The organism is Salinivibrio sp. ML290 (genome assembly GCF_001995695.1).
GTDB lineage: Bacteria > Pseudomonadota > Gammaproteobacteria > Enterobacterales > Vibrionaceae > Salinivibrio > Salinivibrio siamensis.
The window spans coordinates 1-57,671 of record NZ_MUEY01000016.1 but is presented as its reverse complement, the minus strand read 5'-3'; the positions used below and the strand labels follow the sequence as shown (position 1 = coordinate 57,671).

Annotated in this window: 51 protein-coding genes and 1 pseudogene (1 of these 52 running past the window's edge); 36 read left to right on the top strand and 16 right to left on the bottom strand. The window is 49.8% G+C overall.

Annotation, left to right across the window (positions count from 1 at the left end; all coding sequences use genetic code 11):
* Positions 1 to 67, bottom strand: partial view of a maltose/maltodextrin ABC transporter substrate-binding protein MalE gene (gene malE / locus BZG23_RS13565; protein ID WP_077607254.1) — the start only. Its footprint begins 1,115 nt before the window's first position; the window shows 67 of its 1,182 coding nt (coding positions 1–67); it begins with the start codon at positions 65 to 67; its stop codon lies off the left edge, out of view.
* A gap of 500 nt (positions 68 to 567) precedes the next feature.
* On the opposite strand from malE, the gene malK reads away from it, so the two are divergent.
* Complete coding sequence (malK, locus tag BZG23_RS13560) at positions 568 to 1,707, top strand: maltose/maltodextrin ABC transporter ATP-binding protein MalK (protein ID WP_077607253.1); 1,140 nt, start codon at positions 568 to 570, stop codon at positions 1,705 to 1,707.
* Positions 1,708 to 1,883: 176 nt separating this feature from the next.
* Here the strand turns inward: malK and glgB are convergent.
* From glgB to BZG23_RS13545, 3 genes and pseudogenes are all read right to left on the bottom strand, one after another.
* Positions 1,884 to 3,737, bottom strand: a pseudogene (glgB, locus tag BZG23_RS13555) (1,4-alpha-glucan branching protein GlgB); the annotation flags it as partial.
* A 156-nt stretch (positions 3,738 to 3,893) separates the two neighbouring features.
* Positions 3,894 to 6,080, bottom strand: a complete 2,187-nt coding sequence (malQ, locus tag BZG23_RS13550; protein WP_077607252.1) for a 4-alpha-glucanotransferase — start codon at positions 6,078 to 6,080, stop codon at positions 3,894 to 3,896.
* 116 nt (positions 6,081 to 6,196) lie between these two features.
* Positions 6,197 to 8,647 carry a glycogen/starch/alpha-glucan phosphorylase gene (locus tag BZG23_RS13545; protein WP_077607251.1) on the bottom strand — a complete coding sequence of 817 codons (2,451 nt, stop codon included), beginning with the start codon at positions 8,645 to 8,647 and terminating at the stop codon, positions 6,197 to 6,199.
* A 506-nt stretch (positions 8,648 to 9,153) separates the two neighbouring features.
* Here BZG23_RS13545 and malT point away from each other — a divergent pair.
* The 5 genes from malT to BZG23_RS13520 all read left to right on the top strand — a co-directional run bounded on the left by malT (position 9,154) and on the right by BZG23_RS13520 (position 18,683).
* Positions 9,154 to 11,862 carry an HTH-type transcriptional regulator MalT gene (gene malT, locus BZG23_RS13540; RefSeq protein WP_077607250.1) on the top strand — a complete coding sequence of 903 codons (2,709 nt, stop codon included), beginning with the start codon at positions 9,154 to 9,156 and terminating at the stop codon, positions 11,860 to 11,862.
* Between the two features lie 345 nt (positions 11,863 to 12,207).
* Complete coding sequence (locus BZG23_RS13535) at positions 12,208 to 13,932, top strand: Lnb N-terminal periplasmic domain-containing protein (RefSeq protein WP_077607249.1); 1,725 nt, start codon at positions 12,208 to 12,210, stop codon at positions 13,930 to 13,932.
* Between the two features lie 5 nt (positions 13,933 to 13,937).
* A complete protein-coding gene (locus tag BZG23_RS13530; protein WP_077607248.1) occupies positions 13,938 to 14,372 on the top strand; it encodes a DUF3015 family protein in 435 nt (144 codons plus the stop codon).
* A 239-nt stretch (positions 14,373 to 14,611) separates the two neighbouring features.
* Positions 14,612 to 17,488: a pullulanase-type alpha-1,6-glucosidase gene (gene pulA / locus BZG23_RS13525; RefSeq protein WP_077607247.1), complete on the top strand. Its 2,877-nt coding sequence runs from the start codon at positions 14,612 to 14,614 to the stop codon at positions 17,486 to 17,488.
* 169 nt (positions 17,489 to 17,657) lie between these two features.
* Entirely contained in the window at positions 17,658 to 18,683 is a 1,026-nt protein-coding gene (locus BZG23_RS13520; protein WP_077607246.1) for an alpha/beta hydrolase family protein, read from the top strand.
* Between the two features lie 17 nt (positions 18,684 to 18,700).
* Here BZG23_RS13520 and BZG23_RS13515 read toward each other — a convergent pair whose 3' ends face one another.
* Entirely contained in the window at positions 18,701 to 19,723 is a 1,023-nt protein-coding gene (locus BZG23_RS13515) for a helix-turn-helix domain-containing protein (RefSeq protein ID WP_077607245.1), read from the bottom strand.
* Between the two features lie 171 nt (positions 19,724 to 19,894).
* Here BZG23_RS13515 and BZG23_RS13510 point away from each other — a divergent pair, with 171 nt between their 5' ends.
* The 5 genes from BZG23_RS13510 to BZG23_RS13490 all read left to right on the top strand — a co-directional run bounded on the left by BZG23_RS13510 (position 19,895) and on the right by BZG23_RS13490 (position 22,791).
* On the top strand, positions 19,895 to 20,824 hold the full coding sequence (locus tag BZG23_RS13510; protein WP_077607244.1) for a DUF368 domain-containing protein: 930 nt from the start codon (positions 19,895 to 19,897) through the stop codon (positions 20,822 to 20,824).
* 3 nt (positions 20,825 to 20,827) lie between these two features.
* Positions 20,828 to 21,307 (top strand): hypothetical protein, encoded by a 480-nt coding sequence (locus BZG23_RS13505; protein ID WP_077607243.1) that lies wholly within the window; start codon positions 20,828 to 20,830, stop codon positions 21,305 to 21,307.
* Positions 21,304 to 21,891 (top strand): SCO family protein, encoded by a 588-nt coding sequence (locus tag BZG23_RS13500; protein ID WP_077607242.1) that lies wholly within the window; start codon positions 21,304 to 21,306, stop codon positions 21,889 to 21,891. Before BZG23_RS13505 ends, BZG23_RS13500 begins: the two co-directional genes overlap by 4 nt.
* Positions 21,892 to 21,893: 2 nt before the next feature.
* Positions 21,894 to 22,370: a copper chaperone PCu(A)C gene (locus BZG23_RS13495; protein WP_052708145.1), complete on the top strand. Its 477-nt coding sequence runs from the start codon at positions 21,894 to 21,896 to the stop codon at positions 22,368 to 22,370.
* A 175-nt stretch (positions 22,371 to 22,545) separates the two neighbouring features.
* Positions 22,546 to 22,791: an Lpp/OprI family alanine-zipper lipoprotein gene (locus BZG23_RS13490; protein WP_046075907.1), complete on the top strand. Its 246-nt coding sequence runs from the start codon at positions 22,546 to 22,548 to the stop codon at positions 22,789 to 22,791.
* 102 nt (positions 22,792 to 22,893) lie between these two features.
* Here the strand turns inward: BZG23_RS13490 and BZG23_RS13485 are convergent, their stop codons facing one another.
* Complete coding sequence (locus BZG23_RS13485) at positions 22,894 to 23,934, bottom strand: L,D-transpeptidase family protein (protein WP_077607271.1); 1,041 nt, start codon at positions 23,932 to 23,934, stop codon at positions 22,894 to 22,896.
* A gap of 13 nt (positions 23,935 to 23,947) precedes the next feature.
* A complete protein-coding gene (locus BZG23_RS13480) occupies positions 23,948 to 24,376 on the bottom strand; it encodes a hypothetical protein (RefSeq protein ID WP_077607241.1) in 429 nt (142 codons plus the stop codon).
* 418 nt (positions 24,377 to 24,794) lie between these two features.
* Between BZG23_RS13480 and BZG23_RS13475 the strand changes: the two genes are divergently transcribed.
* Entirely contained in the window at positions 24,795 to 25,448 is a 654-nt protein-coding gene (locus BZG23_RS13475; RefSeq protein WP_046075909.1) for a hypothetical protein, read from the top strand.
* Here BZG23_RS13475 and BZG23_RS13470 read toward each other — a convergent pair.
* On the bottom strand, positions 25,445 to 27,142 hold the full coding sequence (locus BZG23_RS13470) for an SgrR family transcriptional regulator (RefSeq protein ID WP_077607240.1): 1,698 nt from the start codon (positions 27,140 to 27,142) through the stop codon (positions 25,445 to 25,447). The two genes, BZG23_RS13475 and BZG23_RS13470, sit on opposite strands and share 4 nt — an antisense overlap.
* A gap of 208 nt (positions 27,143 to 27,350) precedes the next feature.
* On the opposite strand from BZG23_RS13470, the gene BZG23_RS13465 reads away from it, so the two are divergent.
* Positions 27,351 to 27,869 carry a hypothetical protein gene (locus tag BZG23_RS13465; protein WP_077607239.1) on the top strand — a complete coding sequence of 173 codons (519 nt, stop codon included), beginning with the start codon at positions 27,351 to 27,353 and terminating at the stop codon, positions 27,867 to 27,869.
* Here the strand turns inward: BZG23_RS13465 and BZG23_RS13460 are convergent.
* Both BZG23_RS13460 and BZG23_RS13455 read right to left on the bottom strand, forming a co-directional pair.
* Complete coding sequence (locus tag BZG23_RS13460; protein ID WP_046075911.1) at positions 27,866 to 28,093, bottom strand: DUF3820 family protein; 228 nt, start codon at positions 28,091 to 28,093, stop codon at positions 27,866 to 27,868. The two genes, BZG23_RS13465 and BZG23_RS13460, sit on opposite strands and share 4 nt — an antisense overlap.
* Positions 28,094 to 28,107: 14 nt before the next feature.
* Entirely contained in the window at positions 28,108 to 28,647 is a 540-nt protein-coding gene (locus BZG23_RS13455; protein WP_077607238.1) for an NUDIX hydrolase, read from the bottom strand.
* A gap of 176 nt (positions 28,648 to 28,823) precedes the next feature.
* Here BZG23_RS13455 and BZG23_RS13450 point away from each other — a divergent pair, with 176 nt between their 5' ends.
* The 3 genes from BZG23_RS13450 to BZG23_RS13440 all read left to right on the top strand — a co-directional run bounded on the left by BZG23_RS13450 (position 28,824) and on the right by BZG23_RS13440 (position 31,049).
* Positions 28,824 to 29,975: an HD-GYP domain-containing protein gene (locus BZG23_RS13450; RefSeq protein WP_077607237.1), complete on the top strand. Its 1,152-nt coding sequence runs from the start codon at positions 28,824 to 28,826 to the stop codon at positions 29,973 to 29,975.
* A gap of 76 nt (positions 29,976 to 30,051) precedes the next feature.
* Positions 30,052 to 30,483 (top strand): DUF3010 family protein, encoded by a 432-nt coding sequence (locus tag BZG23_RS13445; RefSeq protein WP_077607236.1) that lies wholly within the window; start codon positions 30,052 to 30,054, stop codon positions 30,481 to 30,483.
* A 41-nt stretch (positions 30,484 to 30,524) separates the two neighbouring features.
* Positions 30,525 to 31,049 carry a methylated-DNA--[protein]-cysteine S-methyltransferase gene (locus BZG23_RS13440; protein ID WP_046075915.1) on the top strand — a complete coding sequence of 175 codons (525 nt, stop codon included), beginning with the start codon at positions 30,525 to 30,527 and terminating at the stop codon, positions 31,047 to 31,049.
* 10 nt (positions 31,050 to 31,059) lie between these two features.
* On the opposite strand, the gene BZG23_RS13435 is transcribed toward BZG23_RS13440, so the two are convergent.
* Both BZG23_RS13435 and pdsO read right to left on the bottom strand, forming a co-directional pair.
* Complete coding sequence (locus BZG23_RS13435) at positions 31,060 to 31,488, bottom strand: GNAT family N-acetyltransferase (RefSeq protein ID WP_077607235.1); 429 nt, start codon at positions 31,486 to 31,488, stop codon at positions 31,060 to 31,062.
* Between the two features lie 102 nt (positions 31,489 to 31,590).
* Complete coding sequence (gene pdsO, locus BZG23_RS13430; RefSeq protein ID WP_052708148.1) at positions 31,591 to 32,307, bottom strand: sortase-associated OmpA-like protein PdsO; 717 nt, start codon at positions 32,305 to 32,307, stop codon at positions 31,591 to 31,593.
* A gap of 201 nt (positions 32,308 to 32,508) precedes the next feature.
* Here pdsO and pdsR point away from each other — a divergent pair, with 201 nt between their 5' ends.
* The 4 genes from pdsR (at position 32,509) to BZG23_RS13410 (ending at position 36,503) form a co-directional block, all read left to right on the top strand.
* A complete protein-coding gene (pdsR, locus tag BZG23_RS13425) occupies positions 32,509 to 33,207 on the top strand; it encodes a proteobacterial dedicated sortase system response regulator (protein ID WP_077607234.1) in 699 nt (232 codons plus the stop codon).
* Entirely contained in the window at positions 33,204 to 35,429 is a 2,226-nt protein-coding gene (pdsS, locus tag BZG23_RS13420) for a proteobacterial dedicated sortase system histidine kinase (RefSeq protein WP_077607233.1), read from the top strand. The genes pdsR and pdsS overlap by 4 nt, the downstream gene beginning before the upstream one ends.
* Before the next feature lie 111 nt (positions 35,430 to 35,540).
* Entirely contained in the window at positions 35,541 to 36,209 is a 669-nt protein-coding gene (locus BZG23_RS13415) for a glutathione S-transferase family protein (RefSeq protein ID WP_077607232.1), read from the top strand.
* A gap of 87 nt (positions 36,210 to 36,296) precedes the next feature.
* Positions 36,297 to 36,503 carry a DUF1289 domain-containing protein gene (locus tag BZG23_RS13410; protein WP_046075919.1) on the top strand — a complete coding sequence of 69 codons (207 nt, stop codon included), beginning with the start codon at positions 36,297 to 36,299 and terminating at the stop codon, positions 36,501 to 36,503.
* Here BZG23_RS13410 and BZG23_RS13405 read toward each other — a convergent pair.
* Entirely contained in the window at positions 36,471 to 36,848 is a 378-nt protein-coding gene (locus tag BZG23_RS13405; protein WP_046076095.1) for a hypothetical protein, read from the bottom strand. The genes BZG23_RS13410 and BZG23_RS13405 overlap by 33 nt on opposite strands.
* Positions 36,849 to 36,997: 149 nt before the next feature.
* Here BZG23_RS13405 and BZG23_RS13400 point away from each other — a divergent pair, with 149 nt between their 5' ends.
* The 3 genes from BZG23_RS13400 (at position 36,998) to BZG23_RS13390 (ending at position 41,412) form a co-directional block, all read left to right on the top strand.
* The gene (locus tag BZG23_RS13400; RefSeq protein WP_046075920.1) at positions 36,998 to 37,231 is read left to right on the top strand and encodes a DUF3283 family protein; all 234 of its coding nucleotides are present in this window, start codon (positions 36,998 to 37,000) and stop codon (positions 37,229 to 37,231) included.
* A 504-nt stretch (positions 37,232 to 37,735) separates the two neighbouring features.
* Positions 37,736 to 39,646 carry a methyl-accepting chemotaxis protein gene (locus BZG23_RS13395; protein WP_077607231.1) on the top strand — a complete coding sequence of 637 codons (1,911 nt, stop codon included), beginning with the start codon at positions 37,736 to 37,738 and terminating at the stop codon, positions 39,644 to 39,646.
* 98 nt (positions 39,647 to 39,744) lie between these two features.
* Positions 39,745 to 41,412 carry a pyridoxal phosphate-dependent decarboxylase family protein gene (locus BZG23_RS13390; protein ID WP_077607230.1) on the top strand — a complete coding sequence of 556 codons (1,668 nt, stop codon included), beginning with the start codon at positions 39,745 to 39,747 and terminating at the stop codon, positions 41,410 to 41,412.
* Here BZG23_RS13390 and BZG23_RS13385 read toward each other — a convergent pair whose 3' ends face one another.
* Positions 41,413 to 42,873: a TrkH family potassium uptake protein gene (locus BZG23_RS13385; protein ID WP_077607229.1), complete on the bottom strand. Its 1,461-nt coding sequence runs from the start codon at positions 42,871 to 42,873 to the stop codon at positions 41,413 to 41,415. It abuts the gene before it with no gap.
* A gap of 235 nt (positions 42,874 to 43,108) precedes the next feature.
* Complete coding sequence (locus BZG23_RS13380) at positions 43,109 to 44,911, bottom strand: DEAD/DEAH box helicase (RefSeq protein WP_046075924.1); 1,803 nt, start codon at positions 44,909 to 44,911, stop codon at positions 43,109 to 43,111.
* A gap of 351 nt (positions 44,912 to 45,262) precedes the next feature.
* Here BZG23_RS13380 and BZG23_RS13375 point away from each other — a divergent pair, with 351 nt between their 5' ends.
* The 3 genes from BZG23_RS13375 (at position 45,263) to BZG23_RS13365 (ending at position 49,170) form a co-directional block, all read left to right on the top strand.
* A complete protein-coding gene (locus BZG23_RS13375; protein WP_077607228.1) occupies positions 45,263 to 47,209 on the top strand; it encodes an exoribonuclease II in 1,947 nt (648 codons plus the stop codon).
* A gap of 252 nt (positions 47,210 to 47,461) precedes the next feature.
* Positions 47,462 to 48,691 (top strand): GGDEF domain-containing protein, encoded by a 1,230-nt coding sequence (locus tag BZG23_RS13370; RefSeq protein WP_077607227.1) that lies wholly within the window; start codon positions 47,462 to 47,464, stop codon positions 48,689 to 48,691.
* The gene (locus BZG23_RS13365; protein ID WP_077579311.1) at positions 48,688 to 49,170 is read left to right on the top strand and encodes a C40 family peptidase; all 483 of its coding nucleotides are present in this window, start codon (positions 48,688 to 48,690) and stop codon (positions 49,168 to 49,170) included. Before BZG23_RS13370 ends, BZG23_RS13365 begins: the two co-directional genes overlap by 4 nt.
* Here the strand turns inward: BZG23_RS13365 and BZG23_RS13360 are convergent.
* Positions 49,167 to 49,757, bottom strand: coding sequence for a DNA-3-methyladenine glycosylase I (locus BZG23_RS13360; protein WP_077579310.1), 591 nt, complete (start codon positions 49,755 to 49,757; stop codon positions 49,167 to 49,169). The genes BZG23_RS13365 and BZG23_RS13360 overlap by 4 nt on opposite strands.
* 194 nt (positions 49,758 to 49,951) lie before the next feature.
* Here BZG23_RS13360 and folM point away from each other — a divergent pair, with 194 nt between their 5' ends.
* The 10 genes from folM (at position 49,952) to BZG23_RS13310 (ending at position 57,115) form a co-directional block, all read left to right on the top strand.
* The gene (gene folM, locus BZG23_RS13355) at positions 49,952 to 50,650 is read left to right on the top strand and encodes a dihydromonapterin reductase (RefSeq protein WP_046075929.1); all 699 of its coding nucleotides are present in this window, start codon (positions 49,952 to 49,954) and stop codon (positions 50,648 to 50,650) included.
* Between the two features lie 21 nt (positions 50,651 to 50,671).
* On the top strand, positions 50,672 to 51,037 hold the full coding sequence (gene folX, locus BZG23_RS13350; protein ID WP_046075930.1) for a dihydroneopterin triphosphate 2'-epimerase: 366 nt from the start codon (positions 50,672 to 50,674) through the stop codon (positions 51,035 to 51,037).
* Positions 51,038 to 51,148: 111 nt separating this feature from the next.
* A complete protein-coding gene (locus BZG23_RS13345) occupies positions 51,149 to 51,688 on the top strand; it encodes a cytochrome b (protein WP_046075931.1) in 540 nt (179 codons plus the stop codon).
* On the top strand, positions 51,685 to 52,254 hold the full coding sequence (locus BZG23_RS13340) for a YceI family protein (RefSeq protein WP_046075932.1): 570 nt from the start codon (positions 51,685 to 51,687) through the stop codon (positions 52,252 to 52,254). Before BZG23_RS13345 ends, BZG23_RS13340 begins: the two co-directional genes overlap by 4 nt.
* Positions 52,255 to 52,356: 102 nt before the next feature.
* Entirely contained in the window at positions 52,357 to 53,064 is a 708-nt protein-coding gene (locus BZG23_RS13335; RefSeq protein WP_158011387.1) for an HAD family hydrolase, read from the top strand.
* Positions 53,065 to 53,236: 172 nt separating this feature from the next.
* On the top strand, positions 53,237 to 54,121 hold the full coding sequence (locus tag BZG23_RS13330; RefSeq protein ID WP_077607225.1) for a metal ABC transporter substrate-binding protein: 885 nt from the start codon (positions 53,237 to 53,239) through the stop codon (positions 54,119 to 54,121).
* Positions 54,108 to 54,989, top strand: a complete 882-nt coding sequence (locus BZG23_RS13325) for an ATP-binding cassette domain-containing protein (protein ID WP_077607224.1) — start codon at positions 54,108 to 54,110, stop codon at positions 54,987 to 54,989. Before BZG23_RS13330 ends, BZG23_RS13325 begins: the two co-directional genes overlap by 14 nt.
* The gene (locus BZG23_RS13320; protein ID WP_077607223.1) at positions 54,986 to 55,831 is read left to right on the top strand and encodes a metal ABC transporter permease; all 846 of its coding nucleotides are present in this window, start codon (positions 54,986 to 54,988) and stop codon (positions 55,829 to 55,831) included. The genes BZG23_RS13325 and BZG23_RS13320 overlap by 4 nt, the downstream gene beginning before the upstream one ends.
* Positions 55,828 to 56,709, top strand: coding sequence for a metal ABC transporter permease (locus tag BZG23_RS13315; RefSeq protein WP_077607222.1), 882 nt, complete (start codon positions 55,828 to 55,830; stop codon positions 56,707 to 56,709). The genes BZG23_RS13320 and BZG23_RS13315 overlap by 4 nt, the downstream gene beginning before the upstream one ends.
* Before the next feature lie 163 nt (positions 56,710 to 56,872).
* Positions 56,873 to 57,115: a type II toxin-antitoxin system ParD family antitoxin gene (locus tag BZG23_RS13310; RefSeq protein WP_046075937.1), complete on the top strand. Its 243-nt coding sequence runs from the start codon at positions 56,873 to 56,875 to the stop codon at positions 57,113 to 57,115.
* Positions 57,116 to 57,671: the final 556 nt, after the last annotated feature.

Sequence of the window (57,671 nt, the reverse complement as noted above, 5' to 3'; positions counted from 1 at the left end):
CATTGGCGCCAAATGAACCCAGTGCAATCAGGGTACCGAGAGCAACAGCACTAAGTGATTTTTTCATCTTTCTATCCTTCTTCTACTGAGGTGTAGCACGATTCCATGGAGGATGAGCTGTATTTCACGGTCTATCATGGGTAATTCCCGAATATTCCTCATCATCCTGGCTTCTACGCCCTACCTCTATGCGAGCGAATTCGTGATCCATATCGCTCGTCGCTAATGATGCGGTTCACAAAAATAAACGGTACGTGATCAACTTCAACTAATTTGCTAATGATTTTGTGATGTACGCCCTCAAATCAATTTGGGGAGGAGATTATCCTCCTCCCCGCCTACTCCCCCTGTAATAAATGTCCACGGGAGGATGTGCCGCTTGCGCAGATACGCGACACTGCCTGACATCAAAAAAGCATCGGGTGGAATTTATCCAATGTGTATATTCAGCCACCAAAAAGCGTTCAACAAAAAAGATAACGCTCAGAAATGGCAGATATTAAATAGCACAGCCACCTATAATGCGTATTGAGCCGAATTAATGAAAAGCGATTGAGGGCGAGCGACATGGCAAGTGTCACGTTTAAAAACGTTTGTAAAGCGTATGACGACGATGTAATGATTTCAAAAAACGTTGACCTAGAGATTAAAGATGGCGAATTTGTTGTCTTTGTCGGTCCATCTGGCTGCGGTAAATCCACCCTATTACGCTGCGTAGCGGGGCTGGAAGATATTACGTCGGGCGATCTTTATATTGATGATCAGCGCGTCAATGAGGTTGAGCCTTCGAAACGCGGCGTCGGTATGGTATTCCAATCTTACGCGCTGTATCCCCACCTAAACCTCTACGACAATATGTCGTTTGGCTTGAAGCTCGCAAAAACCAACAAAGCGGAAGTCGATAAGCGCGTGCATCAAGCAGCAGAGATCCTACAACTCGGTCACCTACTCGACAGACAGCCCAAGTCATTGTCTGGCGGACAACGTCAGCGTGTTGCAATTGGCCGCACACTCGTGTCCCAACCTCGTGTATTCTTACTCGATGAGCCACTTTCCAACCTTGATGCTGGCCTACGCGTACAAATGCGCGCACAAATCACCAAACTACAACGCCAACTTGGCTGTACCATGATTTATGTTACCCACGATCAGATTGAAGCCATGACCATGGCAGATAAAATCGTGGTACTGGATGAAGGCCGTGTGGCGCAGGTTGGCAAACCGCTAGAGCTTTATCACTACCCACAAAACCGCTTTGTCGCGTCATTTATTGGCTCACCGAAGATGAACTTCATGAGTGTCTTTATTGAAGATGTCGAGCCAAATCGTGTCAAAGTGCAGCTCAGCGAAGGAGCAAGCTTCTGGATACCCGTCGATGGCAAAACCGTCACCCGAGGCGATCGTATGTCGCTCGGCATTCGCCCAGAGCATTTGGTGGCCGCCAAAGACGGTGATGCCAAAATTGAAGGAGAAGCCACCATTGTCGAGAAGCTGGGTAACGAAACGCAAATCTATCTCAACCTTGAAAGCGCAGACGCGGATGTGATCTATCGTCAGCTCGATACGGTGGAAATTGAGCCTGGTGAAAAATACGCCATTGGTATTCCAGCTCATCGCTGCCATCTATTCCATAGTGACGGTCGAGCGTGCAAGCGCCTGCATCGTGAAAATGGCGTCACCTTCGTTGATGAAGAAGATGCCGCATAACATCACCTCGTAAAAGACCACGACTAGGCCGCATTCGCGGCCTTTTTTACGGTATCAACTCAGCTCAGAGTGAAAAAGCGCCTATTTACAGGGCAAGCAATGAAAAACGCCAAGGGTTAACTTGGCGTAATCTTCTTCACTTTGTCGCCCAAACGGGCCATATGGAGTTGGTACCTTCACCCTTGCCAACGATAAAACACAGTGGCTAACGGGGGAAGATTCAGTGTCAGCGATTGAGGTTGATCGTGTACCGCGCTTTTATCGGTGCTAAGCGCTACGTAAACGGGGTATCCACTGCCCCAAAACGCCTCATCATCCGAATTTAAGACCAATTGGTAGTCACCACTCATCGGCACACCCAGCTGAAAACCATCCCGGGGTACAGGGGTGAAATTACTCACCACCAGCATCCGCGAGCCGTCATCGCCAAGCCGCTCGTGTGCAATCACACTGAGATCGGCTGCGTCTTTTAATCGCCACTCAAACCCTGCCGGATCGCAGTCGAGGCGGTGCAGCGCCGGCGTCGATACATACAGGTGGTTCAGCGCTTTCACCCATGCTTGGATACCTTGATGACGACCGTATTGCAGCCAATGCCATTCAAGCTGACTGTCATGGTTCCACTCTGCGGTCTGACCGATCTCCGCCCCCATAAAGTTAAGCTTTTTACCTGGCTGACCATACATATACCCAAGAAAAGCACGTAAGTTGGCGGTTTGCTGCCACTCGTCACCAGGCATTTTACCGATCAACGAGCCTTTTCCATACACCACTTCATCATGAGACAGTGGCAATACATAGTTCTCGCTAAACGCATAAACTAATGGAAACGTCAGCGTGTCGTGGTGATAGCGACGATACACCGACTCTTGGCGAATATAACTGAGACTGTCATGCATCCAGCCCATATTCCACTTAAACCCAAACCCAAGCCCGCCTGCATACGTAGGCGCCGATACTCCCGGAAACGTCGTCGATTCCTCGGCAATGGTCATCGCATTAGGAAAATAGTGATAAACAGACTCGTTCATCCACTTTAAGGTGGCGATGGCATCGTAATTCTCATTGCCACCATCCACGTTGGGGATCCATTGATCCTGTTCTCGCGAGTAATCGAGATAAAGCATGGACGCGACCGCATCAACACGCAGACCATCGATATGAAATTGATCAAGCCAATACAAGGCATTGTTTACCAAAAAGCGGCGCACATGCTCTTTACTCATATCGTAAAGATGACAATGCCAATCGTTGTGCCAACCACGTCGTGGGTCGGGGTCATGATATAGCGGAGTGCCATCGAAAAAAGCTAAACCGTGATCATCGGTAGGGAAATGCCCCGGCACCCAGTCAAGGATCACACCAATACCCGCTTGATGGCATTGGTCGACAAAATACTTAAAATCATCTGGCGAGCCATAGCGGCTGGTCGGCGCAAACAGGCCAACCGGCTGATAACCCCAAGAACCATAAAAGGGGTGCTCACTGACTGGCATTAGCTCCACATGGGTATAACCCATTTCTACCAAGTAAGGAACGAGACGGTCAGCAAGCTCACGATAGCCCAGGCACTGACCCGATGCATCTCGCTGCCAGGAGCCAAGGTGAAGCTCATAAAACGATAACGCTTGCGTGTGTTTTTCGGTGATGGGACGCGCTTGCCAGTGCTGGTCATGCCATTGATAAGCATGTTGATCATAGGTCAGAGAGGCAAAGGACGGGTATTGCTCGGCATACGCCCCGTAAGGGTCGGCTTTGTGCGGTAAGCACTGTCCATCGGGCCCCGTTAGGGCGTATTTATAGCGCTGCTGCATGCCAAGGTGAGCAATAAACCCGACCCAAAAGCCATCTTCAATCGGCGTCATGTAGGCGGCGTCGGCTTGCCAATGGTTCCAATCACCTATCACGCTGACTGATTGTGCATGCGGGGCAAAAACCACAAACCGAACCCCCTCGACCGCTTTACCCACGACGGGTAACGTCACCGGATGCGCGCCCATATACTGATGTGCAACGCTCGGGTTATATAAAGCAGCCATATCCATTGCAAAGTGATCAGGCTGAATAGATTGGGGCTGTATCGAATGGGAAGAATCTGGCACTGGAGGCTCCTTATACAAAAAAACGCTCCATCCTGTACGTGTTGGCTGGCACTGAGGATAGAGCGTTAGAGCATGGTATGGTGGTTACACCGTTTGGCGGCTCGCTTGCATACGCACCCGAGATAAATCTCTGGCAAGTTGATTGAGTTCGTCTCGACCAAACAGTGTCTCTAAACTGACCGAGAGTTTGCGTCGCCAGTTAGGGTATTCATCCACGGTTCCTGGAATGTTTACCGGTTTCTCCATTTCCAACCAGTCCTCCAGCTGGACGCTTAATAGCGCCGATTGGCCGGCGGCCACATGCAGTTGCAATGCGCGGCACAAGTGACCATCCATCGGCACATAACGGGCATCAGCGCCCACCCCATCCGGTAGCATGCCGTGCCAGCGCACGCTGTCTAATATGCCTTGTTTGGCTTTCAAGCGATCATCAAACAACTGCTGAAGCTGGGCCTCGTCCGGATAAAGGCCTAACTCTCGACCCAGTTTCAAATCGTCACAATGCCAAAAACCACGAATGGTTGGCATATCATGGGTGGATAGTGTCGCCATCGCTTGCTCGGTGTAATGTGCCGGAGAGATAAACCCACCATCATCCGCCGAGGTTTCAAAGAAGAAGACCTTGTAAGAATGCACACCCGCGTCAGCAAGCAGATCAACGATTTCATCTGGTACCGTCCCCAAGTCCTCTCCAATCACACTGCACTGATGACGGTGAGACTCAAGCGCTAAAATCGCGAGCATGTCTTTAACGGGATAGTACAAGTAGGCGCCCTCGGTGGCATTCTTTCCTTTAGGGATCCACCATAAGCGCAGCAAGCCCAGTACATGATCGATACGCAAAGCCCCGCAATGGCGCATGTTGGCCCGCAACAACTCGATGTAGGCATGGTAACCGGTATGTTGTAGCGCTTGCGGATCAAATGGCGGTAAGCCCCAGTTTTGCCCCCGAGGTCCCAACACATCCGGCGGCGCACCAATGCTAGCATCCAGTACTAACGGTGAATTATCCGACCAGGTTTCGCTACCCGCATCAGACACCCCAACAGCAAGATCACGGTACAAGCCCAACGACATCCCCTGCTCTTCAGCAATGGCCTGTACCTCTTCCATTTGACCTTCGGCAATCCACTGTAAGTACATGTACAGCTGGATATCATCGCTATGCTGCTCGATAAATGCTTGCGTCGCGGCATTTTCATAGCGACGATATTTTTCAGGGAATACGGGCCAGCCCCAAGCATGAGGGTCTTCCGCGCGTAAATATTGATGCAAGGCATCAAAGGTGGCTTGCTGTTTTAAGCTCTCTCCCCCTTTTTTGATAAAGTCTAAAAACGCACGGCCACGTCGTGTCTGTTGCAGTAGCTCGCGTTGCTTAAACTCTTGAAATAAAAGCGGTAGTACGGCCATCTTTAAGGCGGCGACTTCACTATAATCGACCCAATGCGTGTCGCGTACTGCTTGCAGGCGACGCTGGAATTCGGCACTGCCCACGAGTTGCTGGGCACGGGCGCTCAAACAAAACTCTCGAACGTTGCTCACATCAATATACAAAAGATTAAGCCAGCGGCGTGATGACGGACTATACGGGCTCGCGGCTTCTGGATTGGCAGGGAACAACGCATGAATAGGGTTAAGGCCAACGAAGTCCGCACCGCGTGACGCGAGCTCACTGACCAATTGTTTGAGATCGCCAAAATCACCGATACCCCAGTTATGAGGGGTACGCAGTGTGTAGAGCTGAATACTCGGCCCCCACATTTTCTTGTGTTGATCCAATTCTGGCTGCTTATAACATTGGGTGGGCGCCATGATGAGTGTCATTTGATACGGGGCTTTGCGCCGTTTACGTATCACGGAAAGGCGGTGATAGCCCCACGGTAGGGAGCAAGGCAGGCTAAACACCAATGGGCCACCATTACTGCGCTCATCGCGAACGATTTGTGACTGTAAGTAACCTTCAAAGCATTCGCCCTGTTCGGTTTCCAAACGCCAACTAAAGTCACTTTCTCGCGCACTGGTACCTAAATGAAGCGCAATTTCAACCGGCTCATTCTCCTGCACCACCTGCACAGGGGCGAGCACATCCGCTTTGTGTTTTTTCTCCGCCGACGCCAATAACGCCTCGTCGTTTCGTGTGTCATAGCCAAGTGACGTTAGTAAGTCATGTAAGGTACTGTCCGGCACAGCCGCTTCTGAGCCCCATGCACTGATATAGCGATCAGCGAGGTTGGCCATTTGTGCGACTGTCTTCAATGCAGATTCTTTCATCGCTTTCTCCGAGGGGTCTGCCCCCTTCTTTTATTGGGCAATATTGTTGTCATTATTGTTAGGTGGCAAGGCTCATTCCTTGCCACCGATAAGGTTGTTAACCCGTTATATTGCAGTTAGCGCTTAATCGCTTCTAACTGCCAAATGTTATTAACGTAATCGCGAATTGAGCGGTCTGAGCTAAACTTACCGACCAGCGCGGTGTTCAGAATCGCTTTACGTGCCCATTGCGACGCGTCACGGTAATCACGGTCAATGTCATTGTGTGCGCGCACGTAATCGGCAAAGTCAGCCAAACACAGGTACGGGTCGCCGCTACCCATCACGCTGTCAAACACAGGACGCAGGGCCCCTGGCTGACCTGGCGTGAACGTCTCATCCAACAAACTATCCAAGGCAGACTTCAATAGGGGCTGGCTGTGATAGACCGCTTCAGGCTGATAGCCTTTTTGGCGTAATTCGGTGACACCATCAACATCTAAGCCGAAGATATAGATATTATCGTCACCCACTTCTTCACGGATTTCCACGTTAGCGCCATCCATGGTGCCGATGGTAAGCGCGCCGTTGAGTGCCATTTTCATGTTACCCGTGCCAGACGCCTCTTTACCGGCCATAGAAATCTGCTCAGACACATCGGCAGCCGGAATAATGATTTCTGCCATGCTGACACGATAATCAGGAATGAAGACGACCTTGAGCTTGTCACCGACTCGTGGGTCATTATTAATGGTTTCAGCGACCTTATTAATCGCATAGATGATCGATTTTGCTAATTCATAGCCAGGCGCGGCTTTCGCGGCAAAAAAGACCACTCGTGGCGCCATGTCAAAGTTTGGCTCGTTAAGCAAACGCTGATAGAGCGAAATCACGTGTAACAGATTAAGGTGCTGACGCTTATACTCATGCAGACGCTTAATTTGTACATCAAAAATCGCATCGGTATTGAGGGTAATATCGAGGTGCTCTTTGACCCATCCTGCCAAACGCTGCTTGTTGCGCTTTTTGACATCCATGAATGTCTTTTGAAACGCAGTATCATCGGCGTATTGAGCAATCTGCTCGAGTTGCTCTAATTGCGCTGGCCACTGCTCACCGATTTTTTCACTGATCAAGTTGGACAAGTCAGGGTTACAGAACTTCAACCAGCGACGCGGTGTGATGCCATTGGTCACATTTTGAATGCGGCCTGGGTATAGCGCGTCAAACTCTGGGAATAAATCACGCTTAACTAACTGAGAGTGCAACGCCGCAACGCCATTTACCGCATAAGAGCCAACCACACATAGATTCGCCATACGCACCATGCGCTCACCTTTGTCGTCAATCACTGACAACACCTGCTTTTTCGCCACATCGCCGGGCCACTTCGCTTCTACCTCTTGCATGAAGCGATGGTTAATCTCAAAAATGATCTCCATATGACGCGGCAGCAAGCGCGCAATCAACGCCTCACTCCAGGTTTCCAGCGCTTCGGGCAGTAAGGTGTGGTTGGTGTAAGCAAAAGTACGACTGGCGATTGACCACGCCTCATCCCAGCCCAGACGATAATCATCCAGCAATACGCGCATCAGCTCAGGAATCGCGATGGTGGGGTGGGTGTCGTTTAATTGAATGGTTTCATACTCTGGCAACGCCGCTAGAGCATGACCTGCCTCTAGGTGACGACGGAGGATATCTGCGACCGAGGCGGCACTGTGGAAGTACTGCTGCATCAAGCGCAGCGTTTTACCTGCGTCGTGGTTATCGTTCGGGTACAAGACTTTGGTCAAATTACCCGCATCGATATCAGCTTGCTGAGCATGGGTGTAGTCGCCTGCATTAAAAGCATCAAGCGCGAACGGTGTCAGTGCTCGACCTTCCCACAAACGCAATGGGTAAACGGTGTTGCTTTGGTAACCGACAATGGGTAAGTCCCAAGGCATTGCCTGGATTTTCAAGCTCGGAACCCATTGACGATAGGTATGCCCTGCTTCTTCAACGACCTCAACATGGCCATAAAAGCCGATAATTTGGGATAATTCAGGACGTACCAGTTCCCAAGGGTAGCCTTCTGGCTCACGCCATGCATCAGGTGCCTCTTGCTGCGCCCCTTCATGAAAAGACTGACGGAAAAGCCCATATTCATAATGTAATCCGTAACCCACTGCCGGATACTGCTGTGCCGCCAAAGAGTCCATAAAACAGGCCGCCAGACGTCCCAAGCCGCCATTACCCAGAGACGGATCACGCTCTTGTTCGAGTAAATCCGTTAACCCAAGCCCAAGCTCACTCACGGCCTCAGCGATAGCATCGTACAAGCCCATGCTAATGAGGTTGTTCCCGGTTAAACGACCAATCAAGAACTCGAGGGATAAATAGTTAACACTTTTCGCTTGTTTAATGGCTTGATCGTGTTCAGTGGCCACCAAGTCACTCGTCGTGTGTTCGGCTAATGCACGGCCCAGCGCGAGGTACCAATCACGCAGTTGAGCAGTATCTGGTGCGTGACCTAGCTGGGTTAAGTGTTGAACCATACTGATTTTAAACGCACTTTTATCAAACGCATGTTGCTGTTTTGGTGTCATGTCGTTGCTCTCGATAATGGAATGAAACCTTGATGGTTAGTCATCCTGCCCAACCCGAGCACGGCAAACATCCTCCCACGTCGTTCTCATCAAAGGAGGAGACCACAGGGCGTAGAGAGCCAGGTCACACATCAACAGTGAGCGGGCTCTCATCAAAATGAAGTACAGCCCACTGACTGGTGATCTTCATCACGCTATGAGACAAAAGCCTGTCTAAGCCGGCGATGAAAAAAACCGTCTAGCTTTTGGTGATTTTTGTGCGCTAGCGCAAATTAACCCCTRACAAACCAACATCAATGTGTACACCGACGATAAAAAAAGCCAAGAACAAGGCAATTAAGTGACGTTTATCACAATTATAAGGCGTAGTTGCACTAAATTAGGGCACCCGTTAAGAGATCAGGGATAGATCATAGTTTGTGTCTTTGAAGTTACATACACTGCAATCAGGACAGAGGTGCGCACCAAAGATGACGCACCGCATTTGTAGTGAAGGACAGTGTCTTATGTGGATCCCATCAAAGCTGACTCGGCCTGGACGGCTTTATAACGCGATATTGCGCCCGCGAGTGCTCGATATTTTACAACAAGCCCCCCACTATAAGCTGGTGCTGTTTCGCTCTCCGGCCGGTTATGGCAAAACCACCATGGCTGCCCAGTGGCTCGCCGATCAACCCAATGTCGGTTGGTTTAGCATTGATGACAGTGATAACGACAGCTTTCGCTTCATAAACTATTTATTACAAGCGTTGCACCAAGCCACCCAAGAAGGCTGCGCCAATACTATAAAACTGGCGGAAAAACGCCAATTCTCATCACTTCGTGCGCTCTTGTCTGATGTTTTTGCCGAACTGGCCGGGTTTCACGCCACCAGCTATTTGGTGCTGGACGACTATCAACTGGTTGATAACGAAGAAATCCATGAAGCGATGCGCTTTTTCATCAAGCACATGCCAGAGAACCTCACGTTAGTGGTGACGTCACGCGCTAACCCACCACTGGGCACCGCGAACTTACGCGTGCGAGACCTGATGATCGAGATAGGCAACGAGCTTCTCGCGTTCGATAACGAAGAGACAACCCGGTTTTTCAACCAACGTATCGACGATGGCGTCGATGAATCGACCGCGAATGCCTTATGTACCTACGTCGAAGGTTGGCCATCCGCGCTGCAACTGATCGCCATTCAAGCGCAGCACCAAAAACGCACGCTAATGCAAAGCGCCGCCTCGTGTGCAGAATTTAACCATGCCCATCTTTGGGACTATCTAGCGGAAGAAGTCTTCGACTTGCTTGACACGGAGACACGTCAGTTTCTGATGAAAGTCTCAGTGTTAGAAATGTTCAATGATGAACTGGTTTTCGCCTTGACCGAGCGAGAAGATGCGCTGGGTATGCTTGAGTCACTCAATCGCTATGGCTTGTTTATCTATCCGCTTRAGGGGGATAACAACTGGTTCCGGTTTCACCATTTATTCGCGGAGTTTTTGGCYCATGAGCGTCAAGCCYGGATCCCCCACCAGCAACAAACCTTGCACCGACACGCGGCACTGGCTTGGCTAAAACTGCAGTCCCCTCATCAAGCCTTGCGCCACGCACGCTATGCCAAAGACGATGCGTTGTTGGCCGATATTCTCAATCAACACGGCTGGCGTATGTTCAATCGTGGCGAACTATCCACACTCGAATCCGCGATTATCAAGCTCAGTGATGAGCTTTTATACCAATACCCCAATTTGAGCTTACTGCGTGCTTGGTTAGCACAAAGCCAACACAGGTATCACGAAGTTGGCGAGTTATTGGCCAGTGCCGAAAAGGCGTATCAAGCCCGCGACATTCCACTGGATATTGATTACCAAGGCAATGCCAATGCCCTGCTTGCCCAAGTAGCCATTAATGCGAATGAGCCTGAGCAAGCGATGCAGCTGGCAGAAAAAGCACTCGAGCAACTCGATAGCGCCAATTACCGAGGACGTATTGTCGCGACTTCCGTGGTTGGCGAGGTAAATCATGTGCTCGGCGAACTGGATCGCGCTTTATCCATGATGCAACAAACGGAAAAGTTAGCGCGCCAGCATCAGGTATATCACCAAGCGCTGTGGGCCATTTTACAGCAAAGTGAAATTCTCCTGGCACAAGGCTATGTGCAAGCCGCGTTTGAGTTGCTCGATAGTGCCGATCAGCTCATTGAAGATCAGCAATTGCACCAAGTTCCTTTACATGAATTTGCTCTACGGCTTCGCGCCCAAATACTCTGGTGTTGGAACCGTCTGGATGAAGCTGAAGCCTGTGCGTATAAGGGGCTACAGGTTTTGGAAAACCAACCGCCGAGCAAGCATTTGCATAGCTACTCTATGCTCGCGCGCGTGGCTGTTAGTCGCGGTGAGTTAGATAAAGCGGCCAAAAGCATTGAGCACATAGAGCACCTTCTACGAGAATCAGTTTATCATGTTGATTGGACCGCTAACGCGTCACTCTCGCTATTGCTCTATTGGCACGCCAAAAACGAACTGACCAATATGGATGAGTGGTTACATCAAGCCGTTCGCCCCGCGACCGCCTGCAACCACTTTAGCCAGCTTCAGTGGCGAAACATTGCCCGCGCGCACCTGCATTTGGGTCAGTATGATCAAGCACGTCAAGCGGTCGATTTTCTGCGCCGCGAAGCGAACCGGTCCAACTTAGTGACGGATAAAAACCGCAATCTCATCGTCGAGGCCGTGCTCGCCAGTAAAGTGCAAGAGACGGAATACGCCAAAAGTCTCTTGCAAGATGCCCTGATCCTAACCAATCAAACCGGGATGATGGGTAACTTTTTAATCGAAGGTGATGCGCTCTCATCATTGCTGCACGCGTTGATTGAACAACAAGCGCTCGGCGCATTAGAGCGACACCGGGCACAGCAGCTCTTAAAAGAAATCGCCAGCCATCAGCGCTCACGCTCCACCCACTTTGATGAAGCCTTTGTCGAAAAACTGGTCAAGCATCCGAACGTGCCAGAGCTGGTGCGAACCAGCTCATTGACGCAACGCGAATGGCAAGTACTTGGCTTGATTTACTCAGGATTCAGTAACGAGCAAATTGCTCATGAGTTAGATGTCGCGGGAACAACGATCAAAACGCACATCCGTAATCTTTACCAAAAGCTGAATATTGCAAATCGCAAAGAAGCGGTCGTCACCGCCGAAAACCTTTTACAACTTATGGGTAACTAGTCAACGATGCCTACGCCCCCAGACTTCCTTGGGGGCGTTTTCATCACGGTCTTAATATAGTTCTTGTCCATCAAGTAAGAACAAAAATCCAGCACAGTAAAACCTACTATTGTATATTTATTCACTCTTTTGTGACTAAAACCAATTTTTTTGACAAAAACATTGATGCTAGTATTTTTTATTGTTTAAACTATGAATAGTTATTACTGTAGTATGAAGCTTTAGTTGGCGTACCCTTTGTCTATAAAAACTATTTATACCGTTCTTTACACACTAGCATTGACAGTTGTAACTCTATCGTTCAACAGTCATGCATCATCAAAAGTCGAGAAAAAAAATAGCGTCATGATGAAAGCTTCATCATCGCCTATCTGGCTAGCACTGCTTCATTACAATGATAAAGAATCAAGCGAAATAACATCACCTGATTTTTTTATCCATGACCAAGGATCAGTGAACCCTAGCCTTGAAATGTCTGCAACAATTGAAGCCTTCTTTAAAACCCCAAAAGAACAATGTCGACTCCCTGCTCGCAAGGTGTTTATAGAAAAACAGCTAGAATTAACATTTCCTCACGTAACCTGTGAAGAACTCAACGCTTATAGAGATGGTCTAGAAGCAAAAAGTATCAGCCTTGTTTATGCGTCGGGCTATCTTGGTAACCCAGCGTCGATGTATGGTCATCTACTTCTAAAAATAAATAAGGAAGATAAGCATGACTTGCTAGATAACACGTATAGTTATGGCGCACGTGTTCCTGATAGCGACAACAAGTTTAAATACATATTAAAAGGCATCTTTGGTGGCTACCAGGGCTTTTACTCCAACCAAAAATATCACCACCAAAGTCTAACCTATAATGAGTCAGAGTTACGCGACCTTTGGGAGTATCGATTAAAAGTAAATGACGAAACGATAGATTTTATTATAGCTCACCTTTGGGAAATGCAAGATATCGGAATGACTTACTACTTTTTCCGTGAAAACTGTGCCTATCAGTTGGCTCAATTGATCACGATGGGGAGCAATACTAATGCTACCCCCCTAGAAAAGCCTTGGGTTATGCCTTATGACGTTGTTAAAAGCACAAAAAAATCAGGCCTTATAGAAACAACTGTATATCATGAGTCGAGACAGGAAGCGCTTTACAATAAGCACGCTCAATTGAAACAGAACGAAAAAAGTATCGTTCGCGATATAATCGAGAACGGGGACACCAAACGCCTAGATTATCTTTCTGAGAAGTCAGCTAAACGAATTATAGAAACGCTTTACGATTATTACTCATACCTTTCGAGTAAGAATGACGGGCTAACACCTAACCAGAAAAAGATAAAGCAGTCATTGATTAATAAACGCTTTGCACTCACTCCCGGCATAAGCGAATGGGAGAAAATAGCCCCAACACCACCAGAGAATGCAACTCCCAGCACCTTGCTGCAATTAGCTTTTTTTAACAACAATAGATTAGGAACAGGCCAAGAAATAAGATTTAGAGCTAGCTACTATGACTGGTTGAACATTAATCCGGCGCGAATACCTTTTTCATCACTTGAGTCTGGTGATGTTCGCTTTCGATACTACAACCAGAACAAAAGTTGGAAATTAGAACAGCTTTCTCTTTTTGATATAAAGAGTTTAAATGTATCCGAGACAGGATTACCAGAAGATAAAGAATATGCCTGGCGTCTTGCAATGGGATACGGTAGTGTCGAAAATAGTTGTCAATCTTGCATGACCGGTTACCTCAAAGGGTTTTGGGGTGAAAGTAAAAGAATCACTACTAATTCAGCAGCGTATATTGCCCTTGGGGCAAACGCTCAAGAATATAGTGAGAGCAATTCATGGCTCTCGCTAGGACCTGAGGTTGGCTGGATATGGAATCCGTCTAGCACTTGGGCATCGTCGCTAACTTTGTCTCACCACCGATTTATTGATGACGTTGACAAACACATTCATCATGTAAATTTTGACGTGCGCTATAGCATTAACCAATCATGGGATGTTAGAAGCGCTTACTCTTTTGATGGTGATACAGAGTATTCACTTAAACTTTCTTACTATTGGTAGATAAAATGAAAAAATTAATGATTTCTGCAGTTGCAGCTGCAACCCTTTTTGCTGGTAATGTTTCTGCACAACAAGAGACAATTAATCCTTGGAAACATTGTGGCATCGGCGCAATGATTTTTGACAACAACGGCGCCGCAGCCGCTATTTCTAACATAATATGGGACCTAGGTACCACAGCTGTATCTTCGAAGATTTCATCGGAAGATAGCTGTAATGGTAAACGTGTGGAGGCTGCAATGTTTATCCAAGACAATTTCAACAATGTAATTGAAGAAACTAGCCAAGGTAGCGGTAACCATTTAAACGCTATGCTAGATATCCTTGAGGTAAGCCAAGATAAGCAAAGTCAAGTTATTACTCAAGTTCGTAGTGAATTATCACAAAAAAGTGACATTCAGCCCGAACAGTATTACAATACTGTAATCGCTAATATCTAAGCACTTTATTCACCCATAATCTTGTTGCCCACTAACCTTCATGAGTAATGAGATTTTGCTACGCCCCCAGACTTTCCGTGGGGGCGTAGTGGCCCGTCATTCTCCGCCTACCTTTCGTGATATTTTGCTGAATTTCATCATCTTTTTTGTAATGACACGCTGAATTTTAATCCGATCACGCATGGTAGGTGTCGCCCTTCAGTAAGCTGCGCTCAGTATTGATACACGAGGAAAAATCAATGAAGCGCACTCAGTTTTTGCAACCGCTCGGCGCATCTGTTGCCGTCGCGACTATCATCGCTTTAACGGGTTGTAATACCGATAAAGAAACCAAACTCCCCCCCAGGGAAGCAGGGACCAGCGATGCCAGTGTGCTATTTGCTGACGCCGATACCCTGCTCACCCATCAAACTAACGCCACCTCGCTCACCTTGTATTACTCCGCTGATGGCACGATGCGCTATAACCCGGACACACAGCAGGTGGAAAACGCCACCGCGAGTCTCGAATCTACCCTTGCCACCCGCGATCATTGGCAAACATCGTTTCCCCATTTGCAAGGTAACGTCAAAGGGTTCGATTTTGACTTTGTTAGCGCCGATATTGCGCTGAAGCAATGGCTTAAAGGACAGCTTCTCGCTATCGCCAAAGACGGTGATACCGTATTAACCGCAACCGATGTGCAACCTGCCCGCGCGCTTGATGTCTTGTACGCAGAACACGCCGAAAAACTTAACTTTGGTGCCATCCCTGACGCTGGACACACTGAATTTCGTCTTTGGGCCCCTACCGCACAGCAAGTCTCGCTGGTGCCCTATCAATCGGCGAGCGAACAAAACGCGCCAAAACAGCGCCAAACGCCCATTAAAATGGACTTCGACGCCGAGTCAGGAAGCTGGCATGTTGCCACCACGGCGCTGAATCATGGCGACTATTACCGTTATCAACTGTCGGTCTATCACCCTGCCACACACCGTGTCGAGCGTCTCGAAGTCACGGATCCTTACTCACATAGCTTGTCGACCAACTCCAGCTATTCACAGGTGGTCGATCTGAGTGCGCCCGCGCTTAAACCCAGTGGTTGGGATATGCTGAGTGCGCCTCACTCGCAGCAAAATCCCGCCAACAGCGTGATTTATGAGGCGCACGTGCGTGATTTTTCCGCGCTCGATCAATCCACTCCCCAAAATCTGCGCGGTAAGTACCTTGCTTTTACCCAAAACACCACTGAGCCGGTCAAACACTTAACCGCGCTTGCGCAATCTGGGGTTACTCACTTGCACCTGCTCCCCGTGTTTGACATTGCCTCCATCAACGAGGACGCGGCGCAACGTATCGATGTCACCGACCGCTTCTCCACGCTATGTGACGAAGTCCCCTCACTGAAAGAGACCCCAAGGCTGGCCAGTGAGTGCGACAACAATCAAAGCATCCAAGCGGCCTTAACGGACTTAGCCACCCAAGACAGTGCTGACACCCCCTATGTGCAAACTGTGATGGCGGCGATGCGTCAATACGACAGCTTTAACTGGGGTTACGATCCTTTCCATTACACCGTGCCTGAAGGCAGTTATGCGACCGACCCTGAAGGCACCGCGCGTATCCTCGAGTTTCGTAAAATGGTCATGGCCATCAAACAGAATATCGGCATGAATGTAGTGATGGACGTGGTCTACAACCACACCCACCAAGCGGGCTTAGGGCCTTATTCTGTGCTGGATAAAGTCGTGCCTTGGTATTATCAGCGCCTTAACCCCGTTACTGGAGACGTTGAGCAATCCACTTGCTGCTCAAACACCGCACCTGAGCATCGCATGTTTGCCAAACTGATCGATGACTCGATTGCCACTTGGGTGAAAGACTACAAAATCGATGCCTTCCGTTGGGATTTGATGGGGCATCATCCGCTAGCCCAAATCGAGCACACACTTGACGTTGCCCGCGATATCAATCCAGATGTGTATTTCTATGGCGAAGGCTGGAACTTCGGTGAAGTCGCCAACGATCGCCAGTTTGTCCAAGCCACCCAAGCAAATCTTGCAGGTACCGGTATTGGCTCATTCTCTGACCGACTTCGAGATGCGGTTCGCGGCGGCGGTCCGTTCGATGGCGGCGAGTACCTGCGCAAAAACCAAGGCTTTGGTAATGGTCAATGGGTCGCCCAAAATGATTTGCAACAGCAAAACAGCGGGGAAAGAGCCAGTGCCCTGCATAATGCCGACCTAGTTCGTTTGGGTATGGCGGGTAACTTAAAAGATTTTCAGTTGCAGATTGCCAATGGTGACGTCGTGCGCGGGGACGAAGTCGATTACAACGGTCAACCGGCTGGCTACGCGCAAGATGCTTGGGAGATTCAAAACTATGTCTCCAAGCACGACAACCAAACCTTGTGGGATAACAATCAATACAAATTCCCTTACGCCATGCCACTTGCGACACGCGTCCGCGCCCAAGCCGTGTCACTCTCCACTGCACTGCTGGGACAAGGGGTGCCTTTTATTCACATGGGCAGCGAGCTACTTCGTTCAAAATCCATGCAGCGTGACTCGTACGACTCGGGAGATTGGTATAACCGCGTCGACTTTACCAAACAAACCACGCAGTGGGATCAAGGGCTGCCACGTGAAGACAAAGACGGCTACAACTGGCCGATGATTGAAGCCGTGATTGCCAACCACAACAGCGAGGCCAAACCAACACCACAGGCAATCAGCAACATGGACAGCTACTTTAATGAGCTGGTGGCGCTGCGTGCGTCGTCAGGGCTGTTCCACTTAGGCCAAGGCAGCGTGATTAACCAACGTGTCAGCTTTCACAACACCGGCGCCTCACAGCTCCCAGGGCTAATTGTGATGCAGCTTGATAACAGTGGCAGTCTGCACGACAGCTCGATTGATGCAACGCGTGATGGAATTATCGTCGCGATCAATGCTTCAGGCACGGCGGTCAATGACTTTGCCAACATCGACGCCAACGGCTATCAGCTTCACAGCTTGCAAACCAATGCAGGCAGCCACTCGATAGCGTATAACCAACAGGCCGCTCAAGTGACCAACGGCAAACTCACCATCCCCGCGTGGTCCGTCGCCGTATTCGAGAAACCTCATCAACCTTAATCGTATTGGGGGGAATGCAGTATCATTCCCCATCTTGTTCTGTTTGGATACGCCGTGCTCGATATGCAAGGTTAAACACTCCGATTTTCACGACCTCGATCATGTTCGAGGTCGCACCAAATGCGACTTTCGCTCATCTTGTCAGCTTTTATCAACATGAGAAAAAGCGATGTATTACCAACGTATATTATTCACCATTTTCTGTTTATCCTCTCTTCTCCTACAGCCTGCGCTGGCCAACTCAGTCGGTTTTATACCTTTGCATATTGAAGCAAATGCTATGCGCCCCCTTGAAGGTGCTATGTGGTATCCAACCGATGAAACTGAAGCGAAAGTACTAATCGGCGATAACCCTGCTTTTATAGGCGTGCCTGTCATCCAACACGCCTCCATTGATACGAAAAATGCACCATTGGTCGTATTGTCTCACGGCTATCGAGGTAACTGGAGGAATCAAAGCTGGTTGGCTTATTCACTGGCCCAGAAAGGCTATATTGTAGCGGCAATCAACCACCCTGGAACCACGAGCTTTAACCATAAAGCCTCTCAAGCCGCGCAGTGGTGGCAACGCCCAAAAGATATGTCACATCTCCTCGACCATCTATTAAGCAACAATAGCTATCGCAACAAAATAGATAAGCAGAATATCACGGCGATCGGGCATTCATTGGGTGGTTGGACAGTGATGCAATTGATCGGCGCACAACTCGATAGAACAGCGTTCAAACGTGATTGTCAGCAATACCCGAACTCGAGAACATGTGGATTAGCGGACGAACTAGGATTGTCCACACGACAAGGTGCTGAACCCTCATCTCATAACCTTAGTGATCCTCGGATAAAACGAGTGGTAAGCCTTGATCTTGGATTAGCACGAAGTTTTTCGACAACCAGCCTCGCATCAGTGTCTCAGCCCACTCTCATTTTGGCTGCAGGTGTCGATATTGGGGACCTACCACAAGCCATGGAGTCTGGCTACTTAGCGGAACGTATGGGGCGCGCACATCGTCGCTATAAAGTCTATCAAAACGCTACCCACTTTAGCTTTATACAAGCCTGTAAGCCCAATGCCGTAACGCTGCTTGAGGCCGAAAAACAGGGGGACGGTATCATTTGCCAAGATGGACGAGGTGCACAAAGAAGTACCCTACACCAGCAAATAATCGATGATATTGTGCAGTTTTTAGCAGATTAAGCTCTACAGACGAGAAGTTATCCCGTTATTATGGGCTGCTTCTCGTTCACCGCTCCTTTTCTATATGCGCTCGGTGTTTGGCCTACAACACGTGAGAATTCACGATTAAAGTTAGATTTCGTATAAAACCCAGCGCTCAATAAAATATCCATGATGGTGTCGTCACTTGAGAGGAGTCGTTTCTTCGCGTATTCAATACGATATTCATTGATTACTCTGGAAATATTTTGTCCGTAGTGCGCATTAATAGCCGAAGAAAGAGAACGCGATGGTACACCTAACTTACGTGCCAACCGAATGAGGGACAAATCTGGATCAGTGAATAGCGCTTCTGCATCCATGAGTGCTTTGAAACTTTCCACCACCTCAGACTCGACATCATTTTCAGTTACTTGGGCCTTTTTACTGACTTGTTCCTTGCTAGCTGGAAGTTGATAGCTCGCGATAATCATTGTCACGACAAGAGCTGGGATAAGTAACAAATAGCTCACCGAAACAATGGCCCGAACGTGCTTTCCTGATGCCAAAGAAAAGTCCCATGCGATCAGAACATCAATCAATGCTGAGTAAAGTAATAAACTCCCCGCAGTCCGTTCTGACAACACAAACAAACTCACACGATTGAAGCTAACCGATTGAGGGAGCCTCAATGAGTGTATAAGTAAACACACCCCATACCCTGCCGACAAAGTGGCTAAAAGCACATCGAGAACACCAAAGCTAATTAAGTACGGAAAAAACGCACAGGCTATGACCATAGCAGGACCACATAAATGCCAAATTAAGCGACCTCTCCGTGAGGATTGTTCAACAAAGCCATACCAGGCAGCAATGGGAAGACAGGCTGCCAGAATGGTTTGTATAAATCGCAAAGCAGCTAAATCGAACGTCCAACGTAATCCGACAATACACGTCATCACCGCACAAAAAACGGTGAACGCAAAAGGCTTGTGCCAGTTTTGGTCACGACGAATTACGATGACGATAGCCGTCATTACCAAAATCAGAGTTGCAATATACGGAAGTGGCACAGCAAGCATATGTTTAGCCTAGCAATTTTTAAATAACTCAAGGATCATAGCCAAATTGTTAGACCAGTGATAGAAAAACCACACTTTACCTCTCACATCTCCTGCGGATTAACTTTGCCCTACCCCACAGGATGAATGTCGGTATAATGCGCGTCTCAGCTTTTATCGATGAATAGCATTATGATCAAGAACCTGATCTCAACTTACCTCAAAGGCATGGCGATGGGCGCTGCGGATGTGGTTCCTGGTGTCTCTGGCGGTACGATCGCATTTATTACCGGTATCTACACGCAGTTGCTTGAGAGTATTCGGCGTATCACGCCGCGCCTTTTTACACTTTGGCGCAAGGAAGGTTTCAAAGCGGTCTGGCAACATGTTAACGGCACCTTTCTTTGTGTACTGTTAGCCGGCATTCTGACCAGCATTGCCAGTTTGGCAAAAGGGATCAGCTGGATGCTCACCCATCACCCCATCCCGCTTTGGTCATTTTTCTTTGGATTGATCATCGCTTCAGCATTGCATATTGGCAAACAATTGCCCGCGCCTAAGATCAGGGCTAAAACCATCCTAGCAGCGCTACTTGGGATCGGGTTTGCCTACTGGATTACCATTGCTAACCCGTTACAACTTACGGCGAGCCCATTTACTATATTCCTTGCTGGCGCGATCGCCGTTTGTGCGATGATCTTACCGGGGATTTCTGGCAGTTTTATTCTACTGTTGCTGGGCATGTATAGCCCCATTCTTGATGCGGTACATCAAGGTCAATTCGGTTTACTCGGGCTATTTGCGGTGGGTGCGATTTGCGGTCTGTTAACCTTCTCTCACCTTTTATCTTGGCTGTTGCGTCACTATTATGCGCTCTCGCTGGCTTTTCTTACCGGCCTGATGTTGGGCACGCTAGGCAAAATATGGCCTTGGAAACACACGCTCACGTGGCGTACAAATTCATCCGGTGAGCAAGTGCCTCTAATGCAGGATAATCTTCTCCCCGGCGCCTATGAGGCAATCGTGGGACACTCGGCACAAGTTAGCTTGGCCATTGTTGCCATGATAGGTGGCTTTGTGCTGGTATTACTGCTGGAGCGTTTCTCGCCTGCTCAGGACTAAATCATGAATACATCGCCCTCACAATCACCCGTGAGTCGCTCACTATTTATCACTGTCGGTCTCTTGATACTGGCAGTGGTTGCTTTTTTTCTTCCCTCTTGGCTATCTGGCTTTTTTTCTACGGCCTCGAGTTCAAGTATCGCGCCAGCCGCATACTGTTCGCTCAATCATCAGACATGCCAATACAAGGGCTATCAAGCCAGCTTAGGCAGTCCAATGGTTCATCCACTACATGCCAATACCCTCACAGTGACCGCCCCCCAACCGCTTGCTACGGATACCATGCTCATCAAGCTTAAAGGGGTCGAAATGAATATGGGTGAATATCGGCTCGCGCTCAAAAAAACCGATACACTCACCTATCAAGGCGCGTTGATGTTGCCCGTTTGCACCGAAGACAGCATGACATGGGCTGGAACCATTACCCTGAATGATGATGCAAACAACTCACTCCCCATTAAAGTACGCATGGAGCGACTATGAGTAAGAAAGCTTGGCTTGTCGCCATTATTGCTGTTTGTTTTGGCTTAGGTGCCCGCGCGCTGTTTGATAACTATCAAACCTCACAAAAGCAGGCGCAAGCAGGGGCATTAGAGTCACAAGGACAACCGTTTGATCTTTACGACAGCGATGACCCACGTCCGCGCATTGTTTATTTTGGTTATACCCATTGCCCTGATGTTTGTCCGACGTCGCTCGCCGTATTGTCTGCAGCGTTAAAATCGCTCCCCGAGCCGACAAGAAACGCGGTGTCGCCAATCTTTATCACCCTAGACCCAAAGCGTGATACAAGCGAAAAAGCAGCGGAGTATGCCCATTTTTTCCACCCCAGCATAACCGGCGCCAGTGGTTCCGAAGCACAAATCGCACAGTTGGCAAAGCGCTACGGGGTTTTATACCGTATCACCGAGCTGGAAGACTCCGCCATGGACTATGCCGTAGATCACAGCTCCTTTTTTTATTTTCTCTCACCTAATGGTGAGCTGTTAGAAAAAGTCCCCCACACTTTAAACCCTGAAATGCTGATCGCAGCGATTGAACGGGTGACTGATCAAAATAAGGAATAACAATGACATCATTCAAATCTTTTGTTGCCGCTATCGCCTTTATGGTTGCACCATTCGTGCATGCCCATGGTGAGTTTTTTATTCATGATGCCTATGCGCGGGCCACTGCACCAGGCGCACCAAATAGCGCCGCTTTCATGGTTCTCGATAATCAAAGCAAGGTGCTAAAACGGGTAGTGAGTGCGAGCACGCCGGCAGCGAAACGGGTAGAGTTGCATGAGCATGCTATGGTGGATGGCATGATGGAAATGCGACAAATTGCGCAAATCCTGGTGCCTGAAGGCGAGCAAGTGACCCTAAAGCCAGGTGGCCTACATGTAATGTTGTTTGATCTGACTCAGCCACTCAAAGTAGGCGAGCACATTTCATTGACATTAAACACCGCGGACGGTCATTCACTCACCAAGCAGATCCCAGTGAAATCGGTCATGGCGGGCATGAAACATCACAACAAAGAGATGCACGCAAACCACGAATAAGCACAATATCGGATACCTCTTACCTCGCTAAGTGTTAACTCGGTCAAGCTCTGCTATTTAAGTAAAGGATTATCCAGCAAAAATGCGTTTAAGCGTCTAAGGTTGACAATAGTCGCGTGGATGCGTGACCCTAATGACGCGATTGCTATGACAAACAACAATAGCGAGGTTATTTATGAAAATCCGTCCAATGGCGCTAGCTGCCGTCGCATCGAGCATGTTGCTCGTCGGTTGTACCAGCAACACAGCGTTACAGCAAAGCGTTGATGATTTATCAGCGAAAGTCGATGCATTATCGAATGATGTATCTATGATGAAAAGCGACGTGAGCGATACCAAAGATACCTCTCAAATGGCATATGACGAAGCAAAACGTGCCAATAAGCGCATTGATAATATGGCGCAGTCTTACACGAAATAGCGTATCGATTAAAGCACCGATTACTCGCTGAACAAACAATGAATAACGGCGCGCGATGCGCCGTTTTTTTATGCTGTGATCTTATCCGCCTTATCCGGACTTTTACTGCTCAGATCGCGTCATTTGCTTAGCATCTACGTCCACACGCTCTAGACGCTGCCAGGCTTTCAACTGTGCTGGGGTCAGTGTAGCGATCTCTGTCGGCACGCCTTCTTGGACAGATAACGCCGCTCGGTAGCGCCGAGGTGACAGTTCCAGCCGCGCTAAAATCGCTAACACCTGAGGATCAGGCTCAACCGATAAACGCGCTTTGGTCTCTTTTTCATTTTTTGACAAAGGACGATGCGCCTCTACCATCACTCGCCCATCAGGCTCAACGCTTAGCTTCGCGGGTTGATTGATAATTCTAACCGGGGTGTGGACATCCACTTGCTCAAACAGCCATGCCACATCGTCAGGTCGAAGCCGGATACAGCCAGCACTGACTCGCAGCCCAATACCAAACGACTTGTTAGTGCCATGAATCAAATACTCACCGTTACCGAAGCCCAACCTTAGCGCATGCTCACCTAAGGGGTTGTTTGGCCCTGCTGGCACCACATCAGGCAAAATGATGCCACGCTGTTTTTTATATTCCTCACGAATGCTCTGCGGTGGCGTCCAAGTCGGATGTTCGCGCTTTTGGCTAATATAGGTGTTCATTGTGGGGGTTTCGCGACCCACTCTACCGATCCCGATGGGAAACACATGAACATCACGTTGCGCGTCCGCCTTTTCTCCCGTTACCTTAGCGTCTGGTTCAGGAAAATAATACAGGCGTAGTTCAGCAAGGTTGATCACTATCCCTGAGTGAGGTGGTGAGGGCAACAAGAGCTGGTTGGGTAAGCGCACCAGAGAGCCAGGATCAGGCAAGTAGGGATCAATCCCTGGGTTGAGCGCTAAAAGCGCTAGAAACCCCATATCATAGTGTTTAGCAATGGCTTCTAAGTGCTCGCCCTCTTTGACGATGTGCGCCTCTGGATAGCCAACAAGTCGACTGCCGTCGGTGGGTAACGGATACGGGGTGGCAAATGCTGTCGGCACAGCTAACACCCAAAGTACCACACAGGCTAATAATCTCTGTATGGCACCTTTGCCTACCATCGGCCAAGAGAGGTTAGAAATAAACTCGTGCTCCAGCAGCGCCTTCAAACTCAATATCGCCTTTCTCCTCCCAATACCAAGTGGTGCCCGCTTCTGCAAATAGTTCCACATCACCCGTACCCACCGGAAGAGTCACACCGAGCCCGGCACGTGGTCCCCACTGATGCGTTGAATCATCTACCCACTGACCTCCGGCATAGACATACATAGGCGCATATTCCATCCGCCCGAGCCATTCACCCAAATTCCAAGTTCCATCGACGGCCACTCCCACCTTATCGATGCCAGCTTGAATTTTAAATTGGTTTTGCTTCAAGGTCACACCAGACATTGGCGAACCAAGGAAAACCCCCGCAGCAAGGCCATCAGCCGCGTAAGAAGAAACGGGAAATGAGGCAACAGCCAAAAAGACTGCCGCACGAAGCCAAAGGTTAAAATTCATGGTATTCCGTTGTATTACTGTGATAAGCACATGGATTAAAGCAATTTTAGTGCCAAGGTTATAAAGCCATAAAACGGGGCTAGGTTTCCCTCTGAGCTAGGCAGGCAAGGCAAGAATACGGTGATCACTCGCGTTACGAGGTGAACGCATCACCAAGCACCCACAGAAAGAGGCAATAATCTGCCAATACGGAAAGGTACAAAGCGTACAAACCATGCCGCTTTAATCGGTCACAACATGACAACGATCGCCGCTCGCCCCGCCCATCGATGAGAAAGTGCGCACAAAGTAGCGTTTCTCCCTGATTTATTGGGCGATTTAAGTGATATACTGCATACTTTAGTCTGTGCGCCTTTACGAGTATGCGTGACAAGGCAGCATCCGCTTTCAAGACGTTTTTGGTAGGAGTAACGGGTTTTTGTTAGATGATCTGGTCTCGCTGGCACTGCGCCAGTTTCAGCAAGATTGTGTCAAATTGTGCGAGCATCACTATCCCACAGTCCACAATCGGGGAATGCGTGATCCCCACATGGGCAAAGCACTCGCACGTCGACTCATGCGGGTTCTCGAAGCGCATGATAAACCCGCAACGTTTAATTTGCTCGACGATACCCGACCACATAGCCAAACCGTCTATCAGCTACAACTTGACGGCAGCGCGATATACATACTAGCCCATCGCCTACTCAGTGGTAATAACGCCTGTCGTGATGCCTTGGTGCGTGACGTTGCTTGGCTACTGAATCATGGCATCACAAACCCTGCCGAGCCTGGGCGTGTCATTGTGGTCAGTGACCACTGGATTGATCGCACCAACGCCAGTAAGGCTGTTCCTTCTTGGTGGTTGGGACACCAACCTATCCACGCAGACGCCTATCGCGCGCAAGGAATACGCTTGACCAGCGCAACGTCGAGCCTGGCTGAGACCATCGCGCCCTTGGGTTTAACCGAGGGGCGATATCGTATCTTTCACCCTTTGTTTCGCAAAAAAGATGGCTTACCCCTGCACAAATACCTTTTGCTCACCGCCACCTTTCCGCTCGGTGTTGAAGAGGATAATAGCAGTCTTTAATGTGGTTTGTGCCACACGGCTTTGAAATCAAACCATCCCACCGCATTCGATGCCACATCTTGGAGATCTGGCGTCGCCATGACACCCATCCAAATATGAAACAAGGGCACCATTTGATGCTCAACCAGGCGACGGGCTAAGTGCTCAGCACAGCTATCGTCTTGTGTCTCTCGCCAGCGCTGAGTATGACGCTCAATGGACTCGAGCATGGTATCTGTGCAGGCACTCAATACCAGATCATGCGTCCCTAGCCAGTTAAATAACCCCGCCTGCCCGCGTTCACCAAAGCTCATCGCCCCTAACCAGATGTCGATTTTGCGGCCATATTGACCACTAAAGTAGTCGGCGGATGACAATGCCAAGGTTTTCACTTGAATACCATCCTCAAGTAAGTGCGCGTGTATTGCCTTGGCGATAAGCGGGTATAAAGGATGATCGGATAAATACGCCACGGTCAGTGACGTTGGTGACGGAGCAACTGGCGACATGGACGAAAGACCATGATGCATCCAACCTGGCATCAGTCCATACGCATTGAACAATCGGTACTCACCCATTCCACAATGCGCCAAGCGTGGCAGTAATTGCAGCGATGACAGCTTTGCATGCAGGTATTCACGCCATGCGGGTTGCTTCGCTAATCCATCGCGACAATTCAACAACAGGTAACCAGCCCCCTGATCCATTTCTAACTTTTGACTCAGCGTGGTTTGATGGCTTGCTAATCTCTCCGGCGTCAGTGAGGTGCTGGGAGTGAGATAGCACATTGCGGCCTCATCAAACACCATAATCTGGATTTCATCGGTCAGGGCACGATAACCAAAATAATCATCAAATGCCTCGAGCACTAAACGGTGTGGCTGTTTCTCTGCCACGCGATAAGGACCTGTCCCAATCGGTTGATAACCAAGGGATTGACTTGGATGGCGCTCAGCAGGACGAATGACCGCTTCTGGCAAGGTGAGCGCATGATCAAACCTTGAGTCGGGAGACGAAAGATGTACATCAATCATTCGCGGGCCCGGCGAGTCAACACGCGAAAGATGAGCAAAAAAACGCCGCGTAGAAAGCGCCGATAGGCTCGCTATCACATCCTGCTCGCGCATTGGCTGACCATCATGGAAGCGGACACCAGGACGAAGGTAAAATCGCCAATGTGTCGGCGACAACGCTTCCCAATGATGGGCTAAATCCGATGTCACAGTACGTTCATTACCACGATAACGCACCAAACCATTAAAAATTTGACCGACCAAGTGCTGCTCTGAGCGACGCAAAGGTTCGCGCGGATCCAGCGTCTCAAGCTGACGGTAATAGGGCAGGCGAACAATTTGCCGCCCGTTTTGCGTACTCGGCCCCATTTGTTTTTGGATTAAGGCAGCGAGTTTGGTCGAGTCATGATCAAGGCACGCTAACGCGTGATCCATTTTCCCTTGCGCCAACCAATGTGCTGCCTGCTCTTCTCGCAGTGCCATTTCACTTCGTAAAAACGCTAAACGAGAGAGCTTGCCCCGCCCCACGGAAGGCTGCCACGTTAACCATCCTTGCTCTTCTAACTTACTGAGCACCATTCGCGCATTACGCCGCGTACAGACCAAAATATCCGCCACAGCTTGTAGCGTTGTATCGGTGTTTTCGCCATTGAAATGATGATAAAGGCGGGAGAACTGAGCACGAAGTCGCTGACCTGACATAAAAGAGGAACCCAACAATCACAAAAACCAGTGGAAGTATTTCCTATTTTACGCAGAACAAGGCATAGCGTCTGCTCATATCTTGATCACACGAACTCAGGCTGTGATCTCTGGCAGGCAATAATCACCGGCTTTCACGAGCAGACGTTTGTTATTCCGTCTGACTCAGTTATGATGCCTCTCTTTGTCGATAATGAGTAGGGTGTTTATGATCGCGTCGGCTATTATTTCCCATTTTGATATCAAACAACGCTGGATGGCTTGCCACGTAAAAAAAGCGCAATTCCCAACCAAGGAAAGCCTTGCGGGTTTTGATATCTATCATGCCACTGCTCATCCCCCACACCCTTTTGACAAACCTGACGCACCAACTCATCAGCCACTCACTCTCTATTGGGTCGACAATCACCCACTGATGATTCAGTATGCCAAGCTTCAGGCGCAACAGTGGCCAGAGTCAGATCGTGCCAATATGCTCGCTTACTTTGCCCAGCTTGCGCTTGAAGATGGTGTTGAAATCGCTGACGCCACGGTGTCGCTCTGTATCGGCACCCAAAACGGGGAAACCTGCGCCGCCGCCATGCGGGTCGATACGGTGTTAGACGGTCAAGCGGTCAGTGGTATTTATGATGTCGTCGCCCCTGATGAGAACGCACAAGCACAACTTCTCTATGCGCTCACTCAGGAGGAGAACGGCGATGACAGGCTGTGGGTCATCGCCCGCTAGCGGGAGAGGCGCTGGTTCTTGAGAGGGCGCACCACTTCCTCAAGCCCTTCAACTTTGAGCGCCAGACACAGCTTCATTAGCTCTCCTAACTCGCCTTTCGGAAACTCGGCTTTGTTTTGAAACCACAACAGATATTCCTCTGGCAGATCAATCAACACGCGCCCAGCGTATTTGCCGAATGGCATGGGCATTGTGGCTAATTTCATAAGCTGTTGTTTATCCATCAATGCATCCCGTTTTAGGCTGTCGCATGTCGCTGTTCAAGACGTTGACTTGCAATCATTTCAAGCAACATGGTTTCACGTATCAACGATTGCCCGGCTTTGGCACTGTTCGCCATCACTGCTTTGTTATGCGCAATCGCATGATTAAGGCTCACCCACACAGGTCGCATACCATTATTGATTTCATAATGCTCAAAGGTCGGTGTACCGAGATCTCGATCAACGCGGCAGTAGAAGCAGTATGACAACATATGCATCACATCCGCACCATCTCGATACCAAGGGCGGTACTCTTCAAAACAGCCAAATGGGGTGATATCACGGATCTGTCGTGCGCCCGTATCTTCTTGCAGCTCACGGATCATGGCTTGCTCTGGGGTTTCGCCCGCATCCATACCGCCACCGGGGAGCGAATAATCATCATAACGTGCGGTATACATCAGCAAAATCTCATCGCCATCTAAGGCAATCGCGCGTGCTGCGTCGCGCTTAATGACGGATTTATTTTGCAGCGGCAGCACCCGCCCATCCGTATATTTGGCTATGATTTTCATAATCACCTAGGGAATGGGAAAATCGGATAATGTGACATGATTACAAATCGATGTAATCGAATTAATTTAATAACATAAAGAAGATATTGTCTCGTTTTTGAAAAAGAAATGAGAGGATAAGATCGGGTACGATAGGTGATCAAGCTGCTGACACGCTGTAAAAGGAGCAGGGAAAGGTGCTGCAAAAAATTAGTATCCACAAGCTGACGCTCGGGATGTACGTGGAACAAATAGAAACAGCCCAGTCACCCACCCGGATGACCAAACCTGGCTATGTCCGCCGTCCTGAGACAATCCAAAAACTAAAACAAAGTGGTGTTAACTATGTTTGGGTAGATGCTGATCAGATCTTAGATATCAATGAAAACCAGTACAAAGGCGCACTCTATCAAGGTAAGTATGCGTCAACCAGCGCGGATATCGACAAAGCACGCGCGCTCATCGATTCGTCGAAGCAACAACTGAGTCGCTTGTTAAATGATATTTATGCCAATAAAGCCATTGATGTCGCGCCCCTTGAGGCATTGGGCAGTGACATTGTCGACAACATTTTTGAACGTCAGCACGCGGTTGCTTGGATCAGTGGCATTCGTGATAAAAGTGCTTACCTGATGGAGCATTCGCTCAACGTGGCCTTTTTGTTGGTGAGTTTTGGCAGGCATCTAGGGTTTGATCACGCGACCTTGCAAGAGCTCGCCGTCGGTGGGCTAGTGCATGATATTGGTAAAGTGCTAGTGGCCGACGAAGTGCTCAATAAACCGGGAAAACTGACCGCTGAAGAGTTCGACCACATGAAACTCCACCAAGTATTTTCTCAGCCGGTACTGGATAGTATCCCTGACTTATCACAAATTGCTCGCGATGTGAGTTTAATGCATCACGAAAAACTGGATGGCACTGGTTACCCAAACGGGCTAAAAGGCGAAGCGTTACATACCATTGGCCGCATGAGTGGCATTGTCGATATTTACGATGCACTGACCGCGGATCGTTGTTACAAACGAGCGATGTCACCGTCTGAAGCCTTTAAGATCATGATGGGACTCACGCCGTTTCATTTGGATCCCAATTTATTGCGCGCCTTTATTCAGTGTATTGGCTTTTACCCCGTTGGCTCCCTCGTTGAGTTAGCGGATGGACGCGTTGGCTTGGTATGGCAAGAAAACCTCGACGACTTGACTCGCCCTGTGGTCAAGTTGTTTTATTCAGTCCGCAGTCACCGATTTCGTGAAGTGGAGTATATTGATCTCGCTAAGCGCCATGATTTGCGTATCGCCCGCGCCACCAGCGAGACAGCCCTTGATATCAATGTCGATGCATTTCGTTAATCCTGTGACGAGGCGAGGGCTTTTGCGTATACTGCCCTCCCTCAGTGACAATGCCTTTTAAGAAAGAGAGAGAAAAATGAGAGTTTGCGCGGTTGATTTAAAAGCTAACGAAGCGAATGTTGTGTTACTCGACAGTGACAACGATTTGTTTTCGGTACCTGAGTGTCGGGCCAAGAAAATCACGCTGCCCTCGCCAGAAGCGCAAGAGAGCATTCAACATTTCCATCGTACCATGAGCAAGCTCATCGAAGATTATCAGGTGGATAAAATCATTATTCGCGAGCGCCAAACCAAAGGGAAGTTCGCGGGTAGTAGTGCCGGCTTTAAAATGGAGGCCGCCCTACAACTGATCGAAGGTGTTGACGCCGAAGTCTTCTCCTCCAGCGTGATGAAACATACGCTAAAACGTCATCCCATCGATGTAAACTTAAAAGAGCTAGGCTTGAAGCAATTTCAGGAAAATGCCTTTCTAGCCGCGTGCGCCTATTGTAATAAAGACAAAAAATAACAGTAATAAAGACAAAAAAACGCGTCGAACACGGAGGTACCATGAGCAAGAAAATCTACTCTTCCCCGCTAGGGCCATTAACACTGCAGGCCAATAGCCAGGGATTAACGGCTCTGTATCTCCCTAACCGCGCACCTAATCACCTTGTTCAAGACAGTTCGCAAGACAGCGTCGCCATTCTCGATCTTGCCTGCCATCAACTGGATGAGTACTTTGCGGGTACGCGACAGACGTTCTCGGTGCCACTTGCACCGCAGGGAACGGCCTTTCAACAGCGCGTATGGCAGGCACTTCAATCCATTCCCTTTGGTGAAACGGCCAGTTACCAAGCCATCTCTCATCTTATCGGTAACCCAAAAGCCAACCAAGCCGTGGGCAGTGCGAATGGCAAGAATCCGATTTCGATTATTGTCCCCTGTCACCGGATTATTGGCCGTCAAGGTCAGTTGGTCGGCTATGGGGGTGGTTTGATCGCCAAACGCACCTTGTTGATTTGGGAGGCCACAGGCAAGTGGCCCGATTACGTCTCCAATGAGCTGACCAGCACAGACCCGGCGCTGCCTTAGTCTCCTCCACTCAGGCGGCAAGCGGTTTGGTCAGCCGTTCCGGGGTCAGATGAAAACCACAATGTATATAAAAGCTTTGTGCGTCGTCTTTTTGGTAGCTTGGGACCACTTCAATGTGATCACATCCTTTTGCTATCAGCGCCTGCTCGGCAGCATTAAGCAGTTGACGTCCCAACGTCATATCGCGGAATGGCTCGTCGACAATAATGGTACTAATACGACCCACGTGGCCTGACAAACCTAATTGTGGGATCACTTGACAGACCACCACACCCGCCACCAAACCGCAAAGCTCGGCCACGCTCACTGACACCAAGTCCTGATTAAGTAGATGCTTGATATGCCGGTGCATCTGACGTTTGTCTATCTCATCTGACTGGCACTGGGCACAGAGTTGGCTAATGGTTTCTATATCTTTATCAGTGGCTTGTCTTATCATTGTCGCCTTCCTTGTTTGGGTTTCCCCACCCGCAGACCGCCGTTCAATCTGCCGGTGAGGTTTTATGAGTTATCACGTCGCAAAACTCGCACGTATTAGTGACTAACGCTGGGCGGTTTGCGTCCCCGACATACGGCTTACTGTTACGCGGCGGTCAAAGAAAAAGCCCTCATTACCCGCTTGGCTATCCAATGGCTGACTGTCTCCATACGCCACCGTGTTGAGCTGACGCGGATCGACGCCCACGGACACAAGATAATCTTTTACGGCCTGCACACGACGTTCCGATAGCGCTTGGTTATAGCCTTGACGTCCTCTTGGATCGGCATAGCCTGCGAGTTGCCATTGAGCGTTTGGCATTTGTTGAATAAATCCTGCGAGCTCATCAAGCTGGATCATAAAGTGCGGCTCAATATCAGCCGAGCTCGTGCGAAATTGAATATTCATCGCCAGCGTAAGGTCTTCCACCTGATTCTGCGCACTGCGTAACCGCGCGAGCTCAAGCTGCGCTTCATTATATTTTTGGCTGATGCGACTCAATGATTGATTCTCATCCCGGATAGTTTGAATCGTTTCATCCTGCTCGGTGGCCAAATTTTCATAGCTGGCATTTTGCCCCATCACGGTACCAATAATGGCCCCTGCCACCGCGCCGACAGGACCCGCCACCACCGCTCCCGCGATAGCGCCGCTTCCCATCCCGATCAACTCGGGTTGTTTATTACGTTCAACCTCACTGGCGGCCATCCCTTGTGGCGTGGCAACGGCGAACATTGAAACGGCAAATACAGAGTGAATCAGTTGTTTTTTAATATCCATCTTATCCTCGCTTACGATGAATCGTGCTGTTTGATATGGCGTTATTACAGCAAGCACTTAAGGCATTTTGCGGGAGTAAAAATGGCAATCTGGCGATCAATAGTGGCAAAAAAATGGCAATTTACGTTTCATACACGAAGAGGGTTTTCTCTGCACACAGTTTGGGTATAGTCATCACAACGCAAGTAAGAAGACAGAGTTATGAAACACATCGCGATAGTGGAAGATGAAGCGGCGATCCGAGAAAACTACGCCGATGTTATCCGCCGCCAAGGTTACCAAGTCCATACCTACCAAGACCGGCCCAGCGCACAAGCGGCCTTTGAGCGGCAATTGCCCGATCTAGCAATCATTGATATTGGCTTAGGCAGTGAGATCGATGGTGGTTTTGCTCTTTGCCAATCCCTCCGCGCCGTGTCGGCGACGGTGCCAATTATATTCCTCACCGCCCGCGACAGTGATATTGATACCGTGGTTGGTTTGCGGATGGGCGCGGATGACTATCTCACTAAAGATGTTTCCCTCCCACACCTCATGGCACGTATCGCCGCATTATTCCGGCGCTCTGATCTTTTGGCACAAACCCCCTCAAAAGAAGATAAGCGTCTCCAATGTGGTCCTCTTTACCTCGATCTTGATCGTATGCAGGTCTATTGGCATGACCAACTGATTGATCTCACCGTGACCGAATTTTGGATGGTGCACGCCCTCGTCAAACGACCCGGGCATGTTAAAAGTCGTCAAGCACTCATGGATGAAGCACATGCTGTGGTGGATGACAGCACCATTACCTCACACATTAAACGAATTCGTAAAAAATTCATGGTGGTTGATGAACAGTTTGATTGCATCAGTACCGTTTATGGCATGGGCTACCGTTGGGATGAGGCACCCGAATGATCGCGAAGCTACACTTGCTTGCCCAACAATTATGGCAACACATCGCGGGTATCCGTACCAAGATTGTGGTGCTATCGAGCTTTTTGCTCCTATTGCCCTACCTGGGTTATCAATATGTGTGGGAGATGGAAAACGTCTTACGACAGGGACAAGAACAGACTTTGATGGGTACCGCGCGCGCTTTCGCCATGGGGATGAACGACAGGCCCAGCTTGTTTTCCTATCGAGACATCCCCTCTCAACTCGACCCAGGAAAAGATCTGCACGCGTTTCGCCTCAATCATCTAATCACCTTGGACGGTGACTTAGGCGACTGGCAGCGCGACCGCCACCATCAACGCCACTATCAGCGTGATGGGCTTATTTTTAACCAAGGTCCCTACCACAGCGATCAATTGGCGTTATCTGTGCTCACTGGGAGTAATGGAGATGCCGTATACTTTGGCATCACAGTGACCGATGCCAGTCCTACCCCAGCACAGCGTACCGGCGATATCACCAGCCAAGATCACATGATCTTGGCGCTCACTTCCCCCCAAGGTGCCTTTTATCGTGTTGCGCTCAGCCAAGACAGTAACAGCAATAATGCTCACATCCGTCACCTGACCAGTGGACTACCCACGTTAGCTGACAAGACCTCGACAGAAGGCCCGGCTCAGCCCCTACCTATTGCTGCAAAATGGCAACCGACAGACAAGGGTTACAGCATTGAGGTGAAACTCCCAGCAAATTGGGTCGGCCAGCAGCTGGCTCTCGCCTACTATGATCGCGGCAATGGTTTCGAGCGGCCACTCAACGCCATTATTGGCAGTGCTTCAACGCGCGCTCCCACCTCATTAGGCAGCTTTATGATGCCCTCTGCGGCTATCCAATCTTTGATTGAGCGAATGAATAACGACGCCTCGCGGGTTTGGGTAGTCGACAAACACAGTCGCGTGCTCGCCAAAGACGGCGATATTCAAACCTCCAATGGCGTTTGGCAGCCTCAGTCGCCTTCAGACCAACCAGAGGGGTTGATCCCCTGGATAACCGACACACTACTGCGCCCCTGGTATGACCGCTTGCTCGTGACGCCACCCGATCACTTTGTCGACGCCATGCAACAAGCATCCATCTACCAAGGGGTGCAAGCACAGCAAGCATTACAGGGGCGGCCTTACGCAGGCTGGCGCAGCTCAGACGACAATCAAGCAATGATTTTATCGGCCGCTTATCCCATCTGGCTTGACGACCGTGTCGCCGGTGCGGTGATCGTCGAAGAGACGACCAATGGCATTCGCAGCTTACGTAATGAAGCGTTAGAAACCCTGTTTTCAGTCATGCTGGCGGTTATATGTACCGGCGTGCTTTTACTGCTCTTGTTTGGATCGCATATCGCTAAGCGTTTACGTCGCCTCCAGCACGAGGCCGATCATGCAATCGATAGCCAAGGCCGGGTTACCGGGCATATCACCACCACACATAGCCATGATGAAATTGGTCGACTATCACGCACCATGGCCGATATGGTCAGCCGAATTGCCGGGTATAATCACTACTTGGAGGCCATGAGCTCACGGTTATCCCACGAGCTACGCACACCGATTGCCGTGGTGCGCTCCTCGCTTGAGAACATGGCCTACACCCAGGAAAACCCCGATCAACTGACCTATATTAACCGCGCGCAAGACGGTGTTCACCGCTTAGCGGGCATTTTATCGACGTTAACCGAGGCCACACGCCTAGAACAGAGCTTTGATAACGCCGATAAAGAGATGGTGGATCTCAATGCCCTACTTGAAGGCTGTACCCAAGGCTACCAATTCGCTTATCCAGATAAGACCTTTACCTTAAGCCTTCCCCACCACACGGTAAACGTGTTAGGTGTCCCTGATTATCTGGCACAATTACTCGATAAGCTTATCGCCAATGCGGTGGAGTTTGACAACGGCGCCGCCCCCATTGCCTTATCGCTGTCACAAAATGCGCATCAGGTCGCGATGACCGTCAGCAATAGCGGCCCATTGCTTCCCGAGCATATGCGCGAGCAATTGTTTAACTCTATGGTCAGTGTCCGCCCTGAAGGTCACGGCGCGGATAAACCGCACCTTGGCTTAGGACTGTATATCGCACGGTTGATCGCTGACTTTCATCAAGCCGATCTTGTCGCTGACAACCGGCCACAACAAGATGGAGTGACACTGTCACTTATTTGGCCCAATACACAGTTAATGACACACTGATTGATCTCAACCCTATTGGCCCCAATACTGACTAATAGTGCCCGACACTGATAAGGGCCCGCACTTTTCATGGGGTCACACATAGCGTGACGCCCCGAGCAAGGAGCCAATATGATTGAATTTTATTCTGCCGCGACACCCAACGGCCAAAAAGTTGCGATTGCACTAGAAGAGATGGGGCTGGATTATCAATTACACAGCGTTGATTTGATGGCAAATGAGCAAAAACAGCCTGACTTCTTAGCCATCAACCCCAACGGTCGCATTCCCGCGATTGTCGATAAAGCCAATGGCGACTTTCCGGTGTTTGAGTCCGGGGCGATTTTACTCTATCTCGCAGAAAAAACGGGGCAATTCTTACCCTGCGAGCCCAAGGCACGCTCACAAGCCATTCAGTGGCTGATGTTTCAAATGGGGGGCGTGGGGCCAATGATGGGGCAAGCCAATGTCTTCTATCGTTATTTTCCTGAAAAAATCCCCGCCGCCATTGAGCGCTATCAAAAAGAAGGCCGCCGTCTGCTTGAAGTGGTGGATAAGCAACTGCAACAGCATCCTTACTTGGCAGGGGATAGCTATACCATTGCTGATATGGCGACCTGGCCATGGGCAAGGATTCACGAATGGAGTGGCGTTGATGTCAGCGGATTAGACGCACTCAGCGCGTGGCTCGATAAACTTGCCGCGCGCCCTGCTTGTCAAAAAGCCTTACTCACCCCCGCGCCTAAAGAGGCAACGGACGACGAACGTGCCGAACAAGTGCGTGGCATGGTGACGCGATAGCAAAATCGCTATACTAAATCGTGATCTTAGGTACCAGACAGGCAGCGTATCCCGCTGTCTGTCATTTATTCGTGTTGAGGAGCTCGCGTGTTAACACCTTGCATTGGTCATTGTCGACGTGAAGACGATATTTGCGTCGGCTGCAAACGTACACTTGATGAAATTGTCCGCTGGGGAAAAATGACCGACGATGAGCGCGAATCCATTATGGCGCAACTCCCCAAACGGCCCGATCCTACCTCTGCCGTTCCCTCTTATCGGTCACGAAACCCGTTCAAGCGCCGCACTGGCTGAAGGCGCAAGCGGCTTACGGTACTCAATGATCACCGTGCTTCCTTCATAATGCACGGCTTCAATCGCCCCATCGACAATCACTTTACTGGTGACGAGCACGTCTTGATCAACCTGTTCACGATCGCGCAAGCTCGGTATGACCTTGTTCGGCTCCACCCCCATTGCTTGGCAAAACGCAAACACAAACCGACTATCGAGCACGGCGTCACCATGAATGCACCGAGAGAAGCTAAGGTGACTGATCTCAAGCTTTTTTGCCATTTCTATCTGGGTAATCCGAGCTTTAGCTTTATAAGACATCCATGTTTCGTACAAAGCCTGTCTGTCTTGGTCATTAAAGGTCATCACGGTTTCCACTGGCTATCATTTAAAAGCATCCAGCCTAGCAATCCTGTTACCTATAATGTCAGYACGGGGTAAACGGCGAGTAAATCTTGCTGGAATCGTGCGGCTCGGTTAGGATCCGAGAGCCCTGATCAGATAAGAGATGTGCTATGGACGTCAACTTGGCGAATCTACCTGCCGACGAGAAACAAAAAATTGAACTCGATAAACAAGCTGCCTACGCCGTATGGAAGGTAGTCAATAACCAAGCCCCACAAAGCCTTTACCAGCAAGAAGCCAGCGCCTTAGTCGACTGGCAACGCGAGGTGTATCTCGCCAGTGTAGAAAAATACCGTGCGCAACCTGACGCTTTTATCATCCCTGAGGCTCCTCCCTCCGAATAAGGTTTCACCAGCACCCTCACACTGGTGCTGGAACCTGTCAGTCAGCGTACGCCACACGGTTTTTATCGCCGAGCGCATCGCGCCATCCCTTCAGGTGTCTCAACGCCTTGCCACTGTTTGGTTTTATCTCACTTGCTGCGGATAAATGCTTAAAATAAGGCGCTTAGGTCAGTAAACATCTTACACGCGCGTTTAAAACCCGAAAGCCTGTCTTTTTTTTCTAACAATACCTTCATTAAAAGCGCGCTAAAATGTCATACATTTTTCACCCCCTCACCTAGCAAAAAATGAACACTCGCCCTATTGTTATTCTTATCAGGAAGTCTTTCTTATTTGGCAGATAGACGCCATATAAACTAATTTCTAATAAACGTTGGCTGGGTGACTCCTTGGTGGGCAACACAATAATCCGCACAAAAAAGCGGACAGGACACGCTCATCAAGCACAGGAAGCACCCTTACTTTTTAGACAGGCAAACTCGCGCTCAGTAAGGGGTAATCGCTATGACCTTAGGGTTTAAATCTCGTATTATTTGGGGGGTAGGACTGCTCGTCACACTCTCACTCGTGATCCTCGGCTCAATTAACGCACTGTCGCTGCGTGACAGAATGGTTGAAGCCTTGGTCACCCAAACTCAAAATAAACTCGATCATCATGTCATCGAGTTAGAGCAGCTGGTGCAGTCTCAGCTCACTGCGGTAGAGCAAGGTGCTGGCCACTTCTCAACCGATCTCACCGGTCAGGAGAATGTGGCGCAAGTGCGAATGCTGGCAGATACCGCCGGTATTGCTAATGTCATCATGACCTATGAAAGCGGCGATTCGTACATGTCAAACCACAATGGCAATGGCGTGACCACCAGCGAATATAACTTCCGCAATCGAGATTGGTATCGCACGGTTAAATCCGACCAGGCCATTCACTTGACGAACATTTACACGGACAAGGTCACCGGTGGAAAAGTGATCAGTGCCGTTGCGCCTGTGTTTGAAAACGGCCAGTTTATCGGGGCACTCCTCGGTGATATTCCGTTAGAAGATGTCATCACTCAAGTCAGTGACATGCGCTTTGCAGGGGGCGCGGCTACACTGGCGGATCAAAACGCCGTGTTTTTCGCGAGTGATGATCCTAATGATATCGGCAAGACCCCCTCGCAGGTAAGCGCGAACTTTGCACAGATGGAAAGCATGTTCCGCAGTAGCGAGCAAGGTCATCTTACTTTCCCCTATTTAGGCATTCAATTTGATGGCTATTTCCAACGGGTCAACTTAACCGAAGACAGGTATTGGACCCTGATGGTCTTTGTTGACCAAAAAACCGCCCTGGCCGGGGTTCGCGATGCACAAATCGATTCTGTCGGAACAGGCGTGATACTGCTCATCGTCAGTCTTGGCGCGATTTATGCGATTATTCAATTTTCATATCGCCCCTTACTCAAACTCAAAGAAGCGGTTCTGGATCTGTCACGTGGCGAAGGGGATCTTACCGCTCGTCTTGAGGTGAACGGCAATGATGATTTGGCGCAAATCAGTGACGGCTTCAACCGCTTTGTCGAAAATCTACAAGGCATGATGTTGAGCGTCGCCGAGTCCAGCCAAGCCATTTCAGCCAATATTAGCCAGCTGTCACAAACCACCAGCGAAAATGAGTCCGTACTGGATGCTCACTCAGCTGAAACCGAGCAAGTGGTTACTGCCATCACTCAAATGAGCGAAAGCGCGAGAAACATTGCAGAAAATGTTTCCCAATCGAACAGTATCACTGCCTCGGCAAGTAAGGAGGCAAGTCAATCACTTAAAGTGGTCGACAATGCGGTGATCACGGTCAGTGCCTTAGTGGATGAGGTGGAAGAAATGTCGGGACGGATCACTAGCATGAACAAAGATGCAAATCGAATTAGTGACGTGCTGACAGTGATTGGCGAAATTTCTGAACAAACTAATTTGCTGGCATTGAATGCCGCCATTGAAGCAGCGCGCGCTGGCGAACAAGGACGAGGCTTTGCGGTCGTCGCCGATGAAGTGCGTGCGTTAGCCGCTCGCACACAAAGCAGCACCACGGAAATTTCCGAAATGCTTACCGCGTTACTCGATGGCACTTCGAGTGTGGTCGAGGCCATGGAGAAAACCAAAGAACAGTGTCAGACCACCGCAGACAAAACCTCGGAAGTGTCTAACAGCTTGACCATCATGAGTTCGTCTGTCACCGAAATCGACGATGTGAGCACCCAAATTGCGACAGCGACTGAACAGCAAAGCTCTGTCGCTGAAGAGCTCAGTAAAAACATGCTGTCGATTCGCGATATGGTGAACAAGCTGGTAGACAGTGGCAATCAAACCACGGCGGCCACTCAATCCCTCACCCATTCAAATGAGGAGCTGGATCGCATGGTGCATAACTTTAAATTGCAGTAAATCGCCAAGGCCAGACCGCGACGCGAGTGAGTATGGCTGACGTTCACTGAATCAGGTAGCGAGACGCTGCCTGATCCCCATTGGGGAGGATTGTTTTTATGTCTTGTTCCTTACCAACACACGCCTTAACCGCGACGTTTACACAACAATACCAAACCATTCGTCAGCACTTTTTCAATCGAGACCCTGACCGTTGGCCCGTCTATCGGACGCCAGAACTGGCTCATTGGTTGGAGAACGGCATGCATCCTGCGGTGGCCGACGCTGCGCATCCATTTAGCCAACAAACGCATGTTCCCGAACAAAGTGATATTAGCGCCAAGACACTGCCTAACCTGGCACTGCAAGCCGCCACCTACTCCAAAGATTGGACATCGCCCCGTGCCGTGGAAAACGTGATCACGGCGCCGTGTGACCCCGCGATACATGGGGCATTACTGGCGACGATGGCTAACCCCAACTTGGTGTATAGCGAATACGCGGGGATGTCAGTTGAACTAGAAAAAACACTCGTACGTCAAGTCGCAAACTTGATTGGCTATGATCCTGACGAAGCAACCGGGATCTTTACCCAAGGCGGGACGTTCGGCAACTTATACGGCTATTTAATGGGGCTAAGAAAGCAGTTCCCGCTATCAGGCCAGCGGGGGTTCCAAGGACAAGACTTCCGCATGATTAACTCGCTGGCTGGCCATTATTCCAATATGACCAACCTCGGCTTACTGGGCACAGATATCCCCAACCAAGTCCTGCGTATTAAAGTGGATGCCAACAACCGGCTTGACTTGGATGACTTTGCCTATTCGCTCAATCATTGTTTAGCAGAAAAGATGCCAGTGCCCACCATCTTGCTGACCTTTGGTACCACAGACACCTTCGCCATTGACGACATTGAACGCGTCTATCAAATCACAACACGCGCCTGTGAGCGTTTCAACACGTCGGTTAGGCCACACATTCACGTCGATGCGGCCGTGGGCTGGCCATTAGTGATGTTCAACGACTATGATTTTGCCGCCAACCCGATAGGGATCAACGTGGCGACACGGAATAAACTGCAAGCATTAATACCCCGTATTCGCGGGCTACGCTTTGCCGACTCCATCACTATCGATTTTCAAAAGTGGGGGTTTGTACCCTATACCGCCAGCTTGGTGATGTTCAAACAGAAAACGGACATGGAACATCTTAAGCAAGATCCGCATTACTTTTCTTATTTTGAAACCAGCAAAACGCAGCAAACGCATTTGCAGTCAACAATAGAGTGCTCGCGTGGTGCAGCAGGCGCCTATGGGAGTTATTGCGCCCTCAATATGTTGGGCAAACGTGGTTATCAGACCATGATTGCGCACAGCCTGCAAAATGCCGAGTATTTAAAAGCCCACCTAGACGCCCTCCCCCATTGCAAGATCGTTGCTGGTGATAACTTGGGCCCTACGGTGGCGTTTCGTCTCTATCAACCTTCCCCTACACTGGATGTAAATGTCATGTTCCAACAAGAACAAACCTTGCATCAAGTCGGGGCGCGCATTGACAGCATTACCCAACATAGCCTGTTTCACCGTCAGCACTTTCTCGAGCGGCAAGGTAAAACGCTGCAAACCAACTGGGTCGAGTCCATTGCACACACGGAGTTTGATCCCAATGGCCAATGCCTATTTATTCCTGGTGAAAAAGCGGTATTTTTAAACCCTTACACGCGCTACATACACATTGATGAGTTTGTGGCTTCACTATGCCTCGAGCATGCAGAGCAATTGGTTTAGTTACCAACGCCAAAAGTGCGGCATAAACAATGCCAGCACGGTGAAGTACTCCAAACGACCGAGGATCATGGCAATGTTTAGGATCCAGATCCCTGTGTCTGTCACGGGCTGGAAGTTACTCCCGACTTCACCAAACCCTGGCCCAAGCACATTGATACAAGCGACTACGGCGGTAAATGCAGACCAGAAATCGAGCCCTGTCATCATCATCAATAGGGTAAACACACCTGTGGTCAGCGCTGCTAGCGACATAAACGCCATTACCGCTTGAGTCACATCGTTCGAGACCACCTTATCTTGATAACGGATGGGGATGATCGCGGAGGGGTGCACCAATTGATGCAATTGGCGACGAATGATTTTAAAGGTAACAATATCGCGAATAATTTTATTGCCGCCCGCCGTTGAGCCTGAGCACCCGCCAAGATAGGCACAAAACACCAGGAATAAGGCGGTTGCCGCTGGCCACGAGCTTAGATCCGCTGCCCCAAACCCAGTACTGGTAATGAACGAAACCACATGAAACGCTGCAAAGCTCAGTGACATCCAGAGCGATTCATAACGGGCTTCACCATAAAGGTAAAAGCCCAGTACCAGAGATAAGCAGGCCACTACAATCAAAAACACGCGTGACTCTTCATCATCGATATACAGCTTTAAACCGCGCCAACCGATACGGAAAATGCGAAAATGTAAACCAAAGTTGATCGCCCCCAACAGCATAAAAATATTAGAAATCATTAAGATAAGATGGCTTTGAAAGTGCCACATGCTGGCATCGTGGGTGGAGAATCCCCCCGTTGAGACGGTAGAAAAGCTATGTGCGATCGCATCGTACGCGCTCATCCCGGCCATATAATAGGCCAGCGCACATGCGATGGTGATCACCACATATACCCCCCACAAATAGTGGGCTGTTTTTGAAATGCGGGGGGAGAGTTTTTCGTCTTTGATTGGTCCAGGTGTTTCCGCTTTTAATAGCCGCATGCCACCCACATTGAGCATCGGCAATACCGCAACCACGAAGATCACCACGCCAAGGCCCCCCATCCATTGTAAAAACTGGCGGTAGAGCAAGAACGAAGCAGGCATATTGTCCAGGCCACTCAAAATGGTGGCACCCGCCGTACTCAAGGCACTGATCGACTCAAAGGTGGCATCGGTAAAATTGACCCCAGTGACCAACTCGATCGGAATACCGCCAAGCAACCCCACCAGTATCCAGGTCAGCGTCGAAAATAGTAGAGCATCGCGAAAAGTAACCTGATTGAGTTTGCTTTGCCGAAAAAGCCACGAGATGACCAATGATGAAATCATCATTAGCAAGGAAGGGTAAAAGAAATCGGTTGAGACACCATCGCGGAAAATAAAAAGCGATAAAAGTCCAAAAACAAATTGGACAACACCCATCCATAAAATAGGCATGCCCAGAAGACGCAGGGTATTTTTAAAGTTAATCATGACAGAGGCAACTCATCATTAACACGCTCGTGGTTTATCGATCCATCGCCACCACGCGTAGCGACAAACAGTGGCGTGACGCTTATCACCTCACCGTTTAACTATATCGGTCTTGTTCCAGAATGTCATGGTGGATTAAAGACCTCATATCTACGTCGTTAATACCCTGCATACAAGGCATTACATCGCAGACACGTTATAAAAAAGCCGGGCATCACTGCCCGGCTTCCTACTTTTACTGTGCTTGACGACGTTCGCCGCGCGCAGGGCCACCACGACGCTCGTTGCCGCGGTCACGGTTGAAACGACGTTCGCCACGGCCACGTTCATTGCGGCCACGACCACCGCCATTGCGGTCACCACCGCGACGCTCGCGCATGATTTGACCTTCAACACGCTGTGCATTGGTCTCTTTTTGACGAATACGCAGTTTTTGCAATTGTGCAAACACGTCTTTCGGCATGGTTTTAGGCAGCTGTACAAACGTGTGTGCCGGTGCCAGTTTAATCGCGCCAATGTTTTGCTTGTTTAAGCCAAGCTCATTGGCAATTGCGCCGACGATATCTTTAACTTGTACACCTTGCTCACGACCCACGTCCAACTGATACGTATCCCAATCAGCCGGGTTAGTATCACGACGGTCAGTACCATTTTGACGATCGTCACGACGACGTTCACGGCGTTGTTTCTCACGCTCCATCGCTGCAATCATCGGGTCTGGGCCTTTGTAGAACAATGGACGCTTGCCTTGCTGGCGTTGCAGCAACATCGCCGCCAAAGTGGTTGCATCCACATCGATATCGTTTTGCAGTTGCTCAATCAGCTCAACGAAAGGTGCCATGGCATCGCCATCTTTCTTCTCAGCCAACTCGCCCGCTAGCTGAGCGACACGCGCTTCCGCCACTTTATCGCGGTTTGGAAGCTGAATTTCTTCCATTTTGGTCTGCGTGACACGCTCAACCGTGCGTAGCATGCGCATTTGGTTAGGACGCACCAGCAGAATCGCTTTACCGGCACGGCCTGCACGCCCCGTACGACCAATACGGTGAATATACGATTCGGCATCAAACGGAATGTCATAGTTAAACACGTGAGTGATACGCGGCACATCAAGGCCACGTGCCACGACGTCGGTCGCGACCAAAATATCAATCACACCACGCTTTAAGTGATCAACCGTGCGCTCACGCAGTGACTGTGGGATGTCCCCATGCAATGCCGCGGCTTTAAAACCACGCGCTGATAACCAGTCGGCAAGGCGCTCAGTATCTTGACGGGTACGCACAAACACGATTGAAGCGTCGGTATCTTGCGTTTCTAGCAGACGGCTCATGGCTTCGTCTTTTTCAACGCCTTTAACCACCCAGAACTGCTGCTCAACTTTTTCAACGGTGCGATTACTTCCCGCCACATCAACGCGAGCCGGTTCACGCAAGAAGCGGTCAACAATTTGTTTAACGATAGGAGGCATGGTTGCCGAGAACAAGATACGCTGTGCACTCTCAGGCGCTTGCTCCATGATCCAGGTAACATCGTCCACAAAGCCCATTTTGAGCATTTCATCCGCTTCGTCGAGGATAAAGGTATGCACTTCGTCAAGCTTCAAGCGATCGCGGTTGATCAAATCTTTCACACGCCCTGGTGTGCCCACCACGATGTGCGCGCCGCTTTTTAGCGCTTTCATTTGGTCAACAATCGACGCGCCACCATAGATCTCAAGCACTTTGAGGCCTTTGATGTTCTGTGCCAGCGTCTTCATTTCCGCCGCGACTTGGATAGCAAGCTCACGCGTCGGAGCCATAATGATAGCTTGTGGTTTACGCTGGCTTAGATCGACTTTGTTCAGTAGTGGCAGCGAAAATGCAGCGGTTTTACCTGTACCGGTTTGTGCTTTACCAAGTGCGTCACGGCCTTCAAGAAGGACAGGGATGGAAGCGGCTTGAATTGGTGTCGGTGTTTCAAAGCCCATTGAGTCAAGCGCAGACAAAAGGGTGTCGGCCAGATCTAACTGGCGAAATTTGGTTACAGATTCTTGCATTGGGATCCCAATCTATAGAGTGTAGCGAAACGGGGCCCCTCAAGCGTTCTGCTCAACCATGCAACACTGTCTTTCATGCAGTGACAGTCACCAGCGCCATGGGCCTCGGTCATTAAGGATGTGCATTCTGCGCTATTTACACCAAAAAAGCCAGAAAAAGTTGAACAAGTTCACAAAATTTGCGGCGTGTGGGCAGGTTTATAGCAATTTGTTCACAGAGGCATCGAAATCCGTAGGTATTCCCCGCACTTTCCATGCATTTAAGTCAGGTCACAGGATTTTAGTGCCACGGGTTGGTTTTGAAACAGTGAATCCGTATAGTGTGGCGATCCGTTTATCGAGACCCGAGTTATGTTTCAAGACAATCCCCTGCTAGCACAGCTAAAGCAACAGATCCAAGAAACCTTGCCCAAAAAAGAAGGCCAGGTAAAAGCCACCGAAAAAGGCTTCGGCTTCCTCGAAGTTGATGACAAAACCAGCCTTTTCATTCCGCCTCCTTATATGAAAAAAGTGCTTCACGGTGATCGAGTAGAAGCCTTTGTTCGCACCGAGAAAGACCGCGAAGTGGCTGAGCCGGATACGCTGGTAGAAGCCAGCTTAGATCGCTTTATTGGCCGTGTACAGTGGATCCGTAATCGCTTAAACGTCGTCCCCGATCACCCGCAAATGAAAGATGCTCTGCGCGCTAAAACGCAGCGTGGCTTGTCGCAAGACAACTTGAAAGAAGGTGACTGGGTCGTGGCGTCCCTCATCCGCCACCCACTGAAAGGCGATGACAACTTTATGTGCCAGGTCAGTGAAAAAATCACCGATGCGGACGATAAAATTGCCCCTTGGTGGGTCACGCTGGCCAAACACAACTTGCCCAACCAAGAGCCAGCACCAAAAGATGCGTGGCCATTGTTGGAGCAAGGGCTAGAGCGTCGCGACCTGACTGATTTACCGTTTGTGACCATCGACAGCGAATCCACCAAAGACATGGATGATGCCCTGTATGTAAAAGCTAACCCGCAAGGTGGCTTCACCATGACAGTGGCTATCGCCGATCCAACAGCATACATCGATGCCGATGAGGCGCTTGATCAAGTCGCTCGTGACCGTGGGTTCACTATTTACTTGCCTGGGCGCAACATCCCAATGCTGCCTCGTGATCTCAGTGATGACTTATGTTCACTGCGTGCAAACGAAAAGCGCCCAGCACTATGCTGCACCTTTAATATCGATGCTGATGGCACCATTGCCGACGATGCTGAGTTCTTCTCCGCTTGGATCCGATCACACGGTCAGCTTGCTTACGATAAAGTCTCTGATTACATCGAACTCGGTGAACAAACGCAGTGGCAGCCAGAGAGCAGCGACATTGCGGATCAAATCCATCAATTACATCAATTTGCGCTAGCCCGTATTCAGTGGCGTGAGACGCATGCCGTCACCTTCCCCGACCGTCCTGACTACCGCTTTGAACTCAGCGAAGATAACGATGTGATTGCTATCCACACCGATCAGCGTCGTATCGCTAACCGTATCGTGGAAGAGTCAATGATCAGCGCCAACATCTGCGCGGGTCGAAAGCTTCGTGACGCATTCGGGTTTGGTATCTTTAACACACACGCCGGCTTTAACAGTGAAAAACTCGACGACGTGGTCGAGCTAGTAAAAGCGCATGACGGCGAGGCGGACAGCGAAAGCCTAGCCACCGTCGAAGGCTTCAGTGCGCTCCGCCGCTGGCTAAACAGCCTAGATACCACCTATCTCGATAATCGCTTACGCCGTTTCCAAGCGTACAGCGAGATTGGCCATGAGCCAGCGCCACACTACGCGATGGGCCTAGATGTCTACGCCACGTGGACATCACCTATCCGTAAATACGGCGATATGATTAACCACCGTTTACTCAAAGCGATTATTCGCGGCGAAACAGAGGCCAATGCCCCTGCCGATACCGTGGGTGAAGAGCTTGCCGGCCACCGTAAACATCACCGTATGGCTGAGCGCGATGTCGCTGATTGGCTGTACGTCCGTTTGTTGAAGCCAGAAGTGGAAGCACAAACCCGTTACACAGCGGAAATCTTTGATATTAACCGCGCGGGTATGCGTGTTCGCCTACTCGAAAATGGTGCACCGGCGTTTATTCCATCGTCGCTGATCATCGATAACAAAAGCCGGATTGCCTGCGATAAAGAAACAGGCACAGTCACTATCGACGGTAACGTTGAGTTCAAGCTCGGTGATAGCCTAGAAGTGGTGATTGCCGATATTAAAGAGACAACGCGCTCGATTGTGGCCAAGCCGACCTAGGTATTTACCCTGCCTGAGGCGTCACAGAGCGAATAAACGTGTTCTCGCTCTAACCACGCACATCATGCGAAACGTCAGCAGAAAGCCAAGCCATCGCTTGGCTTTCTTTTTGCCCCCAGAATGATAATCTAATCATTAAATTAAAGAGACTCGCTAGACCATTGCTGTTATCACATTCTGAGCGTCAGGCCATCCCCTAACAAGCGATCCGTGGTAAGTTAATGGTGTTACCTCAACCCAATAAGAGGTTTCATGGGATTTTTGCGTTCATCCGTGGTCCGTATGGGGACGCCCATTGTTTTACTGCTGCTGCTTGCCGCGAGCTATCAACCCTTGATTGCTGCGCTAGCCCCCTATTACAACTTAATTTACGCAGCGCCGTATTTTCTGTTATTCACCGCACTACTTTTAAGCCACTTATTCAAAAGCGCCCGCGTCGGTATGATGGTCGTGATCTTATTGGTGGGATACACAGTGATCCTCACGCGGCTGCAATCGCCACTCAATCACGGCACAACCTACATGGAGTACTTGCTGCTCACCGTCGCCCTTCCGATTAACTTGCTGTATATGATCATCGTGCGCGATCAAAAACTCACCTCTCGGTTTGGTCTGTTCTTTTTCCTCGCGATTGGTATGGAAATTGGTTGGTGCGGCCTTTTGGTGCAGCAATTCGGTGAACTCTCCACCTATCTCCATCAGCATCCGGTATTAGTCAGAGTGACCGCCGTTAGTCCCATGCCGCTGCTGCTGATCGTGTTGCTCTCGATTTTGGTCTGTGTCAGCACCATTCGACTGTTGCGCAAAAATAGCATTGAAGATCATGCCGCCTTCGTCAGTGTATTATGCGGTGTCACGACCTTGGTGTTTTTTAATGTGCCTTTCATTTCTTCGTTGATATTTTCATTGGCCGGCGTGTTATTAATTGCCAACCAAGTCTCGCTAAGCCACCAACTGGCATTCATTGATGGGCTTACCGAAATTGCGGGGCGTCGCGCACTTGAAGACGAGCTCAAACACCTAGGCAGACAATACACGCTCGCCATGCTGGATGTGGATCACTTTAAGCAATTCAATGATAAATACGGTCACGAAACCGGCGATGATGTTCTTAAGCTCGTTGCCAAACATATGGCACATTGTGAAGGAGGCGCCAGTGCCTTTCGCTACGGCGGTGAAGAATTTACCCTGCTATTCAAAGGAAAAACCACCGAGCACTGCTTGCCGTTTCTCGACGCCCTACGTGAGGACATCGCCAACTACCCTTTGATACTGCGTGATGAATCTCGTCCTCATGATGACAAGCAAGGCCGACAAAAGCGTGGACGTGCAAGCGAACAAAAGCCCGTTAATATTACTGTCAGTATTGGCTTTGCCGATGCCTCACAAGCCGACACGCCCGATGAGGTATTGCAGTTAGCGGATAAAGCCTTGTACAAAGCCAAAGAAGCAGGGCGCAACTGCATTAAGGGCAGCGTATGAAACATGTTTTAGTGATACCTTTTTTAGCCTTGATGTTAGCAGGCTGTGTCACGCAGCGTGACGCGGCAACAACATCTGATATGCCTAGTTCGGACAGGACGATTAGCGATCAAGCGCTAGACCAAGCACTTACACAACTTTATCGTCAGTGGCAAGGCACCCCCTATCGGTGGGGAGGCACCACACGGCAAGGTATTGATTGTTCCGCTTACACCCAACACGTGTATCAATCGGCGCTCGCTACCCCACTACCGCGCACCACCCACGGCCAAGCAAAAACCGGCTATGCCATTGATTATCAATCCGCACGCCAAGGGGATCTGGTGTTTTTTCATATTCGCCCCGGCCTTCGTCATGTGGGCATCTTTCTGGGTGGACAGCGTTTTATGCATGCTTCCGCCTCAAAAGGCGTGACAGTGTCACGACTAGATAACCCTTATTGGCAAGCGCGCTTCTGGCAATTTCGTCGTTATTTCTAAGGCGAGGCTTTTACCGAGTCAGCCAGTTCGCAACAGGGTTGATACCGCGGACACGTGACGACATGATCATTGACCATGCCGAGCGCTTGCATCAGCGAATAACAAATCGTCTCACCCACAAATTTAAAGCCGCGCTTTTTCAAAAAACGGCTCATGGCGCGGGACTCGTCCGTCGCGGTAGCGACATCGGCATCCGATTGGTGATGGTTTACAATGGGCACGCCGCCGGTAAACTGCCAAAGGGCTTTAGCCAATGAACCGTACTCCTCCACCAGCGTCACCGCCGCCTTGGCATTGGTAAATACAGAGGCTACCTTCAAACGATTACGGACAATTTCATGGTTGGCCATGATCTCAGCGATATTCGGTTCGGCCACGTTCGCGAGTTGGTAAAAGTCGAAATCGAAGAAAGCCGCGCGATAAGCCGCACGCTTTTGTAAGATGAGGCGCCAACTCAACCCAGCTTGAGCGCCCTCTAAACAAATGAATTCAAAAATCAGCTGATCATCAAATGTCGGCACACCCCACTCGCTATCGTGGTATGCCCGCTCAGCTTCACTGTGTTGTGCCCATTGGCAAATGTCCATCTTCTCCCTCACCCTTGTCATACAATCGTTGCGCAGCCGTTTTGTTGCTTGTGGCACGAAATCAGCGGCTTAACCTTGCAAAAGCTATCGTTTCGCTGAATATCACGCTATCTTTGATCGCGATAAGTTCATGATACGTAATAAAACCGTTACTCCCTGTTGTTGATGACATCCATAAACAGAAAGGAAAACGCGTGACAAAAAAGCATCTCTTGATCACTGGCGCCGGGCAGCGTATCGGCTACGCACTTGCCTGTCACTTTCTTCACCAAGGTCATCAGGTGACCCTATCTTATCGCACCGAACGGCCTCAAGTGGCTGACTTACGTGCACGCGGCGCACACTGTCTCCAAGCCGACTTTTCCTCTGATGAGGGCGTGTACGCATTTATCGAGTCGCTCGATGCGATGCATCCGACCTTCGATACCGTAATACACAACGCATCGTCGTGGGACAGTGAAACGCAAAGCCAAGATATTGCCACGTTATTCGATAATATGATGCAAATTCACGCCAAAACGCCTTACCTCATTAACATGGCCGCGTCACGCTGGATGCAGCAGGGCGATATTATTCACCTTACCGACTATGTCGCGCAAAAGGGCAGCGCTAAGCATACCGCCTACGCAACCAGCAAAGCGGCGCTAGAAAACCTGACGCTCTCCTTCGCGCAAAAGCTTGCGCCGCATATTAAGGTGAACAGCATTTCACCTGCGCTAATCATGTTCAACGAAGGCGATGATGACGCCTATCGTGATAAAGCTCGCCGTAAATCGATTTTAGGCACTGTACCGGGTGAACAAGAGGTAGTGAATGCCTGCGAATTTATTCTCGCCAGTCAACATATGACCGGCCAATCTATCAAGCTGGATGGCGGACGCCATCTCATTTAATTTCGTGACCAGGGAAAGATTATGAACGACGCTGTCATTAAAGTAACCAACCTGCGCCTGCGTACTTACATTGGTTTTAATCCCGACGAGCAAGAGAAAAAACAAGATGTAGTGATCAATGTTGAGATCCACTATCCCGGCCACAAAGCCTGTGAAGAAGACAACGTAGATGATGCACTCAACTATAAAGTGATCACGAAAGCGATTATCGATTACGTCGAAAATGGCCGTTTTTTATTGCTGGAGAAGCTTGTGGCAGGCGTGCTAGACATTGCACGTGACCATCACTGGGTGCGCTATGCGCAAGTCACCATTGATAAGCCTCACGCACTTCGCTTCGCTGATTCCGTCTCTCTGAGCTTGAGCTGGACCGCCGACGAGTCCTAACCCAGTCAAGAGTTCGTTAGAATTATTCGAACATCTTGTTCAAGGGGAAACGGTTCTGAATTACCATTCACCCTATATACTGTGTTGGCATAGTGAATAGGAGCAGCAACGATGACAACGAAAACGGGCTACGATCTGATAATGCGTACGCTACACTGGCTATCAACCATTGTGATCATTGGTCTTTTCGCTGTTGGGCTTTGGATGGTCGATCTCAGTTATTACAGCAGCTGGTATCAGACGGCGCCGCATTGGCACAAATCCATTGGGTTATTGCTCGCCCTTGCCACCTTGTTTAGGCTCGTGTGGAAAGCGACACACACCATGCCTGCTGTCGAGGGCAAAGCGTGGGAGCGTAAAGCGGCAACGGCTGGGCATCATACAATCTATCTGTTGCTAATCACTTTGTTTGTCTCCGGTTATCTGATCTCAACATCAGATGGGCGAGGGATAGATGTCTTCACTTGGTTTACCGTGCCAAGCGCCGGTGAGCTTTTCCCCAACCAGTCAGATATTGCTGGGGATGTACACTACTACGTTGCCATTACCTTGATTGTATTGGCCGCTGGCCATGCAGTTATGGCACTTAAACACCACTTTATTGATAAAGACAATACGTTACGGAAGATGATCGGAGGAAACTCGAAATGAAAAAACTCATGTTAGCCATGGGAATGAGCGCCGCGACACTCTTATCTGGGCCTGCACTCGCAGACACTTATATGATTGACACCAAGGGCGCACACGCCTCGGTCAACTTCAAAGTGCCACACCTAGGTTACAGCTTTATCAAAGGTCGCTTTAATCAGTTCGATGGCCAGTTTGAATTCGACCCAGACAACATTGGTGCATCCAGTGTCTCTGTGACTATTGATACAACCAGTGTCGATTCTAACCACGCCGAGCGTGATAAGCACATTCGTAGCGGTGATTTCCTGGATGTGGGCGAATATGGCCAAGCATCCTTTGAAAGCACCAAGGTAACCGACAACGGTGACGGCTCGATGACCATCGCAGGCGATCTGACCTTGCATGGCCAAACCAAGCCGATTGAAATCGACGCAGAGTTGGTTGGTCACGGTGAGGATCCTTGGGGCAACTACCGCGCAGGCTTTATGGGTAACACCCGCCTGGAGCTAGAAGACTTCGGTATTCCTACCATGGGCCCTGCCACCTATGTTGATATGGAGCTTCACGTCGAAGGTATCCGTCAGTAATCGGCCTTCAGTCGATATCATGATTAAGCCTCGGATCGTCCGAGGCTTTTTTTGTCGCAAACTGAAACCCAATCGTCATAGTTGTTGTCTAGGATGGACGGCATGAAAAACAATCAGCAAGTAGCTATGACGGCACCTATCAACATCGCATTTTTTGTTCTCGACGAAACCCTGATCGCCACCGATACCAAACAAGCGTGGCTGGATTATTTATACCAACAAGGGCACGCGTCGAGTGATCGAGTCGCTCAAGAGCAGCAAGCCTATATCGACTTTAAAAAGGGTCGAATTAACCTTGAACAATATATGCACGTTCAGCTTACCCCACTCAAAGGCCGCTCAACCCAAACGGTCGATGATTGGGCCACTGACTTTATCGATAGGCTCGTCGCCCCAGTGGTGGTTCCGCAAGCGTTAGAACGCATTGAATGGCATCGCAACCGTGGCGACCACTGCGTGCTGGTTTCTAATACCGCCGCACACTTAGCAAGACCGATTGGCGCATTACTCAAACTCGACACTGTGATCGCAATTGAGCTCGAAACCATTAATGGTGTTTATACGGGCAGTATTTCTCATTGTGTACGTGATTTTCGTGGTAAGCATGACTATATGCAGGCATGGCTCTCTGACCGCCACGACACCGTAGGTCACACCTACGGCTACAGTGATTCGCACTGGGATGTGCCGCTTCTCGAACAAGTTGATAATGCGTTTGCAGTGAACCCCGATCCACACCTAAGTCTGCACGCACAAAAGAAAGATTGGACCATCATGGAGTGGGCGAGACACGATACCATTCGCGATTAATCTGTCATGCACCTTACGTGCAAATACACAAATGCAATCTCTCACGGGCGCTATCGGCGTCCTTTTTAACAATACTTACTTGAGAATGATTATCATAACCGTTATCTTTAACTTATGATCGGCTGGCGGCACCGCGCCGTAGTCACACGCATCGTTAAAGAGATAAAGGCTTATGAAGAAGAACATCATCATTATCGTCGCGCTCTTGCTCTCTCCACTGGCGCACGCGGACAAGTTAAAAGTGGTGACCAGCTTTACCATTCTCGCTGATATGGCCGCTAACGTAGCGGGTGAGCATGCCGAGGTGGTGTCACTTACTAAACCCGGTGCTGAGATCCACAACTACCAACCCACCCCGGGGGATATTCTGCGTGCGCAAGGTGCGGATGTGGTGATGTGGAACGGATTAGGCCTAGAGCGTTGGTTCGAACGTTTTTTCCAGCACATCGATAAGGTGCCGAATGTGATCTTATCTGAGGGCGTGGAGCCGATTGTGATTGCCTCGGGCCCGTATCGCGGCAAACCCAATCCGCACGCGTGGATGTCGCCCTCGGATGCAATGCGATACGTTGATAACATCGAGCAAGCCCTGATTAAGTACGATCCTGCCAATCAAACGCACTATCAAGCCAATGCCAAAGCCTACAAGGCACAAATTCAAGCCGTGTTCGCGCGTGCGCAAGACGCGCTATCCGCTGTCCCCGAATCCCAGCGTTGGCTAGTAAGCAGCGAAGGCGCTTTCTCTTATCTGGCGCGTGATTTAAACCTCAACGAAGCCTATTTATGGCCGATAAACGCTGAGCGTCAGGGCACACCGCAACAAGTTCGCGCGCTGATTGATACCGTACGAAAACACCAAGTGCGTGCTGTCTTCTCCGAAAGTACCGTGTCTGATGCGCCCGCCAAACAGGTCGCCGCGGAAACCGACGCGCACTATGGCGGCATTTTATATGTCGATTCGCTCAGTCAAGCTGACGGACCCGTGCCTGACTATCTATCCTTACTGACAGTTACCACAGAAACCGTCTTAGCGGGGTTGCGCCATGACGCACTATGATTTAACCGACGACACGCCCAGTGTGTTAGATGTCAACAAGGTGCGTGTCGTCTATCGAAACGGCCTGTGTGCCCTTGAGCACGCCAGTTTCTCGCTGCCAGCGCAAACCATCACTGCCTTGGTGGGTGCCAATGGCAGCGGCAAATCCACCTTGTTTAAAGCGATCATGGGGTTTGTGAATCCCGGCAGTGGCAGCATTGCGGTCAACGGTACCCCCATTAAGCAAGCGCAAAAAGCAGGCTTGGTCGCTTATGTCCCTCAATCCGAAGAGATCGACTGGTCGTTCCCGGTGTTAGTGGAAGATGTAGTAATGATGGGCCGCTACGGCAAGATGTCATTTATGCGTCGCCCCAAAGCGGCGGATCATCAAGCGGTGGATGAGGCCTTGGCCCGCGTGGGTATGACAGCCTTTCGCCAGCGCCAAATTGGCGAACTGTCCGGCGGACAGAAAAAACGCGTTTTTCTCGCCCGCGCCTTGGCTCAGCACAGCCCGCTGATTTTACTGGATGAGCCCTTTACTGGCGTAGATGTCACCAGTGAAGAGTCAATTATGCGTTTGCTGCTTGAGCTCAAAGACGAAGGCAAAACCATTTTAATCGCCACCCATAACCTCGGTACCGTACCCGACTTTTGCGATCGCACCGTGTTGGTCAATCGCGCGGTGGTGGCAGGCGGACGCACCGAACATGTGTTTACTACCGAGAACCTCAGTGCCATTTTTGGCGGCAAACTGCGCCAGTATGTGATGCCCAGCGATCAGCTCCACCAAGACGCCGATCCGCGCGAGCTATCGGTGATTTCCGACGACGAGCGGCCCTTGGTGGTGTATGGCAAGCGCGAACAAAGCGCGCAGGAGCGGCGCGAATGAGCTTACTTGATCCCCTCGCCTATCAATACATGCAAAAAGCATTGCTGGTCACCACCTTGATTGGCGGCGTGTGCGGCTTGCTCTCCGCCTTTTTGATGCTCAAAGGCTGGTCGCTGATGGGCGATGCCCTCTCCCATGCGATTGTACCGGGCGTTGCCGGCGCTTATATGCTAGGCCTGCCCTTTTCGCTCGGTGCCTTTGTTGCCGGCGGCATGGCCGCGAGCGTGATGCTGTTTTTGCATCAACGCAGTCACATCAAACAAGATGCGATCATCGGTTTGATTTTTTCGAGCTTTTTCGCCTTCGGCCTCTTTTTAGTCTCCATTTCGCCCGTCGCGGTCGATATACAACAAATTATGCTGGGTAATTTGCTCGCCATTGCCCCACTCGATGCGGTGCAAATGCTGATCATTGCCTTGGTGAGCCTCACCGTACTGGCGGTGAAATGGCGTGATTTTATGCTGACCTTTTTCGATGAAAGCCACGCCCGCTGCATTGGTTTACCTGTAGTGGGACTCAAAGTGCTGTTTTTTGCGCTTCTCAGCGCCTGCACCATGGCGGCACTTAAAAGTGTCGGTGCCTTTTTGGTGATTTGCTTGGTGATCGCCCCCGGCGCCACCGCCTATTTATTGAGTGATCGCTTTGGGCCCGTGTTGGTGCTAAGCGGTGTCATCGGCACAGTCACCTCACTGTTTGGGGTGTACATCAGCTATTTCGCCAACCTTAACGCTGGCGCACTGATTGTGTTGGCCCAAGTGGGACTCTTCTTAGCCGCCTTTGTGTTTGGCCCTAAACACGGTTTACTCGCGCGGCGCGCCAAACGTCAGGAGGCACTGCAATGAATCCGTATCAACTGACTTTTATGCAAGATGCACTGCTGATGGCTGTCTTAGTGGCACTACCCTGCGCGCTGCTTTCTTGCTATTTAGTATTAAAAGGCTGGTCGTTAATTGGCGATGCGGTAGCTCACGCGGTGCTGCCGGGGTTGGTGTTGGCAAACTTATTTGGCCTGCCGCTGATTGTCGGCGCCTTTGCCGCCGGCTCCGCATGCGCCACCAGTGTGCATTGGCTCAAACAAAATAGCCGTGTCAAAGAAGACACCTTGCTGGGGATTGTGTTTTCCGGCTTTTTCGCTCTGGGGCTGATTTTGCAAGGCCAGTTCCCGTCTGATTTGCACCTTGACCATATTCTATTTGGCAACCTATTGGGGATTAACCACCAACAGCTGCTCACCGCCGCCATCACCGGCTTAGTCGTGCTTGCGCTGGTGCTGCTTAAAGGGCGAGATTTAATGCTACTATCGTTCGACCCCGCGCAAGCCAGCGTGCTCGGGCTCCCAGTACAAAAGCTTCACTGGCTCCTGCTCTCGGTGATGATTGCCACCATTGTTGCGGGGTTACATGCAGTAGGGATTATCTTAGTAGTGGCGATGTTGATTGCACCGGGCGTCACCGCCTTTATGCTCAGCAAACAATTTAGCCGCATGCTATGGATTGCCTGTGCCATCGCTTTAGTCACCGCCGTGGGCGGCGTCACCCTGTCGTTTTACCTCGACAGCGCGCCAGGCCCGACCATTGTATTGCTACTCACCGGCTGTTTTGTGGTGACCTTTGCATGGCAGCAATATCAAATCCACCGCAACCAACAACGCCCACAGCCGACGTGCCAAGCCACAAAAGCAACGCGCCCATCCACCACCCATTCGGCGCAATCGCACTGATCGGCACCGACGGGCACAGCAGCACCCCATCCTCAGCAGTGCGCGAGATAGAGCTCGCGCACATTGCTCGTCGCATAGGTTTTATCGCCCATGGCCGTCACCTTGCCTTCACGCACGCCAAATACCATAATTAGGTATATATTGGTATCAACGAGTTCTAACCATGGCAAAGAATACAAGTATTACCCTAGGTGAACACTTCGATGGCTTTATCGCTAGCCAAATCGAAACAGGGCGTTACAGCTCGACAAGTGAAGTCGTTCGCGCCGCACTGCGTTTACTCGAAAACCAAGAGACTAAACTGCATACACTACGTCAACTTCTCGTAGAGGGCGAACAGAGTGGCGATGCTGAGTACGACATCGATAGCTTTATCCACGAAATCGATGCCGAAGACACACAATGAAGCCATTTGCGCTGACTATCGCCGCCAAAACGGACATACTAAAGTCGTTCTAATCGCGCACTTCACCCCACCAACCCAATTCGCTCCTTGTGTTCTAACCAACTTCTTGCACCCACCTCACAAAACATGGTTTATCTAACACTTTGGACAATACCGCACGAAAACCAAAACAGCCCTTGATAGACTAATCCCAAATCTGCCAACTCAATGGCGTGTTAGATGCCGACAACTGATCGGCGGTAGCATGGCTAAACACTGGATGATTAAAAGTATCCATGAGTCATATAGTTACAGTTAAATGCTTGGGGATAGTGTGAACGCCCGAGCAGAGATAGGCGGCGTGTACATTTTCGCGGAAAAGAGATATGTATGAGAGGCGGTAAATACTATCTATATCAGCTTCTTATATAGATAAGATTGCGTATAACAGTTTTGGAAAATCGAGCATGCGCGCTAATACAATGTTAGTTTCTTATTATACAATTAAGTTTCGGAAATAAAAGATAGTATATGTTAGATAAAATGGAAATAAAAGATAGTATATGTTAGATAAAAT

What these genes read in the sequence shown, in the direction of transcription:
- malK (WP_077607253.1), top strand. Translation starts at nt 568, where the DNA reads ATGGCAAGTGTCACGTTTAAAAACGTTTGTAAAGCGTATGACGACGAT.
- malQ (WP_077607252.1), bottom strand. Translation starts at nt 6,080, where the DNA reads ATGAAAGAATCTGCATTGAAGACAGTCGCACAAATGGCCAACCTCGCT.
- BZG23_RS13545 (WP_077607251.1), bottom strand. Translation starts at nt 8,647, where the DNA reads ATGACACCAAAACAGCAACATGCGTTTGATAAAAGTGCGTTTAAAATC.
- BZG23_RS13535 (WP_077607249.1), top strand. Translation starts at nt 12,208, where the DNA reads ATGATGAAAGCTTCATCATCGCCTATCTGGCTAGCACTGCTTCATTAC.
- BZG23_RS13530 (WP_077607248.1), top strand. Translation starts at nt 13,938, where the DNA reads ATGAAAAAATTAATGATTTCTGCAGTTGCAGCTGCAACCCTTTTTGCT.
- pulA (WP_077607247.1), top strand. Translation starts at nt 14,612, where the DNA reads ATGAAGCGCACTCAGTTTTTGCAACCGCTCGGCGCATCTGTTGCCGTC.
- BZG23_RS13520 (WP_077607246.1), top strand. Translation starts at nt 17,658, where the DNA reads ATGTATTACCAACGTATATTATTCACCATTTTCTGTTTATCCTCTCTT.
- BZG23_RS13515 (WP_077607245.1), bottom strand. Translation starts at nt 19,723, where the DNA reads ATGCTTGCTGTGCCACTTCCGTATATTGCAACTCTGATTTTGGTAATG.
- BZG23_RS13510 (WP_077607244.1), top strand. Translation starts at nt 19,895, where the DNA reads ATGATCAAGAACCTGATCTCAACTTACCTCAAAGGCATGGCGATGGGC.
- BZG23_RS13505 (WP_077607243.1), top strand. Translation starts at nt 20,828, where the DNA reads ATGAATACATCGCCCTCACAATCACCCGTGAGTCGCTCACTATTTATC.
- BZG23_RS13500 (WP_077607242.1), top strand. Translation starts at nt 21,304, where the DNA reads ATGAGTAAGAAAGCTTGGCTTGTCGCCATTATTGCTGTTTGTTTTGGC.
- BZG23_RS13495 (WP_052708145.1), top strand. Translation starts at nt 21,894, where the DNA reads ATGACATCATTCAAATCTTTTGTTGCCGCTATCGCCTTTATGGTTGCA.
- BZG23_RS13490 (WP_046075907.1), top strand. Translation starts at nt 22,546, where the DNA reads ATGAAAATCCGTCCAATGGCGCTAGCTGCCGTCGCATCGAGCATGTTG.
- BZG23_RS13485 (WP_077607271.1), bottom strand. Translation starts at nt 23,934, where the DNA reads ATGGTAGGCAAAGGTGCCATACAGAGATTATTAGCCTGTGTGGTACTT.
- BZG23_RS13480 (WP_077607241.1), bottom strand. Translation starts at nt 24,376, where the DNA reads ATGAATTTTAACCTTTGGCTTCGTGCGGCAGTCTTTTTGGCTGTTGCC.
- BZG23_RS13470 (WP_077607240.1), bottom strand. Translation starts at nt 27,142, where the DNA reads ATGTCAGGTCAGCGACTTCGTGCTCAGTTCTCCCGCCTTTATCATCAT.
- BZG23_RS13465 (WP_077607239.1), top strand. Translation starts at nt 27,351, where the DNA reads ATGATCGCGTCGGCTATTATTTCCCATTTTGATATCAAACAACGCTGG.
- BZG23_RS13460 (WP_046075911.1), bottom strand. Translation starts at nt 28,093, where the DNA reads ATGGATAAACAACAGCTTATGAAATTAGCCACAATGCCCATGCCATTC.
- BZG23_RS13455 (WP_077607238.1), bottom strand. Translation starts at nt 28,647, where the DNA reads ATGAAAATCATAGCCAAATATACGGATGGGCGGGTGCTGCCGCTGCAA.
- BZG23_RS13445 (WP_077607236.1), top strand. Translation starts at nt 30,052, where the DNA reads ATGAGAGTTTGCGCGGTTGATTTAAAAGCTAACGAAGCGAATGTTGTG.
- BZG23_RS13440 (WP_046075915.1), top strand. Translation starts at nt 30,525, where the DNA reads ATGAGCAAGAAAATCTACTCTTCCCCGCTAGGGCCATTAACACTGCAG.
- BZG23_RS13435 (WP_077607235.1), bottom strand. Translation starts at nt 31,488, where the DNA reads ATGATAAGACAAGCCACTGATAAAGATATAGAAACCATTAGCCAACTC.
- pdsO (WP_052708148.1), bottom strand. Translation starts at nt 32,307, where the DNA reads ATGGATATTAAAAAACAACTGATTCACTCTGTATTTGCCGTTTCAATG.
- pdsR (WP_077607234.1), top strand. Translation starts at nt 32,509, where the DNA reads ATGAAACACATCGCGATAGTGGAAGATGAAGCGGCGATCCGAGAAAAC.
- pdsS (WP_077607233.1), top strand. Translation starts at nt 33,204, where the DNA reads ATGATCGCGAAGCTACACTTGCTTGCCCAACAATTATGGCAACACATC.
- BZG23_RS13415 (WP_077607232.1), top strand. Translation starts at nt 35,541, where the DNA reads ATGATTGAATTTTATTCTGCCGCGACACCCAACGGCCAAAAAGTTGCG.
- BZG23_RS13405 (WP_046076095.1), bottom strand. Translation starts at nt 36,848, where the DNA reads ATGACCTTTAATGACCAAGACAGACAGGCTTTGTACGAAACATGGATG.
- BZG23_RS13400 (WP_046075920.1), top strand. Translation starts at nt 36,998, where the DNA reads ATGGACGTCAACTTGGCGAATCTACCTGCCGACGAGAAACAAAAAATT.
- BZG23_RS13395 (WP_077607231.1), top strand. Translation starts at nt 37,736, where the DNA reads ATGACCTTAGGGTTTAAATCTCGTATTATTTGGGGGGTAGGACTGCTC.
- BZG23_RS13390 (WP_077607230.1), top strand. Translation starts at nt 39,745, where the DNA reads ATGTCTTGTTCCTTACCAACACACGCCTTAACCGCGACGTTTACACAA.
- BZG23_RS13385 (WP_077607229.1), bottom strand. Translation starts at nt 42,873, where the DNA reads ATGATTAACTTTAAAAATACCCTGCGTCTTCTGGGCATGCCTATTTTA.
- BZG23_RS13380 (WP_046075924.1), bottom strand. Translation starts at nt 44,911, where the DNA reads ATGCAAGAATCTGTAACCAAATTTCGCCAGTTAGATCTGGCCGACACC.
- BZG23_RS13375 (WP_077607228.1), top strand. Translation starts at nt 45,263, where the DNA reads ATGTTTCAAGACAATCCCCTGCTAGCACAGCTAAAGCAACAGATCCAA.
- BZG23_RS13370 (WP_077607227.1), top strand. Translation starts at nt 47,462, where the DNA reads ATGGGATTTTTGCGTTCATCCGTGGTCCGTATGGGGACGCCCATTGTT.
- BZG23_RS13365 (WP_077579311.1), top strand. Translation starts at nt 48,688, where the DNA reads ATGAAACATGTTTTAGTGATACCTTTTTTAGCCTTGATGTTAGCAGGC.
- BZG23_RS13360 (WP_077579310.1), bottom strand. Translation starts at nt 49,757, where the DNA reads ATGGACATTTGCCAATGGGCACAACACAGTGAAGCTGAGCGGGCATAC.
- folX (WP_046075930.1), top strand. Translation starts at nt 50,672, where the DNA reads ATGAACGACGCTGTCATTAAAGTAACCAACCTGCGCCTGCGTACTTAC.
- BZG23_RS13345 (WP_046075931.1), top strand. Translation starts at nt 51,149, where the DNA reads ATGACAACGAAAACGGGCTACGATCTGATAATGCGTACGCTACACTGG.
- BZG23_RS13340 (WP_046075932.1), top strand. Translation starts at nt 51,685, where the DNA reads ATGAAAAAACTCATGTTAGCCATGGGAATGAGCGCCGCGACACTCTTA.
- BZG23_RS13335 (WP_158011387.1), top strand. Translation starts at nt 52,357, where the DNA reads ATGAAAAACAATCAGCAAGTAGCTATGACGGCACCTATCAACATCGCA.
- BZG23_RS13330 (WP_077607225.1), top strand. Translation starts at nt 53,237, where the DNA reads ATGAAGAAGAACATCATCATTATCGTCGCGCTCTTGCTCTCTCCACTG.
- BZG23_RS13325 (WP_077607224.1), top strand. Translation starts at nt 54,108, where the DNA reads ATGACGCACTATGATTTAACCGACGACACGCCCAGTGTGTTAGATGTC.
- BZG23_RS13320 (WP_077607223.1), top strand. Translation starts at nt 54,986, where the DNA reads ATGAGCTTACTTGATCCCCTCGCCTATCAATACATGCAAAAAGCATTG.
- BZG23_RS13315 (WP_077607222.1), top strand. Translation starts at nt 55,828, where the DNA reads ATGAATCCGTATCAACTGACTTTTATGCAAGATGCACTGCTGATGGCT.
- BZG23_RS13310 (WP_046075937.1), top strand. Translation starts at nt 56,873, where the DNA reads ATGGCAAAGAATACAAGTATTACCCTAGGTGAACACTTCGATGGCTTT.